This window comes from Methanoculleus marisnigri JR1, assembly GCF_000015825.1.
Lineage (GTDB): Archaea > Halobacteriota > Methanomicrobia > Methanomicrobiales > Methanoculleaceae > Methanoculleus > Methanoculleus marisnigri.
Genome location: NC_009051.1, coordinates 333,151 through 390,821 on the forward strand (window position 1 = coordinate 333,151; position 57,671 = coordinate 390,821).

General features: G+C 64.1%; 49 protein-coding genes and 1 tRNA gene (1 of these 50 running past the window's edge). 23 read left to right on the forward strand and 27 right to left on the reverse strand.

The features are described from left to right. Positions 1-23 precede the first annotated feature (23 nt). A complete protein-coding gene (locus MEMAR_RS01695; protein WP_245526631.1) occupies positions 24-953 on the reverse strand; it encodes a calcium/sodium antiporter in 930 nt (309 codons plus the stop codon). A 173-nt stretch (positions 954-1,126) separates the two neighbouring features. On the opposite strand from MEMAR_RS01695, the gene MEMAR_RS01700 reads away from it, so the two are divergent. The 4 genes from MEMAR_RS01700 to MEMAR_RS01715 all read left to right on the forward strand — a co-directional run bounded on the left by MEMAR_RS01700 (position 1,127) and on the right by MEMAR_RS01715 (position 5,961). Then, positions 1,127-1,840 carry a SagB/ThcOx family dehydrogenase gene (locus tag MEMAR_RS01700; RefSeq protein ID WP_245526632.1) on the forward strand — a complete coding sequence of 238 codons (714 nt, stop codon included), beginning with the start codon at positions 1,127-1,129 and terminating at the stop codon, positions 1,838-1,840. An 89-nt stretch (positions 1,841-1,929) separates the two neighbouring features. Further along, on the forward strand, positions 1,930-2,643 hold the full coding sequence (locus MEMAR_RS01705; RefSeq protein WP_011843199.1) for a YkgJ family cysteine cluster protein: 714 nt from the start codon (positions 1,930-1,932) through the stop codon (positions 2,641-2,643). Positions 2,644-2,706: 63 nt separating this feature from the next. Beyond that, complete coding sequence (locus MEMAR_RS01710) at positions 2,707-4,494, forward strand: SLC13 family permease (protein ID WP_011843200.1); 1,788 nt, start codon at positions 2,707-2,709, stop codon at positions 4,492-4,494. A 66-nt stretch (positions 4,495-4,560) separates the two neighbouring features. Continuing rightward, positions 4,561-5,961, forward strand: a complete 1,401-nt coding sequence (locus MEMAR_RS01715) for a dihydrolipoyl dehydrogenase family protein (RefSeq protein WP_245526633.1) — start codon at positions 4,561-4,563, stop codon at positions 5,959-5,961. 551 nt (positions 5,962-6,512) lie between these two features. Here MEMAR_RS01715 and MEMAR_RS01720 read toward each other — a convergent pair. From MEMAR_RS01720 to MEMAR_RS01760, 9 genes are all read right to left on the reverse strand, one after another. Further along, positions 6,513-6,926 (reverse strand): 4Fe-4S binding protein, encoded by a 414-nt coding sequence (locus MEMAR_RS01720; protein WP_011843202.1) that lies wholly within the window; start codon positions 6,924-6,926, stop codon positions 6,513-6,515. A 7-nt stretch (positions 6,927-6,933) separates the two neighbouring features. After that, complete coding sequence (locus MEMAR_RS01725) at positions 6,934-8,013, reverse strand: hydrogenase large subunit (RefSeq protein ID WP_011843203.1); 1,080 nt, start codon at positions 8,011-8,013, stop codon at positions 6,934-6,936. Continuing rightward, positions 7,998-8,378, reverse strand: coding sequence for an NADH-quinone oxidoreductase subunit C (locus MEMAR_RS01730; RefSeq protein ID WP_011843204.1), 381 nt, complete (start codon positions 8,376-8,378; stop codon positions 7,998-8,000). The genes MEMAR_RS01725 and MEMAR_RS01730 overlap by 16 nt, the downstream gene beginning before the upstream one ends. Beyond that, entirely contained in the window at positions 8,375-8,857 is a 483-nt protein-coding gene (locus MEMAR_RS01735; RefSeq protein ID WP_011843205.1) for an NADH-quinone oxidoreductase subunit B family protein, read from the reverse strand. The genes MEMAR_RS01730 and MEMAR_RS01735 overlap by 4 nt, the downstream gene beginning before the upstream one ends. A gap of 5 nt (positions 8,858-8,862) precedes the next feature. Beyond that, entirely contained in the window at positions 8,863-9,741 is an 879-nt protein-coding gene (locus MEMAR_RS01740) for a respiratory chain complex I subunit 1 family protein (RefSeq protein WP_011843206.1), read from the reverse strand. After that, complete coding sequence (locus tag MEMAR_RS01745) at positions 9,738-11,648, reverse strand: NADH-quinone oxidoreductase subunit 5 family protein (protein ID WP_011843207.1); 1,911 nt, start codon at positions 11,646-11,648, stop codon at positions 9,738-9,740. The genes MEMAR_RS01740 and MEMAR_RS01745 overlap by 4 nt, the downstream gene beginning before the upstream one ends. Positions 11,649-11,803: 155 nt before the next feature. Then, entirely contained in the window at positions 11,804-12,169 is a 366-nt protein-coding gene (locus tag MEMAR_RS01750; RefSeq protein WP_011843208.1) for an HIT family protein, read from the reverse strand. Positions 12,170-12,219: 50 nt separating this feature from the next. Then, positions 12,220-13,398 carry a DUF362 domain-containing protein gene (locus tag MEMAR_RS01755; protein ID WP_011843209.1) on the reverse strand — a complete coding sequence of 393 codons (1,179 nt, stop codon included), beginning with the start codon at positions 13,396-13,398 and terminating at the stop codon, positions 12,220-12,222. 4 nt (positions 13,399-13,402) lie between these two features. Continuing rightward, a complete protein-coding gene (locus MEMAR_RS01760; RefSeq protein ID WP_011843210.1) occupies positions 13,403-14,179 on the reverse strand; it encodes a ribonuclease III family protein in 777 nt (258 codons plus the stop codon). A 68-nt stretch (positions 14,180-14,247) separates the two neighbouring features. Between MEMAR_RS01760 and MEMAR_RS01765 the strand changes: the two genes are divergently transcribed. Then, entirely contained in the window at positions 14,248-15,117 is an 870-nt protein-coding gene (locus MEMAR_RS01765; protein ID WP_187147932.1) for a hypothetical protein, read from the forward strand. A gap of 14 nt (positions 15,118-15,131) precedes the next feature. Here the strand turns inward: MEMAR_RS01765 and MEMAR_RS01770 are convergent, their stop codons facing one another. From MEMAR_RS01770 to MEMAR_RS01790, 5 genes are read right to left on the reverse strand one after another with little or no spacing between them, the layout of a single operon-like run. Continuing rightward, entirely contained in the window at positions 15,132-16,388 is a 1,257-nt protein-coding gene (locus tag MEMAR_RS01770; protein ID WP_011843212.1) for a molybdenum cofactor synthesis domain-containing protein, read from the reverse strand. A gap of 60 nt (positions 16,389-16,448) precedes the next feature. Continuing rightward, entirely contained in the window at positions 16,449-17,249 is an 801-nt protein-coding gene (locus MEMAR_RS01775) for a formylmethanofuran dehydrogenase subunit C (RefSeq protein ID WP_011843213.1), read from the reverse strand. 13 nt (positions 17,250-17,262) lie between these two features. Continuing rightward, positions 17,263-18,975 (reverse strand): formylmethanofuran dehydrogenase subunit A, encoded by a 1,713-nt coding sequence (locus tag MEMAR_RS01780; RefSeq protein WP_011843214.1) that lies wholly within the window; start codon positions 18,973-18,975, stop codon positions 17,263-17,265. Positions 18,976-18,978: 3 nt separating this feature from the next. After that, positions 18,979-20,349 (reverse strand): formylmethanofuran dehydrogenase subunit B, encoded by a 1,371-nt coding sequence (locus MEMAR_RS01785; RefSeq protein WP_011843215.1) that lies wholly within the window; start codon positions 20,347-20,349, stop codon positions 18,979-18,981. Then, positions 20,349-20,762: a molybdopterin dinucleotide binding domain-containing protein gene (locus MEMAR_RS01790; protein WP_048063713.1), complete on the reverse strand. Its 414-nt coding sequence runs from the start codon at positions 20,760-20,762 to the stop codon at positions 20,349-20,351. The genes MEMAR_RS01785 and MEMAR_RS01790 overlap by 1 nt, the downstream gene beginning before the upstream one ends. A gap of 1,000 nt (positions 20,763-21,762) precedes the next feature. Here MEMAR_RS01790 and mcrB point away from each other — a divergent pair. From mcrB to MEMAR_RS01840, 10 genes are all read left to right on the forward strand, one after another. Next, complete coding sequence (gene mcrB, locus MEMAR_RS01795) at positions 21,763-23,067, forward strand: coenzyme-B sulfoethylthiotransferase subunit beta (RefSeq protein ID WP_011843218.1); 1,305 nt, start codon at positions 21,763-21,765, stop codon at positions 23,065-23,067. Positions 23,068-23,083: 16 nt separating this feature from the next. Further along, positions 23,084-23,563 carry a methyl-coenzyme M reductase operon protein D gene (gene mcrD / locus MEMAR_RS01800; protein ID WP_011843219.1) on the forward strand — a complete coding sequence of 160 codons (480 nt, stop codon included), beginning with the start codon at positions 23,084-23,086 and terminating at the stop codon, positions 23,561-23,563. A 76-nt stretch (positions 23,564-23,639) separates the two neighbouring features. After that, positions 23,640-24,404, forward strand: a complete 765-nt coding sequence (gene mcrG / locus MEMAR_RS01805; RefSeq protein WP_011843220.1) for a coenzyme-B sulfoethylthiotransferase subunit gamma — start codon at positions 23,640-23,642, stop codon at positions 24,402-24,404. 5 nt (positions 24,405-24,409) lie between these two features. Beyond that, complete coding sequence (mcrA, locus tag MEMAR_RS01810; RefSeq protein WP_011843221.1) at positions 24,410-26,116, forward strand: coenzyme-B sulfoethylthiotransferase subunit alpha; 1,707 nt, start codon at positions 24,410-24,412, stop codon at positions 26,114-26,116. A gap of 862 nt (positions 26,117-26,978) precedes the next feature. Next, positions 26,979-28,061 (forward strand): DNA polymerase IV, encoded by a 1,083-nt coding sequence (dinB, locus tag MEMAR_RS01815; protein WP_011843223.1) that lies wholly within the window; start codon positions 26,979-26,981, stop codon positions 28,059-28,061. Between the two features lie 52 nt (positions 28,062-28,113). After that, positions 28,114-28,944, forward strand: a complete 831-nt coding sequence (locus tag MEMAR_RS01820) for an SDH family Clp fold serine proteinase (protein ID WP_011843224.1) — start codon at positions 28,114-28,116, stop codon at positions 28,942-28,944. 240 nt (positions 28,945-29,184) lie between these two features. Continuing rightward, positions 29,185-29,508, forward strand: a complete 324-nt coding sequence (locus tag MEMAR_RS01825) for a KOW domain-containing RNA-binding protein (RefSeq protein ID WP_048063714.1) — start codon at positions 29,185-29,187, stop codon at positions 29,506-29,508. Positions 29,509-29,679: 171 nt separating this feature from the next. Next, positions 29,680-29,994: an HNH endonuclease gene (locus MEMAR_RS01830; RefSeq protein WP_245526634.1), complete on the forward strand. Its 315-nt coding sequence runs from the start codon at positions 29,680-29,682 to the stop codon at positions 29,992-29,994. 109 nt (positions 29,995-30,103) lie between these two features. Next, positions 30,104-30,943, forward strand: a complete 840-nt coding sequence (locus MEMAR_RS01835) for a tetratricopeptide repeat protein (protein ID WP_011843227.1) — start codon at positions 30,104-30,106, stop codon at positions 30,941-30,943. A gap of 152 nt (positions 30,944-31,095) precedes the next feature. Further along, positions 31,096-31,956, forward strand: a complete 861-nt coding sequence (locus MEMAR_RS01840) for a MerR family transcriptional regulator (RefSeq protein ID WP_011843228.1) — start codon at positions 31,096-31,098, stop codon at positions 31,954-31,956. A 10-nt stretch (positions 31,957-31,966) separates the two neighbouring features. Here MEMAR_RS01840 and MEMAR_RS01845 read toward each other — a convergent pair whose 3' ends face one another. Continuing rightward, on the reverse strand, positions 31,967-33,448 hold the full coding sequence (locus MEMAR_RS01845) for an alpha-amylase family glycosyl hydrolase (RefSeq protein ID WP_011843229.1): 1,482 nt from the start codon (positions 33,446-33,448) through the stop codon (positions 31,967-31,969). A 39-nt stretch (positions 33,449-33,487) separates the two neighbouring features. After that, positions 33,488-34,699, reverse strand: a complete 1,212-nt coding sequence (locus tag MEMAR_RS01850; RefSeq protein ID WP_011843230.1) for an NAD(P)/FAD-dependent oxidoreductase — start codon at positions 34,697-34,699, stop codon at positions 33,488-33,490. A 129-nt stretch (positions 34,700-34,828) separates the two neighbouring features. Here MEMAR_RS01850 and MEMAR_RS01855 point away from each other — a divergent pair, with 129 nt between their 5' ends. Further along, positions 34,829-36,031 (forward strand): radical SAM protein, encoded by a 1,203-nt coding sequence (locus MEMAR_RS01855; protein WP_011843231.1) that lies wholly within the window; start codon positions 34,829-34,831, stop codon positions 36,029-36,031. A gap of 29 nt (positions 36,032-36,060) precedes the next feature. Here the strand turns inward: MEMAR_RS01855 and MEMAR_RS13235 are convergent, their stop codons facing one another. From MEMAR_RS13235 to MEMAR_RS01885, 6 genes are all read right to left on the reverse strand, one after another. Then, on the reverse strand, positions 36,061-37,260 hold the full coding sequence (locus MEMAR_RS13235) for a DUF2795 domain-containing protein (RefSeq protein WP_011843232.1): 1,200 nt from the start codon (positions 37,258-37,260) through the stop codon (positions 36,061-36,063). Positions 37,261-37,462: 202 nt separating this feature from the next. Further along, entirely contained in the window at positions 37,463-39,043 is a 1,581-nt protein-coding gene (locus MEMAR_RS13280; protein ID WP_011843233.1) for a DUF2795 domain-containing protein, read from the reverse strand. A 151-nt stretch (positions 39,044-39,194) separates the two neighbouring features. Continuing rightward, positions 39,195-40,502: a methyl-coenzyme M reductase glutamine C-methyltransferase gene (locus tag MEMAR_RS01870; RefSeq protein WP_011843234.1), complete on the reverse strand. Its 1,308-nt coding sequence runs from the start codon at positions 40,500-40,502 to the stop codon at positions 39,195-39,197. A 46-nt stretch (positions 40,503-40,548) separates the two neighbouring features. Then, the gene (locus MEMAR_RS01875; RefSeq protein ID WP_011843235.1) at positions 40,549-41,226 is read right to left on the reverse strand and encodes a hypothetical protein; all 678 of its coding nucleotides are present in this window, start codon (positions 41,224-41,226) and stop codon (positions 40,549-40,551) included. Positions 41,227-41,315: 89 nt separating this feature from the next. Continuing rightward, on the reverse strand, positions 41,316-42,398 hold the full coding sequence (locus tag MEMAR_RS01880; protein ID WP_011843236.1) for an ABC transporter permease: 1,083 nt from the start codon (positions 42,396-42,398) through the stop codon (positions 41,316-41,318). Then, the gene (locus MEMAR_RS01885; RefSeq protein ID WP_011843237.1) at positions 42,395-44,200 is read right to left on the reverse strand and encodes an ABC transporter; all 1,806 of its coding nucleotides are present in this window, start codon (positions 44,198-44,200) and stop codon (positions 42,395-42,397) included. Before MEMAR_RS01885 ends, MEMAR_RS01880 begins: the two co-directional genes overlap by 4 nt. Before the next feature lie 80 nt (positions 44,201-44,280). On the opposite strand from MEMAR_RS01885, the gene MEMAR_RS01890 reads away from it, so the two are divergent. Beyond that, complete coding sequence (locus tag MEMAR_RS01890; RefSeq protein ID WP_011843238.1) at positions 44,281-45,168, forward strand: ABC transporter ATP-binding protein; 888 nt, start codon at positions 44,281-44,283, stop codon at positions 45,166-45,168. A gap of 375 nt (positions 45,169-45,543) precedes the next feature. On the opposite strand, the gene MEMAR_RS01895 is transcribed toward MEMAR_RS01890, so the two are convergent. After that, positions 45,544-45,616, reverse strand: a tRNA-Lys gene (locus MEMAR_RS01895). Between the two features lie 113 nt (positions 45,617-45,729). Here MEMAR_RS01895 and MEMAR_RS01900 point away from each other — a divergent pair. The 3 genes from MEMAR_RS01900 to MEMAR_RS01910 all read left to right on the forward strand — a co-directional run bounded on the left by MEMAR_RS01900 (position 45,730) and on the right by MEMAR_RS01910 (position 49,695). Continuing rightward, positions 45,730-47,190: a DHH family phosphoesterase gene (locus MEMAR_RS01900; RefSeq protein ID WP_048063715.1), complete on the forward strand. Its 1,461-nt coding sequence runs from the start codon at positions 45,730-45,732 to the stop codon at positions 47,188-47,190. Then, positions 47,187-47,810, forward strand: a complete 624-nt coding sequence (locus tag MEMAR_RS01905; protein ID WP_011843241.1) for a 6-hydroxymethylpterin diphosphokinase MptE-like protein — start codon at positions 47,187-47,189, stop codon at positions 47,808-47,810. The genes MEMAR_RS01900 and MEMAR_RS01905 overlap by 4 nt, the downstream gene beginning before the upstream one ends. 232 nt (positions 47,811-48,042) lie before the next feature. After that, positions 48,043-49,695, forward strand: a complete 1,653-nt coding sequence (locus MEMAR_RS01910; RefSeq protein WP_011843242.1) for a radical SAM protein — start codon at positions 48,043-48,045, stop codon at positions 49,693-49,695. Positions 49,696-50,247: 552 nt separating this feature from the next. Here MEMAR_RS01910 and MEMAR_RS01915 read toward each other — a convergent pair. Continuing rightward, positions 50,248-51,384: a CBS domain-containing protein gene (locus MEMAR_RS01915; protein WP_011843243.1), complete on the reverse strand. Its 1,137-nt coding sequence runs from the start codon at positions 51,382-51,384 to the stop codon at positions 50,248-50,250. Positions 51,385-51,436: 52 nt separating this feature from the next. Here MEMAR_RS01915 and MEMAR_RS01920 point away from each other — a divergent pair, with 52 nt between their 5' ends. Continuing rightward, positions 51,437-51,700: a PRC-barrel domain-containing protein gene (locus MEMAR_RS01920; protein ID WP_011843244.1), complete on the forward strand. Its 264-nt coding sequence runs from the start codon at positions 51,437-51,439 to the stop codon at positions 51,698-51,700. Positions 51,701-51,741: 41 nt separating this feature from the next. After that, positions 51,742-52,476 carry a tRNA(His) guanylyltransferase Thg1 family protein gene (locus MEMAR_RS01925; protein WP_011843245.1) on the forward strand — a complete coding sequence of 245 codons (735 nt, stop codon included), beginning with the start codon at positions 51,742-51,744 and terminating at the stop codon, positions 52,474-52,476. Here MEMAR_RS01925 and ileS read toward each other — a convergent pair. Continuing rightward, positions 52,459-55,638: an isoleucine--tRNA ligase gene (gene ileS / locus MEMAR_RS01930; RefSeq protein ID WP_011843246.1), complete on the reverse strand. Its 3,180-nt coding sequence runs from the start codon at positions 55,636-55,638 to the stop codon at positions 52,459-52,461. The genes MEMAR_RS01925 and ileS overlap by 18 nt on opposite strands. A 158-nt stretch (positions 55,639-55,796) precedes the next feature. Here ileS and MEMAR_RS01935 point away from each other — a divergent pair, with 158 nt between their 5' ends. Then, complete coding sequence (locus tag MEMAR_RS01935) at positions 55,797-56,279, forward strand: TIGR00725 family protein (protein ID WP_011843247.1); 483 nt, start codon at positions 55,797-55,799, stop codon at positions 56,277-56,279. On the opposite strand, the gene MEMAR_RS01940 is transcribed toward MEMAR_RS01935, so the two are convergent. Beyond that, on the reverse strand, positions 56,206-57,671 hold the 3' portion of the coding sequence (locus MEMAR_RS01940; protein WP_011843248.1) for a molybdopterin biosynthesis protein. 445 nt of this gene lie beyond the right edge of the window; only the last 1,466 of its 1,911 coding nucleotides appear in the window; its start codon lies off the right edge, out of view; its stop codon occupies positions 56,206-56,208. The genes MEMAR_RS01935 and MEMAR_RS01940 overlap by 74 nt on opposite strands.

Sequence of the window (57,671 nt, forward strand, 5' to 3'; positions counted from 1 at the left end):
GAACGACAGTTCTGAACATCCTCTCACCCGATCGGCACCGCCCCGAAGCTCCAGGCGATGTAGGCGGCGTAGCCGAGGAGCAGGAGGGCCGACCAGCCCCGGACGACGGAAGGGCGGGCGAAGAGCAGGGGGAGGATCGCGACCGAGAAGAGGACGACGACCGCGATGTCGACAAGCGACCCGACGGTGACCGGGGCGAGGAGGAGGCTTATCCCGAGGACCAGGAGGAGGTTGAAGATGTTGCTCCCGAGGATGTTGCCGATGGAGATGGATCCCTCGTCTCTTGCGGCGGCCACGATCGAGGTCGCGAGCTCCGGGAGCGACGTGCCGACGGCGACGACCGAGACGCCTATGACGAAAGCCGGAATTCCGAACGCTTCTGCGAGCGTGACAGCCCCGTCGACGACCAGCTGCGCCCCGACGATGACGGCGACGAGCCCGAGGCCGATGTAGAGGGCGTCGGCCCGCCCGTGGGACCTGATCTCGACCTCCCCCCCTTCACGCTCTTCCCGCAGGAGAACGGCGAGGATTGCTACGAAGAGGAGGAGGAAGACCGTTCCGGCGACGATATCGAGCGTGCCTCTTAAGGCAAAGAGAGCGAAGGCTGCCGTCGCAGCGAGCATCAGTGCGGTGTGCCGGACGAGCGCGGGGCGCGACGCCCCGGATGCGGCGACCATGCCGGGCCGTATGAAGGTGCAGAGGGCGAGAACAAGAGCTACGTTTGCGATGTTGCTCCCGATGACGTTGCCAAGTGCAATCCCGGAGTTTCCCGTGACCGCGGCGTTCGTGCTGACGACGAGTTCCGGAAGCGAGGTGCCGAACGCTATGATCGTCGACCCGATCAGGGCCGGGGAGATGCGGTACCGCAGTGCCAGGCCGCTTCCCCCGCCTACAAAAAGGTCGGCCCCTTTGACGAGGAGGGCTATGCCGACGGCGAGTATAACAAAGGTCACGATCACAACGATGCCTCGGGGGTGGTGATATACGTTGGATGCGGTCTGCTAATACGTTTCCGAATCCGGGTTCCGGGCGGCGTGCCGGGCAAAGGGTTATCTCTCCCGTCAACCACCGGGCCGCTATGTTCACTCCGGGAGCCAGGTCCCTGCACGGGGCAGGAAGGGAGTTCATGCAGAGGACAGAGTTAGGAGCCCAGCCGCCGTCGGATCAGATGCTCGGCCGTCCCCCTCCCCCTCTCGAGGTTCCGTACACGAGAGCGAAGACGGTCGTTCCGCTGCCCGCGCCCGGCGATATCGCCATCCCTGCCGTCGATCTCCGGGACGCGATCGAGCAGCGGGAGAGCGTCAGGAACTACGCACCGGAACCGCTCACGCTTGAGGAAGTTGCCTTTCTCCTCTGGTGCACCCAGGGGGTCAGGCGCGTCGTCGACGGGGTGTTCACCCTCCGTACCGTCCCGTCCGCGGGCGCACGGCACGCGTTCGAGACCTACCTCCTGGTCAACCGGGTCGAGGGTGTCCCGCCGGGGCTCTACCGCTACCTCGCGCTGGAGCACCGCCTTGCCGAAGAGTCGCGCGACCCCGAAATCAAGCGACGAGTGGCGGCGGGATGCCTGGATCAGCCGCACGTCCTCGAGAGCGCCGTCACCTTCCTCTGGACCGCCGTCCCCGACCGGATGACGTGGCGTTACGGCGAGCGCGGCTACCGCTACCTGCATCTCGATGCCGGCCACGCCTGCCAGAACCTCTACCTCGCGGCATCGGGCGTGAGGTGCGGAGTCTGCGCGATCGCCGCCTTCGACGACGCGGCGATGAACCTGCTTCTCGGCATCGACGGCGAACGCCAGTTCCTGATCTACGTTGCGACCGTCGGGAAAAAGCCGTAAGAAGGCGGGTGCCGAAGTGCATATCCCCCTCCCCGTCCAACACCTGAGGGAAGAAGTCCCGGCATTCGTGCCGGGCAGGATGACGGAGGTTGCCGGTTACGTTCACGTTCGACGAACAGATTACTGCCCTTGAAGCAGAACGGGAGAGACTTCTCCGGTTCCCGGAAGACGAGTTCATCGCGATCATCCGGGAGGTGGGATTCTCCTGCGACTGCTGCGGCCGGTGCTGCACCCGGGAGTTCAACGGCCACGTCTTTTTGCTGGAGGAGGATACCGGCAGTGTCCGCTCGTTTGCGCCCGACGCCGTCGTCCCGGCACCCGATTTTGATGCCTGCGACCAGCAGGGGAGGTTCTACGTCTCGGGATACGCCCTCCGGACAAAACCGGACGGCTCCTGCATCTTCCTCGAGGACGGCAGGTGCAGCATCTACGACCGGCGGTTCGCCATCTGCCGGGTCTACCCCTACATGCTCCACCGGGAGGCCGACGAGACGGGCGTTGTCGACTGGCGGCAGATCGGCGGTTTGAACGAACACGGATGCTACAACAACCCGATTGACGATGCCGAGTGCGCCCGGATTGCCCGGGAGACCCGGGCTTACGAGGCGGCGTTTCTCGACCAGGCAATCCGGTTCCGTCGGGCCCTCCGCGACCTCTTCGACCGGGAAGGACTGCGTTACGTCCGGCGGACCTACGACCTTCTGATGCGGGACTTCAAGAAGGGCGCCGAGGTCGAGGTCAGGGTCTTCCACCACGGGCGGTTTGAGCCGCACCGGGTCACCCGCGACGTGTACGGGGAGTGACGCTCCCGGCCGGTTTCGAGACCGCCCGCACCTTTTTCTGCTCCGCTCACCTCCGGGTGCCCGATGGAGACCGAGATCCTCCTCACCCTGCTGGTGGTGGCCGGCACCGCCGTCCTCTTTATCTCCGGCGCCGTCAGGGTCGATGTCGCCGCCGTGCTCGTGGCCCTCGCGCTCGCGTGGCTCGGGCTCGTTACTCCGGCGCAGGCTCTCTCGGGGTTATCGAGCAGCGCGGTCGTCGCGATGCTCTCGGTGATGGTGCTCGGCCACGGGCTCGACCGGACCGGGGTGACGATCCGCATCGCCCGCGCGATCGTCGGGCTCGCCGGGACCGGCGAGCGTCGGCTCATCGCCGCCGTCTCCATCGTCGCCGGCTCTCTCTCGGCGTTCATGCAGAGTGTCGGAGCGACCGCTGTCTTCCTCCCATCGCTCCTGCGGGTATCGTCGCTTTCCGGGGTTCCGGCATCGCGACTTCTCCTGCCCGTCGGCTATGCCGCGATCCTCGGGGGCACCGTCAGCATGGTGGGGGCGGGCACCCTCATCATCCTCAACGATCTCCTCTCCCAGCAGGGGTATGCCCCCTTCGGACTCTTTGCCGTCACGCCCATCGGCGTGCCGCTCCTGCTTGCCGGGATTGCCTTTTTCTACTTCTTCGGGGACCGGGTCCTTCCCCGCCGCGAGAAGGCGCGGTTGAGCCCGCAGGAGGAACTGATCCGGACATGGTGTCCGCCATGCCGGATATTCTACCTGCGGGTCCCGTCCGGGAGCCCTATCGTCGGGAAGACACGCGAGGAGGTGCACATGATCTCGCACTACAACCTGCATCTCATCTCTCTTGCCGAGCGGGGCGAGATCACCTACACGCCGTGGCGCCATACCCGGTTCGTCGCCGGGCAGGAACTCGGCATTCTCGGGCAGGATGAAGATGTCAGGCGATTCGTGGACGATTTCGGGCTCGAGTGGGTTCGGGCGGGGGAGAGCACCGCGAACGTCATGGCCGACCCGAACGTGGGGTTTGCGGAGGTGATCGTCCGCCCGTATGGAGAGTTCGTCGGTAAAACGCTTCGCGACCTCGAGTTCCGGGTTACCTACGGCGTCGAGGTGCTGATCCTCCTCTCCGGAACCGAGGAGCAGCGGAGGAACCTTGCCGACCGCCCGCTGCAGGCGGGGGACGCGATGGTCGTTTTAGGGCGCTGGGAACGGCTGCGGGCGCTCGCCACGAACCGGAACTTCGTTATGGTGACTCCCGTCGAGGGACGGGCGGGGATTCGCGAGCGCGGCGCGGCCGCTGCCGTCCTCTGCTTTCTTGCCGCCGTCGCCCTCACCTACACCGGGCTCTCGATCGCGACGAGCCTTCTTTCGGGAGTGCTCGCGATGATCCTCCTCCGGGTCATCCCGATCGGCGAGGTTTACCGGGCGATAGACTGGCGGACGCTCACGCTGATTGCCGGAATTCTTCCCCTCGGCATCGCCATGGATACGAGCGGGACCGCCCGATTCATCGCGGAACAGACGGCCGGCCTGGTCGCCGGATACCCGACGCCCCTCATCCTCATCGCGGTTGCGGTCCTTGCGACCGCCTTCTCGCTTGTCATGTCGAATATCGCCGCCACCGTCCTCCTGGTTCCGCTCGCGCTGGTTATGGCGGGTTCGTTCGGGCTCGATCCCCGCGGCCTCGCGCTCCTCGTCGGGATCTGCACGTCGAACTCCTTCCTCCTCCCGACACACCCGGTGAACGCCCTCCTGATGGGCCCGGGGAACTACCGGACCCGGGACTACATTGTCCCCGGGAGCATCATGACGGTCGTCTTCATCCTCATCGCCGTCGGCATCGTCTCTTTTCTCTACTTCTGACTTCCCGTGCCGTCCCCGGACCGGGCAGCCGGCGGTGCCGCATTCTTCCTGGCCGGGTAAACCTTTATGCCGGTCCATGGCGACCGGGCTCTCACCATGGAGCGGGAGTACGACGTCGTCGTTATCGGAACGGGGAACGCCGGTTCCGACATCGCCTGGCACTGCAGGAAGGCCGGGATGCAGGTAGCGATCGTTGATTCCCGGGACTACGGGGGGACGTGCGCCCTGTGGGGCTGTGTCCCCAAAAAGGTGCTCGCCGGTGCCGCAGAGGTGGTTTCCCGTGCCCATGACCAGCTGGGGAACGGTATTCGGGGAGCGATCGCGATCGACTGGCCGGAACTGATCGCCTTTGAGCAGACCTTCACCGATCCCGTTCCCCGGCAAAAGGAGGAGCGCTTCCGGGGGGCGGGGATCCATACCTACCACGGGCTTGCCCGCTTTGCCGGCCCGGATCGGGTGGCGGTCGGCGATGATACGCTCACGGGCCGGTACATCGTGATCGCCGCCGGTGCGCACCCCCGCCCCTTAAACGTCCCGGGCGAGGACCTGATGACCTCAAGCGACGACTTCTTCTACCTCGAAGCGCTCCCGGAACGGATCGTATTCGTCGGCGGGGGCTACATCTCGTTTGAATTCGCCCACATCGCCGCCGCTGCCGGGTCGGCGGTGACCATCCTCCAGCGGAGCGGGCGGGCGCTCAAAGAGTTCGATCCCGATATCGTCGACCGGCTGCTGCTGGCGTCGGGGGAGGCGGGGATCGACGTGCAGATGAACATGCCGCTCGTCTCGGTCGAGAAGAACGCCGCCGATCTGCGTGTACGGGCCGGAAGGGACGGAGAGGAGAAGACCTTCGGTGCCGATATGGCCGTCCACGGCGCAGGCAGGGTCTCTGCGGTCGGGGAACTCGATCCTGCCGCGGGGAACGTCGAGACCGACCGCCGCGGGATCGTGGTCGACGAACACCTCCGGAGCGTCTCGAATCCCGCGGTCTACGTTGCCGGGGACGCGAACCCGGGGAGCCCGCAGCTGACCCCGGTGGCGGTGATGGACGCCCACATCGTCGTCGACAACATCCTGGGCGGCAACGCCCGCGTTGCGGACTACTCCGTCGTCCCGAGCGCCGTCTTCACGAACCCACCCATCGCCTCCGTCGGGCTCACGGAAGAAGCGGCGAAGGAGAAGGGAATCCCCTACGTCGCCAACGCCGGCGACCTCTCCGGGCGCTTCACGAACCGGAGCATCGGCCAGAAGCACGCAGGCTACAAACTCCTGATCGACGAGGATTCCCGCCGGATCCTCGGCGCCCACCTCATCGGGCCCCACGTCGAGGAGGTGATCAACATCTTCGCCCTCGCGATCAAACACGGTCTGACGGTGGACGACCTCACGCTGGACGCGATCCCGTGGGCCTACCCGAGCAGCACCTACGACATCATCCACATGGTGTATCCGCTGGTGAGGAAGTGAGTGATGGGGGCAAAGGGGGGGTATGGCTCTTGCATACCGAGGGTCGCACCCCATTCTTTGCGGCCGATGGTGATCGAATTCATATCGATCACGTATGCCCATCCACGGCTTTCCACCGGCTACGCACCTGGCGGTGCTTGTGCTCCGTTCCTATCGGAACGTCGCATATCGCCACGCACTGCCCCCCGCCCCTAAGGGGCGGGGGAGGAGGCCGGAGGCCGGGCGGGGTGGGGTCACAGGTAGAACCTTACGGGGTAGAGACAGGGGAGGGGGCCAGCCCCCTCCCCGTCAGCCCCTCCCCCAGACGCGATATCCACTGGAAAGCCGTGGCCGGGCATATGTGCTGGTGGAGTTCACGAATCCTCAGGTACAAGAAACAGAATGCGACCGTGCATCATCATCCCTTTCGGAGAGCCATAACTCCGAACCGTCCCGTGTATCGATCCTAAACTACTACCTACACCTCAGGCGCTCGAACGGCCACTGAGCGCGAACCAAAAAAGTTCTCAAAAAGGGGCTCCACCGGGGTGCCCCTGCACCCCGCCCCCTTCTCACGCGCTCTCGCCGACGCCTTCTTCCTTTGTGCTCTCTTCGGCCGGTTTCTTCGCGGGCCTCTCGGGTTTCACGTAGGTGATGGTGTAGCGCTCCACCACGTGCTCCGTCACCGGAGGGTGGTAACTCTGCTCCATCGTGAGGCTCCCGAACGGGCAGCCCTCGACGCAGTCGCCGCAGGCGATGCACCGCATGCGGTCGATCTCCCAGACCTTCGCCTCCTTGTCGAGACGGATCGCCTCGCACGGGCACCGTTTCACGCAGAGGCTGCAGGAGCGGCAGGTGGCCGGGTCGAAGACGATGTGTCCCCGGGTGAGGGAGCAGCTCCGTGCCGGCACCGCCGGGTACTGCCGGGTGGCCGGACCGCCTGCAAGGTTCCGGAGAACCGTCTTTGTCATCTGAAAAATTCCCATTCTCACTTCACCTCTCCATGCAGCCGATGCAGGGGTCGATCGAGAGGACGACGACCGGGACATCCGCGAGCTGGATGCCCGGGAGCATCTTCACGAGCGGCGGGATGTTCGCGAGCGTCGGCGTCCTGATACGGGCCCGGGCAAGGTGCTTGCTCCCGTCGCCCTTGAGGTAGTGGATGACCTCACCCCGGGGCTGCTCCGCGCGGGAGAAGTACTCGCCATCGGGCGTCCCCTTGACCTTCACGTCGATGGGTCCTTCGGGCATCTCCTCGATCGCCCGCCGGATCAGGTCGATGGACGCGTAAACCTCCTTGACCCGAACAGCGCACCGGGCGTAGCAGTCGCCGGTGGTCTCGACGACCGGCTTGAAGCCGAGATCCCCGTAGGCCGCATAGCCGGTCTCGCGGTGGTCCATCGCGACCCCGCTCCCTCTGGCGGTCGGCCCCGCCGCCCCGAGGTCGTAGGCCTCGTCCTTTGAGATGACCCCGAGTCCCTTGAGACGGTATTTCACCGTATCGTCGTTTAGGAAGACGTCGCCGAGATCCCGGCACTGCTGCTCGAAGGGATCGAGTGTCCGGTGCATCTCGTCGAGTTTCTCCTGCCCTATGTCGCGCCTGACCCCGCCGACCTTGCAGGTACCCTGGATGACCCTTCCACCGGTGGTGTCCTCGAGCACGTCGAGCACGCTCTCCCGGAGCTGCCAGGACCGCATGAAGAGGTTCTCAAAGCCCATCCCGTCGGCAAAGAGCCCGAGCCAAAGGAGGTGCGAGTGGATACGCGAGCACTCCGACCAGATTGTCCGGAGGTAGCGTGCCCGGTCCGGAACCTCGATCTTCATGATATGCTCGACGCCCTGGCTGTAGCAGAGCGCGTGGATGAAACTGCAGATCCCGCAGATCCGTTCCGCCACGTAGACGTACTCGGTATACTCGCGTTTCTGCACGAGACGTTCGAGTCCCCGGTGGATGTAGCCGATCGAGGGGATCGCTTCCACCACCTTCTCGTCCTCGAGAACGAGGTCGAGGTGGATCGGCTCCGGCAGCACCGGATGCTGGGGTCCGAACGGCACGATTATGCGTTCTGGCATCGGTCGCCTCCCCTTCTCGTGACGCTGAACGGATATTTTTCATCCGTCCTGATGAACGTTCCTTTAAAGTCGATATTAATTCCTTTGACCGGAATCCCGAAGGAGTCGTGCATCTCGTTCTCGTAGACGAACGCCCCCCAGTAGATGCCGGAGATGCTTGGAACCTCCGTCTCCGGCCCGACAGTCAGGCGGAGGTTCCTGAACTGGTAGCCTTTATCGAACGAGTAGTTGAGCTCGTAAGACCCGTCGAGATCCGTACACCCGATCTGGACGAGACGGTATCCTCTGGCGTGAAGCGCCTCGACCTCTCGCAGGAGATCCTCCAGCGTGATACCGGTGGTAGTCTGCTCTTCGTTAACCGTCATGTGCTCTCACCTGCCTGTTCCGCGTGCTGCTCTTCTTCTTTTGTCTGCGCCGTCCCCGCCATCGCCGCTCGTTTCTTCTCGAGGATCGAAAGCGCTGTTACGACACCGTCGATGATCTGTTCCGGCCTTGCCGCGCATCCCGGAACGTAGACATCCACGGGGATAACCTTGTCGATGCCCCCCACGATGTTGTAACACTCCCGGAATATGCCGCCGGTTGCGGCACAAACACCAACTGCAATGACGACTTTCGGCTCCGGCATCTGCTCGTAGATGTTTTCGACCACCTCCCGGTTCTGCGTGTTGATTCCGCCGGTGATCAGCAGAATATCTGCGTGCTTCGGGTTCCCGGTGTTGATCATACCGAACCGCTCCACATCGTAGAGCGGGGTGAGGCATGCAAGAACCTCTATGTCGCACCCGTTGCAGCTGGACGCATCGTAGTGAAGGATCCAGGGCGATCGCTTCAGGAATGCCATGGTACTCATGCACCTCCAGTCATCATATAGGCGAGGATATAGGCGAGGATCGCCAGGTTCACGATGCCGAGTACCGCCGCGAGCCACCCGCTCTTCAGCGCCGCCTGCCACCGAACCCGCGCAGTGACGTTGTCGACGAAGATCTCGGCGAGATACGTGATCACGACCGCGATGATCCCGACCACGGGGTTCCAGGCAAAGAAGAGGTAGACGAACCCGAGGAGGAAGACGTTCTCGTACCAGTGGGCGATCTCGACCTGGGCGAGCGTCGATCCCGAGAACTCCGTCGTGATACCCTTGACGATCTCCTGGTGCGCGTGGTGCGACGTCGAGATGTCGAAGGGGGATTTCCGAAGCTTGATCGTGAGAATGGTCACGAAGCCCAGGAAGACGCCGGGGAGGTAGAGGATGGCCGGTATGGCCGAGACGGCGATCTCGGCGACGTAGAAACTGTTCGTGACCATGTAAAACCCGACGGCCGCGAGGATGATCATCGGTTCATACGCCATCAACTGGATCAGTTCGCGCTCGGCCCCGATGTGGCTGTAGGGGGAGTGGGCCGCATAGGCCCCGAGCACCAGGAAGACGTGGGCGAGCGTGAAGGCGAAGATGATCAGCAACAGGTCCCCTCCCGCGAAGAAGAGCGCGCCGGAGAGGGCGATGAAGATCAGGTAGGCGAGGACATAGAAGTTCTGCGCCGTCGTGACGACGACGCTCTCCTTCTCGAAGAGTTTGCCGACGTCGTAGAAGGGCTGCAGGAGCGGCGGCCCGACCCTCCCCTGCATCCGCGCGGTGATCCTTCTATCGATTCCCGCGATGAGGCCGCCGGCGATGGGCGCGAGGACGAGGAAGAGAACCGCCCCGATGAGCCAGGTCCAGGTCATAGCGCCACCCCCGCGAGAGCCCACGATACAAGGATCAGGACGGTACAGATCACTGCCCCCGGAAGGAAGAGTTTTGCCTCGCCGAAGTACTCGGTGAGGTAGTAGTTCCGCGTCTGTGCCTCCCGGGTCAGGCCGAGCGACCCGGCGAAGTGCAGATCCGGCGTGGCGGTTCTCCCGCCCATGTAGGCCGGGAGGCGCTTTGCGCTCCTCCTGAAGAGGAGGAACGAGACCGGGAGGATCAGCAGGAGAGCCATCATCAGGAGCATGATGGCGACGTTCGCCTCTGCAAGGCGTGCCGTAACCCCGTAGATGGCAAGGACGTAGGGCTCGATCAGCGTCGAGGAGATGACCGGGAAGAGGAGGACGGCCGCTACCACGAGGCCGGTGATGATGTAGAGGGGAGCCCAGGGCTCCTCAAAGAACCCTTTCTCGACCTTCTCCTGGTTCCTGGTGATCGCGATGAGTTTGCCCATCCATTTCGCCCAGAAAAAGACTGTGATGGCGCTCCCGTAGGCGAGGAGCGCGATGAAGACCAGGCCGAAGGGAGCCTGGACCTGGACGAACGCCTCGATCGCTGCCCACTTGGAGATCAGCATGCCGAAGGGTGCAAGGAACATGCCGGCGATCCCGATGAACATCATCACCGCCATCCTGGGCATCCGGACGATCAGGCCTTCCATGTCCTCGATGTCCCGGCTCCCGATCCGGTGCTCGATCGCACCGGTCCCGAGGAAGAGGAGCGACTTCGCGACGGCGTGGAAGATTATCAGGAGGATTGCCGCCCAGACGAGCATGTAAGTTCCGACACCCGCGCAGGCGGCTATCAGGCCGAGGTTTGCGATCGTCGAATAGGCGAGGACCAGTTTAGCGTTGCTCTGTGATATCGCGATCGCGGACGCGACGACGAAGGTCACAGCGCCGACGAGGCCGATGGAGAATCCGGCGAACGTCCCGGCGAAGACCGGTGAGAACCGGACCAGGATATAAACACCGGCCTTGACCATGGTGCTCGAGTGGAGCAGGGCCGAGACCGGCGTCGGGGCCACCATCGCCCCGAGAAGCCAGGAGGAGAACGGCATCAGCGCGGCTTTCGTTATACCGGCAAACCCGATCAGGACGGCCGGAATCAGGATGACGGCCGCGTCCCCTGAGGCGAGCACCCGGGCGAGATCGATGCCCCCGCTCGTCGCCTCGGTTGCGGCGAGGAAGATGAGCGCAGCGACGAACGCGACCCCGCCGAGAAGGTTCATCACCAGCGCAAGGAAAGCATTCTTTGTTGCTTCCTCGGTCTCCGAGTAACCTATCAGCAGGAACGATGTGATTGTGGTGATCTCCCAGAAGAAGAAGACCCACATGAGGTTGTTGGAGAATACCAGGCCGAACATCGCGGCAAGGAAGATGAAGATGACGAAGAAGAACATCTTCTGCCGGTCGCGCACCTCCGGGTGGTGGTGGTGGTATGTCTCCATGTACCTGACCGCGTACACGGCTATGAGGCTCCCGATGATCCCGATGATCAGGCCCATGATGATGGAGAACTGGTCGATGAAGAGGTTGTTGACCGCATGAAGGTTCTCCGAAAACGTAGCCTCGAGGTATACAACCAGCGCCGCCTGAATGACGGCAAGCACGATTGCCAGGTAGTTCCTGAACTTTGCGCCCATGTAGATGATAAAGAGCGCCAGGCCCATCTCGATAGCCACCATGGCGAGGCTGGCCGCCTCCGAAGGCGCGGCGAAATAGACCGCGCCTTCGAACGCATACCGCATAAGCAGGTATATCGATGCTCCGCCGATGACGAGAGCGGAGAGGGCAACCACCGCGTAACGCAATGTCGTCCGTTTCACGAACAGTAAAAGACACGCGACGAGGATGGGGAATAATATTAGGAAGAGCAGCGTCTGCACTATTGTCCCTCGTAGGGTAACTATGCCTTACTTGCATAATTAATCATTCTAAATGGGCATCCGGGCACCGGCCGGTACACGCCCGGTGCCGTTGCCCCGGGCACGGCGGCACGACGGCATACCCGGAAATTATGCCCAGAGGTCGCTCTTTGCCGCTACTCCGGCTTGCACGGCATCACGCCCCGCACGCCCCCTCCGTGCTCTCCGGCATCTCCCCGGTAGCGCGGGATGAAGTGGATGTGGACATGCATGACGTTCTGCCCCGCGGCCTCCCCGACGTTGACGCCGATGTTGTAGCCGTCGGGGCGACGGTCGCGGTCGGTGAGCCCCCTGCAGTCGTCGATGAGCCGGGCGATGGCCATCCTCTCTTCATCGGTCGTATCGAAGTAACTCCCGACGTGCCGGAACGGGATCACGAGCAGGTGGCCGGGGCTGACCGGATGGATGTCGTAGCGAGCGTAGCAGAGGTTGTTTTTCGCAACGATGTCCCCCGGGGCCGGGTTGCAGAACGGGCATGGCATGGCCCCTGCTCTTTCTCCGATCGCTCATGAGTCTTTTGGCGGGGGCGTCTTCACCCGAGCAGGCGGGCGAGGACCTTCCCGGTGAGGCTCCGGGAGAGGGCGATGGCGTGCTCGGTGCACATCTCGTGGCAGCAGTAGCACCGAATGCACCGCGAAAGATCGATCGTCGCTTTGCCTTCGGCAACGGTGATCGCGTGCACGGGGCAGATCCGCTCGCACTTCCCACAGCCGATGCACGAAGAAGCGATCACGCCGGGCCGGGGAGCGTAGGTTCTCCCGAACCGCTGGACGACGGCGAGGACGACCCGCCGCCAGACGCCCGTCCGACCCCCCGTGTAGGTCGAGGGTTTTTGGAAGTCCGGGACCATGAACTCAGCCGGGTCGTCGCCGACCGTCCTGACCCCCTCAGGGTCGAACAGCCCGCGCTCGGCCGCGCTTCTCGTGCTTCCGATCTCGAGCGGATCCATGCCGATGAGCCGCGCGAGGACGGTGTCCACGACCGCGTAATCGCTCCCGGCTAGGATGACCCCGATCGTTCGCGGGCTGCCTGCCTGGGGGCCGTCCCCTTCCATCCCCACGACCGCGTCCACGATCTGGAGCCGGGGTTTCATGCACTCGTTGAGGTCGGCGAGCATTCGGCCGAAGGCGTACTCATCCTGGAACCGGAAGTGGAAGACCGGTTTTTCGAGCCCCGGGATGAGCCCGAAGAGGTTCTTTGCGGCGCCGGTCATCCGCGTCCACATGTGGGTCTTGGCTTTCGAGACGACCACGATCGCGTCGGCCTCTACGGCCGGGGTGATGATGGAGAACTGCTTCATCACCTCGCCTTCCGGGAACGCCACGATCTGCGACCCGGTGTCGTAGTTCAGGGCGGTGCCGGTCTCTTCGGCCACTGCGGCAAACCCCGACCGCGCGTATGCCCGCCGCAGGTTCGCCTCGCTGTAGACAATCCCGGCGCCGGGGCTGTCGCCGATGACGACCCGGCACCCGTGCTCCACAAGAAGCCGTGCGACGGCGGCGACGACCTCCGGGTGGGTGGTGACGCACCGTTCCGGCGCCTGCCCCTGCAGGAGGTTCGGTTTGAGGAGGACGCTCTCTCCCGGCGAGACAAACCTCCCGATGCCGCCGACGAGGTCGACCGCACGGCGGACGGCCGCATCGACCTCGTCCGGCGCGTAATCGTCGCACCGGGCGACCGCGACGGTCGTATCCCTGTCGCCCGGCAGCACCGCCTCACTCTCCCCTGAGGCGGGCGAGCGCCTCTTTTGCCGCGATCATCGCCGCGCCCTGTTTGGTTCTTGCCTCGCCCTCTCCGAACGGAATTCCCCCGACCGTCACCCGGGCGGCCCAGACCGGGCAGTTCCCGGGGCCGGTCTGCAGGAAGGCGTACTCGAGTTCGCCGAGGTTCTCCCGCGCGACGTACTCCTGAAGCCTTCCGCGGTAGTTCCTGTGGGTGTCGCACTCCGCGATCTCTTCCTCGAAGATCGCGAGCACCACGTCCCGTGCGACGCCGAGGCCGCGGTCGAGGTAGATTGCACCGATCAGGGCCTCGAAGGCGTCGGCGACGATCGAGTCGGTCGGCGGCTGCCCGCGCCGCCTGACGGCGCCGTCGATGCCGAGGCCCTGCCGCCGCACGATCTCGGCGAGTTTCGTGTTCCTGGTCACCTGGAGCCTCCGGTTCATCTCACCCGGCGGGAGATCGTACTCGCCGTAGAGGTGGTCGGCTATGACGAAGTCGAGGACGTAGTTCCCCAGGAACTCGAGCCGTTCGTTGTCCTCGAACGTCTCTGCCGGGTACTCTCCGTGGTTCGCGTACGACCGGTGGGTCAGCGCCCGGTCGTAGAGGGGAATGGCGGTCTTTGCGACGTCGGTGATCCCGAACGGGGGATGGGCGAGGAGCGCACGCACCTCTGCCTCCCGGTCGAGGCCGGCGGGCTCCGGGCGCCGGGGGAGCCTCCTCCTGCAAAGGTCGCCGATACGAAATCTGGTCCAGATGGTGGAGAGTTTCATGTCCGTCGGGTGCAGGGCGTCCTGCTGCTCTTCTCTATAGAATGGCTTATGTCCTGCCGGATAAACCTTTGCCGGAGACGGAACCTCCGGGAAACCTTTTCGTTGCCGCCGAAGAGATCTTATCCGTGGTGCAGCCGGCAGCGTACGAGGCAGGCAGGCGTGTCTACCTGGACATCGAGTTCGGGTACGTCTACGGCACCTGTCGGGCGGTCATGATGCCGATCGAGATCGGCGCGGTTCTTTATCGGCCAGAGGACGACAGCGTCCGCTACGTCGGCGAGCAGTTCTGCTACGACATCGACGTCGAGATATGGAAGAAAGTGACCGACGAGTGCGGCAAGACCGTCGGTGTCGCGACGACCGTGGCGAACATGGGCCGCGGCGAGTACGGGATGCCCTACGATCACTCCTACCGCAGCCCGGGCGACGGGGTTTCCGCGGCAAAGGCGACGGCAAAAAAAGCGTTTGCCGATCTCCGGCTCTTTATGGAGTCGGTCGTCTCGGCCGGTGATGCTCCGGCAATCGTCGTTTTTGCTGCGGATATGGAAAGGCGGGCCTTCCGGACCGCAGGCTTCTCGCTCGACGGGTGCATGCTGGTCGACCTCCAGCGGGAGATCCGGCGGCACTTCAAGATGAAACAGGTTCTCTCCCTCGACCGCCTCGCCCGGCTCATCGATTTTTCCGCCGATGATTCCATCGTCGCCTCGACACACTTCAGGTATCCCGTCCCGCGGGAGTATCGCCACCTCCTCGCCGCCCACCGGGGGATGGGCGACGCTGTCCGGACGTTCCTGCTCGCACGCGAGTTCCAGGAGAATCTCCTGCATCTCGAAGAGCGGATCCGCAGCCTCATGGAGACCTGCGAGGGTGAGAGCGAGGAGGGAGGCTGCCGGAACGGTTCGGCCGGAGACGCGACCGACGGTACGGCGGGCACCTGAGCACGGAAGTCCCGTCAGGTATCGTCCTTCACCGGAAGTGACTCTTTTCGCACCTGCACCGGCCGTTTCGGCGCGGGTTCGGAGATTTCGTCCGCTTCCCGGCCCGGCCCGGTCAGCAGGACTTCGATCTCCGTGCCTTCGCAGATGCCGCTGGTGCCTCTCGGGACGTGCAGGTAGGCGTTTGCACGCACCATCGCCATCTGCGTGCCCCCTCCTCTCGGCAGGGGGGTCGCGGCGTAGCGATCGCCTGCTCGCGAGACGGCGAGGAGGACGAACTCGTCGTAGCCGGGATCCGACGTGACCATCCTGTCGAGCCGGGCGCGGAGACGCTCCGCCGGTGGGGGATGAAATCCCCATGCCACGAGCAGGGGGAGGGCGAGTTCCCGTACGGCTGTTTGGGCGGCGATCGGGTAACCCGGGAGCCCGATGGCTGGTTTGCCGTCGATCCGCCCGATGATCGCCGGTTCACCCGGTTTCATCGCGATGCCGTGGACGAGTACCTCGCCGAGGTCGCCGATGACGCCGGCGGTGAAGTCCCGGGTGCCTGCCGATGAGCCGGCGGAGATCAGGAGCAGGTCGTTGTCGCGGATACCCTTCTCGACGGCTTCCCGGAGTAATGCGGGGTCGTCGCGGACGATACCATAGCGGGTGCAGGTGGAGCCTGCCTCGCCGAGCAGTGCCGCGGCCGCGGCGGTGTTGCTCTCGACGGCACCTCCCGGCCCCGGGAGTTCGCCCGCCAAAACCAGTTCGCTCCCCGTCGGGATGAGTCCTACCCGGACCTCCCGCACGTCGATCGCGGCGATCCCGTAGGAGAGGAGCGCCCCGATATCGCAGGGGCGTATCCGGTGCCCTGCCGGGAGGATCTGGTCGCCCTGCCGGATCTCGGTCCCTCTCGGGTGGAGGTGCTCGCCGGGGATCACGGCCTTCCGGGTGCTCCAGGCGCCGTCTCTTCCGGCGACGTCCTCGATCATGACGACCGCATCGTAACCCGCGGGGATCGCGTTTCCCGTGTTCACCCTCTGAGGGTTTTCGAGCCCGACCGGGTTTGCTGCGCTCGCCCCGGCGGTCTCGCGGCTCTCGACGGCGAAACCATCTCTGGCGGCGATATCCGCTTCCGGAACGGTCAGCAACGAATAGACGGGTTTCGCCGTCATCCGTCCGGCCGTATCGGCAACCGGGAGGGTGACGGTCCGGCCGGGGGTCGGGAAGGCCGAGCGCATCACCTCCCGGACTTCTGCAAGCGGTTTTGACGCGAGGCGTTGCCTCACCATGGCGTTATGCCCATATCATCGCCTGTTCCCGGCGAACCCGGTCGCTCTCGCAGAAAAAAGTTAGGTTCGGGTGTAGAGGTTCGCATACACCGTCTTGCCTTTGGAGACCGGGTGGCGTTCGCCGAGGTCGCCGATGTAGTGGACGAAGGTGGCCGTCTCGCCGTCGACCTCCTGCTCCACCTCGCCGACCATCGAAAATCCCGGGAGCGGGTTCTCGATCGTCCCGTAGACATAGATGTCGCCTTTCACCATCTGCCCGCCGACACGGCCTTTGGCGTTGCCCTTGATGATGACGGTGCCGCCTTCGCCGTGGGTGGAGACATGGATGTCCGCATCGCCGCCGATGACGATCGTCCCGCCGTTGATGAATGTGGCGGTATCGTTCGCGACACTCCCGGCGACCCGGATCAGCCCGCCCTGCATGCCGCGCCACTCGCCGCGGGGGGATGAGCCCAGGTGGCTCTTGGCGTTTCCGTCGACGATCAGTTCGCCGCCTTCCATCCCGATGCCGCAGAACGAGTCGACGTCCCCTTTGACGTGGATCTTCCCGCCCTTCATCCAGCCGCCGATGTACATATCGGCGTTGCCTTCGATGACGATCTCGCCGGCGGTCATCTGCTGCCCGATCCTTTTGACGCGGGTGCAGTCTCCCCGGAGAACGATCTTCGTCTCTTCAGCCGTCGCTGCACCGTCGCCTTCAACGGTGAAGTACTTCCCGAGCGGGCTCTTCTGTTTGCCTTCCCAGACATCGAGGGCAGTTATCTCGGCGGCCTTCCTGCCTGCGAAGTTGTCCGGCGTGATGTTCTGTCCCTCGATATAGAGTTCGGGGGAGTTGGTCAGGGTGAGGGTAACTGTCTTCATGCTTCTCATCACCTCATTGTGTCGTATCGACCTCGATCACCCGCGGGTTATGGAGGTGTTCCTCGAAGAGCGAGTAGTTGTCGAGTTTCACGCTGTAGTGCCGGAGGAAGTGCTCGTAGATGTCTCTCTGCACCTGCGCGTTCTCCGGGACCTTCACGTCGACCCAGACCGTCCGCTTTGCGGGCTCCGAGACGACCTCGCCGTCCCGGACGGTCACGATGCCGTCCTTGACGAGCCAGGCGCACCGGGAGAATGCCTTCTCGATCATTGCGGGGTCGGAGGGCATATCTTCGGGGTTGAGGGAGTATACGGCGATATCGGCATCCATGCCGGGGGCAAGCCCGCCGTAGGTGTTGCCGATGCCGAGCGCCTTTGCCGGCCCCGCCCGGGTCATCTGCGCGATCTCATACAGCGTGAGTTCGCGGTCGATGCTGTCGATTGAGGTGGCGTCGATCGTCCGCTCGAGCCACTTGAACGTCTTCATCGTCTCGTCACGTGCGCCCCTGCTCATCAGCCAGGCGATGACCTGCGGGTAGCGGGTGAACGGCCCGGCATTCGGGTGGTCGGTGGTGACGAACGTCCGCATCAGGTCTCTGGAGAGGAGGGCGATCTCCAGGCCGACGGCCCACTGGATGGTGCAGACCTTGACCTTCGGGCTGTAGATGTAGGGCACGACGCCCGCGGAGGTCTCGAGTTCCACGTCCACGTTTGCCCACTTCAGGTTGTTGAGGCCGCGCAGATGGTGCTCGAACGGCCCGTCGGCGGTCATGGTGGTGGTCTCGTCGAGGGTCACCTGACCTATGTCGACGGTGATGTTGTCGTGGCTGTTCACGTAGTCCATCACGTCTTTTGCCCGGGACTCGAAGTTCCCCCAGGAGTCGCCGCCGTAGGCGTGGAACTGAAGGTGCGTGATGTGCAGCACCTGTTCGCGGCCGAAGTCGTTCTTCGGGGCGTAGCCTTCGGCGAGTTTGAGCGACTCGAGCGTGTCGGTGTAGTTGCCCGGGTTTCCGAGGTTGTTGCAGTGCAGGTGCACCGAGTGGGGGAGACCGAGATACTCGTTCGTCTCGATGAGACCCTTCACGATCTCCGCCGGGGCGATATCGAAGTACGGGACCGGGTCGTGGATGTGCTCGCAGTTCAGGCCCCAGCCCCAGGCTTCGGAGCCGCCGGGGTTGACGACCTTGAGGCCGAACCCGCGTGTTGCCCGGAGAAGCCAGGCGGTATACGCGGCGTTGTTCTCGATTTCGTTATTTTTGAGGTATTCAAGGGTGAACCAGTTGTTTCCGAAGACCGGCATCGCGGCGATGTCGATGATCGGGGTATCCCGGATCTCTTCGTGGACGTGCGGGGAGTGGAGCGGGGGCATCGCCGCCTCGTTGACGAAGACGTAGCCCATCCGAGCGTAGTCGTAGCCGGTCTTGAACGTGGAGGGGACGGAGCAGCCCATCTCCATGCGGCTGCACGTGGGGGATTTGTGGGGGCTCTTGAAGAGTTTGTCCTCCGGTCGGAAGAGCCGGCCGACGTTCACCTTCGGCCCGACCACGTGAGAGTGGATGTCGACGCCGCCCGCCATCACGGTCATGCCGGCCGCGTCGATCGTCTTCGGGCTGTTGAGGGCGCTGGTCTCGACGATCTTGCCGTCCTTGACTCCGATGTCCATGCGGTCGCCCTTGATCCCCTGCAGGGGATCGAAGACGAACCCGTTCCTGATCAGTAGTTCGCTCATGCTTCACTCCTCCGCGCGGACGCCTTCGGGCGCTGCCTTCGCCGGTCCTTTTGCAGTCTCTTCGGCTTCCAGTTCGCCGAGCCTCTTGTGGATCCGCTCGAAGAGTTCCTCGTCGCTGATGACGCCCTCGGGCGGGTCGATGACCTTGCGGTACTGGATCGGGACGTTGTCCATCCGATAGACGATGCCCGGGACCTCGACCCCGACGATTCCTACCGGGATGTGGAGGTCGGAGATCTCGCTCGCCATGCAGATGTTCGGGTCGATGGTGATCCAGGGGTGCTTTCTCAGGTGCTTGACCGCCTCGATCGGGAAGTGGGCGCCGGCATCGGTTCCGATGTTGATGAAAGCGTCCACCTCGTCGCGCATGGCAAGGTCGACGGAGCTCGTCTCGCCGGGGTTCATGTGGGCGATGTCCTTCTTCGTCAGGTCGAGACAGTAGGGGAACCCGTACTGCCATGACCAGACCGCGCCCGGTCCGGTGATGTTGTAGTGGCCCCGCATCGCCATGATCGTCCACTTGGTGTAGTCGTTGAGGTCACGGGTCAGGCTGATGGCGATGTCCACGTTGTGGTTCCTGCCGTCGGAGTGGCAGAGCCCCATGCCGTAGAAGATGGTGCCGAACCGGGCCTTCTTCATGATATTGGCAACCTCGAGGATCTGCTCGCGCTTGATCCCGGCAACCTCCTCGGGGATCTCGTGGCCCCGGACGACGGCGCGGAACGCGTCGAAGAGCTCGTAGTCGTGCCCCTGCTTCACCTGCAGGTAGATGTCCGCCACCTGGGCAGTGTCGGTGTGCCTCGGGTCGATGACGATGATCTTGCGGCTCTTGTGGCCCTTGCCGGTGAAGAAGCCGCGGGGGAAGATCGAGTAGCGGGACATGTGCCGCGGGTGGGCGTGGGCGGGGTTTGCGCCCCAGTAGACGATGACGTCCGCCCGGTTCTTCGTCTCGCCGAGGGTGCAGCTCGGGTAGCCGTTGTCGAATATGGCGAGGAACGAGGAGCCGTGGCAGATGGACGCGCAGTTGTCGAGCACGGCCCCCGCTCTCTCGGCGACCTTGGCCGCGGCGGCCATGCCCTCGCAGTTGGTCGATCCGAACCCATAGATCAGGGGTTTCTTTGCATCATAGAGCACTTTTGCCGCATAGTCGACCGCCTCGTCGTAGGAGATATCCTTGTAGGTGCCGTCCGGCTGGCGGAGGCGGGGCAGCTTGACTCTCTCGCTGCCGGTCGCGTGGTGGAAGATCTGGTTGCCGATGGCACAGGCATTCTCCACCTCGAGGATCTGTTTTCCGTCGTCCGATACGGTCACGACAAGGTCGTCGCAGCAGACGCCGCAGTAGGGGCATCCGACATTCTCAATCTTCTTTGGCATTACTGATCACCTCTCCACATCCCGACGGCTCCCTGGACGAGTTCGAGCGCGCTCTTGCGCCTCTCCCCGTTCACCGACTCGACCGTCACGGGGAAACCGCTGTACTGCGGCTCCCCGGTCGCCTGGGTCCGGGGAGGTACCACCTGGTTTGCCCAGACACCCTGCGGGATGAATGCAAGGCCAGGGTAGAGCGACTGACGCCCTTTGACGGCCTTGACGACCACGCTTCCGCATTCACTCGTCACCCGTACCAGCTGGTTCGGAACCAGGCCGAGCGCCTTAACGTCGTCGTCGTGCATCTCGATGATCGAGCAGGCCTCGAAGTATTCCGGGGTCGTTTTGCCCTTTTCCATCGCAACGCCTTCTTCGATGGAGCGCTGGGTGATCATGTTCAATGTAATCCTGTTCGCCATGGTTTTGCCTCGATGTAGTTGGAAAGGCCGGCCTCCCGGGTTTTCGGGAGACCTGCCGCAGGTACGGTAACCCCGGCAACGCCCGTTATCGGGTACTCCGTTGCGTCGGAGGATCTACCGGGATTTCTATACCCGGCAAGCAGAACCTTCCGACATGGTGGGGCCCTGCTCACCCGAGGAAACGAAACATCCGGGCGGAGCACCGGGCGGATCGTTTTGTCATAACTTGTAATGTTTTGTATTTAACCATTCCGAATTTGTAAGCAACTAAAGATTACAAACTTTACAATGAGGTGTTTGAAATGAGTTATTTTTACCCGGCGGGATGATCCGCGGTGTATTGCAGAATAGTCATAGCATGAGACGGCGTCGGCTGCCGGTGCCGGGGGTTGAAGGATGGAGGCCGTGGGGAGGCGGAAAACAGGCATGCTCTTCTCGTTGTCCGGGGTAGGCCGGATTGTGAAGGTGGTATATAATTGTATTTTTTTTCCTTCCGGCCGTTGACATGGGTATTTAAGAAAAGACTGTCTGGGTACCTGGTTCTCAGGAAATCCTCTCCAGAGGGAGGTAGAATTATATATTTTTACGTCCCACTTTAATGACTGGGTACAGCTGAATACTTTTCAAGAGTAATAACTTTAATTATTGCTATTAGTGTTGTTCCACGTAATATTTAATATGTCTCTTTTGCAGACCCTTCTTCGGGACGATAACGCCTGACGGGCCGCGGAGAGAAATCCTTTTTAATGATCGAGTTCAATTATTTGAACTATTGAATCCCGATTTTAAAATATCCAATTAGGAATATAATTGATATTAATATTACTTTTTGCAAAAAAATCCGTCTTATTTCGCAAATTTTATTAATAACTCTCCTTCTACTCTTATAGTCCCTTTTGGGACGTGCAGTAGCGGCCTTCAGGGATCCGGAGCGGGTGTTTGCCCCGTGATCTCTTGCATGAACGGAACGTATTGAACAAGGGTAAAAGGATGAAATACTATGGCTAAATACACGGAAACAATCGATCTCTATTCTGATGACGGGAAGCTGCTCAAGAGCGGCGTCGCCCTCGACAGAATCAGCCCGCTGGTTAACCCGGCCACAGGTAAGATCATCGACCTGACCAAGAGAACGATCAGCGTAAACCTTGGCGGCATCCAGGATGCACTCAAGGTTGGCAAGCTTGGAAAGGGCAAGATCAAGGGAAGAGAACTCGATCTCCCCATCATGGAGAACAAGGACGCGATCGTCGCCAAGATCAAGGAGATGATCCAGGTCGAGGAGGGTGACGACACCGAGATCATGGAATTCAACGGTGGAAAGCTCCTGCTTGTCCAGGTTCCGACGAAGCGCCTGGTCAACGCGTCCACCTACGATGCCGCGATCACCTCGGTTGCAGCCGCGACCACCTTCTCGATCGTCGACCAGTTCAACATCGACGCCTTCAACGCATCCACCGTCAAGGCGGCTTGCTGGGGCAGTTACCCCCACACGCAGGACATGGAGGGTGCACTCGTTACGTCGATCCTGACGATCCCCCAGAACAACGAGGGTATCGGCTACGCGCTCCGGAACATCCCCGTCAACCACACCGTCATGATGACCGGCAGGAACGCCCTGCAGGGTGCAGCACTCTCGTCCACCCTCGAGACCGCCGGTATCTTCGAGATGGGATCCGCCGTCGGGCCGTTCGAGCGTGCCCAGCTGCTCGCCTACGCCTACCAGGGCCTGAACGCGAACAACATGGTCTACGACCTCGTCAAGGCAAACGGCCAGAACGGCACCGTCGGTACCGTCGTCCAGAGCCTTGTCGAGCGCGCCATCGAGGACAAGGTCATCGCTCCGGGCAAGAAGGGCGGGTACTTCCAGTTCTACGACACGAAGGACCCCATGCTCTGGAACGCCTACGCCGCCGCAGGAACCATGGCAGCCACCATCGTCAACTGTGGTGCCGGACGGTTCGCCCAGGCGGTCTCCGCGACGCTCCTCTACTTCAACGACCTGCTCGAGCACGAGACCGGTCTCCCGAGCACCGACTACGGCCGTGTCATGGGTACCGCCGTCGGGTTCTCGTTCTTCAGCCACTCGATCTACGGTGGTGGCGGCCCCGGTATCTTCAACGGTAACCACGTTGTGACCCGGCACGCAAACGGTGTGGCTATCCCGTGCGTGGTCGCCGCAGCGGCGCTCGACGCCGGAACGCAGATGTTCTCGCCCGAGAGCACCTCCAAGCTCTTCGCCGACACCTACGGTAAGATCGACGTCTTCAACAAGCCGATCGACCAGATCGCAAACGGAGCCTGAGCGAGCAGAGATTCGAATGACGAACGCCGCATTTCCGCAACTCAGGATTGTGCCCGTACGGATGCTCAAGCCTGAGACAGCAGAACGCCTGCTCAATATGCTTGCCTGCGTCGCCGGCATCCGCCGAATGATGATTCACGGGCCCGGCCTGCCGAAGGTTGTCCCTTACGGGCCGGCACGGGGGAGCCCGAACCCTCACTCCGACCGCAGAGCGATCCGCGTCGCCGACGCCGAGATTGCGCTGCGCGTCCAGGTGGGCATGGTCATCCTGGAGGTCGAGGACGCTTCCGTCATCGAGGAGGTTCGGTCGCTCTGCGACGGCTTCTTTGTGGAGTTCCCCTACCTGCTCCAGGAAGGCAGGTTCATGAAGACCGCCCCGACGCTCGTGGACTACGCGAAATATGGGCCGGACGCCGATACATCGCTCGTCGGTCTCACGGATCCCCGGAATGGGGAGAAACCGGTGGTTATCCGGACGGAACAGTGTGGCGCATAAATCACGGAAATATGGCTGAAACTCATTCAAGACAGGAAATGGATAAGATATCAATCACTTTGAGGTGAATGGAAACATGGCATACAAGCCCCAGTACGGTCCCGGGACATCGATTGTCGCCGCGAACCGGCGCAAACAGATGGACCCCAAACAGAAGCTTGAGAAGGTTCGTTCAGTAACGGATGAGGACATTGTGCTGATCCTCGGCCACCGCGCTCCCGGATCGGCATACCCGACGGCTCACCCCCCGCTCGCCGAGCAGCAGGAAGTCAACTGCCCGATGCGCAAGCTCGTCAAGCCCACCGAAGGTGCGAAGGCCGGCGACCGCGTCCGCTACATTCAGTTCGCGGACTCGATGTTCAACGCCCCCTCGCAGCCCTACCAGCGGACCTACACCGAGATGTACCGCTTCCGCGGTATCGACCCCGGTACGCTCTCCGGTCGTCAGATCGTCGAGTGCCGCGAGCGTGACCTCGAGAAATACGCGAAGGATCTCATCGAGACCGAGATGTTCGACCCCGCTCTCGTCGGCATCCGCGGTGCGACCGTGCACGGTCACTCGCTCCGTCTCGCTGAAGACGGCATGATGTTCGACATGCTCCAGAGGAACGTCCTCGGCGAGGATGGTATCGTCAAGTACGTCAAGAACCAGATCGGCGAGCCCCTCGACCGTGCGGTTGCCGTTGGCAAGCCCATGGACGAGAAGTGGCTCAAGGCCCACACGACGATCTACCACTCGCTCGTAGGAACCTCGTACCGTGACGACACCGAGTACATCGAATACGTCCAGCGGATCCACTCGCTGAGAACGAAATACGGCTTCATGCCGAAAGAGGAGTGATTACAATGGCAAAGATTGAAAGATCCCAGAAGCTCTTCCTGAAGGCTCTCAAGGAGAAGTTCCAGGGTCAGGACGTCGAGTCCGAGACCGCTGAGTTCTACAACTTCAACGGCGTCCGCCAGTCCCCCCGTAAGATGGAGTTCATGAAGGCAAGCCGCGCCGTCGAGATGGACCGGGGTATCTCCATGTATGACCCCGAGCGCTGCCACCTGGGCGGTATCCCGATGGGCCAGCGCCAGCTGATGACCTACGAGGTCTCCGGCACCGGCGTCTTCGTGGAGGGCGACGACCTGCACTTCGTCAACAACTCTGCAATGCAGCAGATGTGGGATGACATCAGGAGAACCGTCATCGTCGGGATGGACCTCGCCCACCAGACACTGCAGAAGCGTCTCGGTAAGGAAGTTACCCCCGAGACGATCAACGAGTACCTCCACATCCTGAACCACGCGATGCCCGGCGGCGCCGTCGTCCAGGAGCACATGGTCGAGACCCACCCCGGCCTCGTCGATGACTGTTACGTCAAGGTCTTCACCGGCGACCAGGAGCTCGCAGATGACATCGAGCCCCAGTTCCTGCTGAACATCGAGAAGCTCTTCCCCGCGAAGCAGGCCGAGGAACTCAAGGCCGAAGTCGGCAAGAGCATGTACCAGGCGATCCACATCCCGACCGCGGTCTCCAGGACCTGCGACGGTGGAACGACCTCCCGGTGGTCTGCGATGCAGATCGGTATGTCCTTCATCGCTGCGTACCGGATGTGCGCCGGTGAAGCGGCCGTCGCCGACCTCTCCTACGCTGCAAAGCACGCAGGCGTCGTCCAGATGGGATCGATCCTGCCCGCCCGGCGTGCCCGTGGCCCGAACGAGCCCGGCGGTATCAAGTTCGGTCTCTTCAGCGACATCATCCAGGCGAACCGCAAGTACCCCAACGACCCCGCAAAGGCCTCCCTTGAGGTCGTCGGCGCCGGAACCATGCTCTACGACCAGATCTGGCTCGGCTCCTACATGTCCGGCGGCGTCGGCTTCACCCAGTACGCAACCGCGGCCTACACCGACAACATCCTCGACGAGTTCACCTACTACGGTATGGACTACGCCAAGGACAAGTACAAGGTCGACTGGAAGAACCCGAGCCCGAGCGACAAGGTCAAGCCGACCCAGGAGATCGTCAACGATCTCGCAACCGAGGTCACCCTCAACGCCATGGAGCAGTACGAGCAGTTCCCGACCATGATGGAGGACCACTTCGGCGGGTCCCAGCGTGCCGGTGTCATCGCCGCCGCGTCCGGTCTCACGACCTCCATCACGACCGGCAACTCGAACGCCGGCTTAAACGGCTGGTACCTCTCCATGCTCCTGCACAAGGACGGATGGTCGCGTCTCGGCTTCTTCGGCTACGACCTGCAGGACCAGTGCGGTTCCGCGAACTCCCTCTCCATGGTCTCCGACCGTGGTCTGATGGGCGAACTGCGTGGTCCGAACTACCCGAACTACGCGATGAACGTCGGACACCAGGGCGAGTACGCCGCCATCGTCGGTGGTTCCCACTACGGCCGCGGCGATGCGTTCTGCTACAGCCCGCTCGTCAAGGTCTGCTTCGCCGACCCGAGCCTGAGGTTCGACTTCGCCGAGCCCCGCCGCGAGTTCGCGAAGGGTGCAATCCGCGAGTTCATGCCCGCCGGCGAGCGTTCGCTCATCATCCCGGCGCGGTAAACAACTCCATAACCCTTTTTATTTGCACGTCCTCATAATCCGCGATCGCAAGCATTCCTGCCGATCAGCTGGAGAAGGTGGAGCGAGTGGTCCTCACTCGCCCACGTATTATGAGGTTGAGTGTTCGTATCATGATGTATGCTGTTTTTATAGCGGAACGTCGCATTTGCCGGGTTCCCCGTCCGTAAAGAACCCGTCTCGGTCGCCGGGAGGCGCGCGGGGGTTGGGATGGGGTGCGTGGTGGTGGGCGAAACCCCTGTTGCAAAGATGCTCCACACCCTGGGTGCCTGGAGGTTCAGGCAAGTGTAAGGCTCGAGGGAAGCCCGAAAACGGATTTTTGCGACAGGTGTGGAAATGGATTCATGGGAAACGCCCCATACACTGGACCGTGAGGATATCGCCATGACTGCCCCCGCCCCTTGGGGCGGGGAACAACTGCTGGAACAGCAGGAGTTTGAGCACCGAAGGTGCGGAGGAGGAGCGCGAAGCGCGGGTGGGGTGGGGGTTACACACTACTCTAAGAGATGGAGACAGGGGAGGGGGTATGCTCCCCCCTCCCCACCTGACGGTGGTCGAACTCCGGGCGTTCCGCCCATCGCACTCCCCGTCAGCCCCACCTCGCACCTTCGGTGCTCGAACTCCGCTCCTGCGGAGCGTCGTTCCCCAAAAGGCGATATCCCCTCGAAATCTGTTTTCGGGCTTTCACAGATCATCGCCGGTATGATCAGGGGAAGCCGCTCCCGTCCCATATCCGGCACCCGCGCAAACCTCTCTCACCCCTGCACTTTCGCCCCGCGCCACCAAACCCCCTATATCGCCGGACTCCCAACACTCCCGTAAGAAACCGGGAGGACTTCATAGAGTGACAACCGGCAGCCGCATCGTCCTGCACGTGGACATGGATAGTTTCTTCGCCTCCATCGAGGTCCGCCGCGACCCGTCCCTTGCCGGGAGGCCGGTGATCGTGGGCGCCGACCCGAAGGGAGGAGCGGGCCGCGGGGTCGTGAGCACCTGCTCGTATGAGGCCCGTCGCTACGGGGTGCATTCCGGCATGCCGATCTCCCGGGCATTCGACCTCTGCCCGCACGGCGTTTACCTCCCGGTGGATCGCCCGTTCTACGCCAGCGTCTCGGTAGAGATCATGGCGCTCCTCTCCCGGCACGCCGGGCGCATCGAGCAGGTGAGCATCGACGAAGCCTACCTCGACGTCAGCGATGCCGGGAGTTTCCCCGCGGCGGGAGCGCTTGCCGCCGCGATCAAGCGGGAGGTCCGGGAAGAGACCGGGCTCACCTGCTCGGTTGGGGTCGCTCCGGGCAAGGCGGTGGCGAAGATCGCCTCCGACTTCCAGAAGCCGGATGGACTGACGATCGTCCGCCCGGACGAGGTCGCCGGGTTCCTTGCCTCCCTGCCGGTAGGGAGGATCCCCGGGATCGGAAAGAAGACCGGTGAAGACCTCCGGCAGGCGGGCATCCTGACCGTCGGTGACCTTGCACGCCGCGATGTCCAGGAGGTCATCGCCCGTCTGGGGAGATCCGGCGTCCGGGTGCACCACCTCGCCCGGGGCATCGACGACGGCGAGGTTCAGGGCAGGGAGGGGTGCAAATCCATCTCCCGGGAGACGACGTTTGAAGCGGACACCGCCGACCCACCCGTCCTCGCGGGAACCCTCGCAGAACTTGCGGATGATGTCGCGGAGACGCTTCGCGCCGATAACCTCCGGTGCCGGACCGTCACCGTTAAGGTCCGGTACCGCGGCTTTCAGACGCATACCCGGTCGCGGACGCTCCCGCGGTTCACCAGTGACCCGGAGACGATCCGGCGGGCCGCATCCGGCCTGCTCCTGCCGTTCCTCAACGGGGAACCCGTCCGCCTTATCGGGGTCAGGCTCTCGATGCTCGAGGGCGGGTGCACCCGGCAGGCGTCGATCGATGAGTTCTTCTCCTGAACCGCCCCGCGGAGCGAACCTTCTTTATTGGGGATGCGCATTACGCTCCGGCATGCCCGACCTCTGGACGGTGCTCCTCGCCGCCGTCATTCTCCTCCTCTTCGCGGTGCCGGTCGTCCAGCAGCAGGTGACCCGGGCCCGCCGCCTGCGGGCGATCCAGGATCTCGAAGCCGGGCGCCGGACCCGGGTCGTCGCCCTCATCCACCGGCAGGAGCGGATCGGCTTTCTGGGCATCCCGCTCTTTCGCTACATCGACATCAACGACTCCGAAGAGGTCCTCCGGGCGATCCGGCTCACCGCCCCGGAGATGCCGATCGACCTCATCCTTCACACCCCCGGCGGCCTGATCCTCTCGTCGGAGCAGATCGCGATGGCGCTCCGGCGGCATAAGGGGAAGGTGACGGTCTTCGTCCCGCACTACGCCATGTCGGGCGGGACGCTCATCTGCCTTGCGGCGGACGAGGTGGTGATGGACGAGAACGCCGTGCTCGGCCCGGTCGACCCCCGGATCGGGGAGTACCCGGCGGCTTCGCTCCTGCGTGTCCCGCGCCTGAAGCCCCCGGAGGAGATCGATGACGAGACGTTCGTCCTGGTCGACATCGCGGCGAAGGCCCAGACCCAGATGCGGGAGTTCGTGGCCGATCTCCTCCGGGAACGGATGGACGCCGGGCGTGCGGACAGCCTCGCGCGCCTGCTCTCCGGAGGAACGTGGACGCACGACTACCCGATCACCTTCGAGCAGGCCCGGGAACTCGGGCTCCCCGTCACTTCAGGCATGCCCGCCGGGATCTACCGGCTGATGGACCTCTTTCCCCAGGCGATGCCCCGCCGCCCGTCGGTAGCCTACGTCCCGATCCCCTACCGGGAGGAGAAGAAAAGATGACGTTTTGCCGTCATTCCCTCCCGGATCGCTGGAAATGTCGGCAGAAGCTATTTTGATGTCTGGAAGTCAACACCACTCTGTTTGCGGCACGCACCCGCGGGGTTTCCGTGGGTGCGGGGCCGGCAGGAAACGGTAACAATGACTTCGACCATAACGCGTACACTGCTCGTCTGTCTGTTTTTTGCGGCGGTACTGCTCTGTGCAGGATGCACAGAACAACAGTCTTCCCCGGGAGAGGCGATGGATGCGGAGTTCCGGGGCGAGACCGCCGGTTACGACGACCGTGTGGAGTTCCGGTTCGTCCCGGACACCGATGAACCGGGAGCCTACAGCGCTACCTATACGATCGAGCGGGACGTCTCGTGGGGAACGACGATCGAGACCCGCGAGAACGTGCAGTACGAGGATATCTCCCGCGCCGACCCCATCGAGGTTGTCGTCCCACGCGAGGCCCCCTCGGACGGGGTAGCGCTTGAGATCGAGATCCGGAACTCTGCAGGTGACGTCCTGCACCGGAGCCGGACGTCCGTAGCCCCCGCGACACCCGTCCCGACACCGTCGTGATCCGCGGGGACAACCCACCCCTTATCCCGTCCTAAAACCCACCTTCTTCTGATCGTGAGCACCGACCTTCAACTGAGTCTGGACGCGTTTGACCGCTCAAAACCTCCCCTCTGCGGGGATAATCCCGGCCGGAACGGTTTCCGCCGGCTCTGCCGCCAATGCCCTTTTGCCGTGAGGGACGGAACCGTCGTCTACTGTGAACGGTTCGAGATCCCCATCCGGGCGCGGGACAAGTATACCCTGCGGCGATGGAAGGAGACGCGTAGCGGTGTGCTTGAGCGCGACGGGAACAGGTGCACCGTCTGCGGCGGAGAGCAGGATCTCCATATCCACCATATCGACCGCGATCCCACGAACGATGTTCCGTCAAACCTCGTCACGCTCTGCGATATCTGCCATGCCCGGGTACATACCGAGCTCCGCCGCGAGGGCGGGATCGGACGGGTGGCGCGGGTGCTTCCGGCGGCGCGGCGTCGTTTGGAGTGACGCACCCGGCAGGACTCTCCCGAAACCCGGCAGGTCTACCTGCCGGGTCCGGCTACAGGGGTAACGGTTATATTATATGCGCGCTACCAGTTGCGTGACCATGGGGGGAATGTCCGGCGTGAGCATTACAGAGAGACTCTTCGGCAGGAGCGAACCCGAAGGCCGGGAAGGCGCCTGCACCGATTCCACAGTGAGCAGAAAAGCCGTCTCCCTTGCGCAGCAAGGGCGGTTTCCCGAGGCAATCGATTGTTTCGACCGGGTACTCGAATCCGACCCGGCAAACGTGAAGATGTGGAACAACAAAGGGGTCTTTCTCGATCTCCTCGGTAGGGACCAGGATGCACTGGACTGCTGGGAGAAGGCGCTCTCGATCGATCCCGAGTTTGCTCCCGCCTGGGTCTCCCGGGGGATGCTGCACCGGCGCCGCAACCGGCTCGAGGAGGCGCTCGCCTGCTACGACCGGGCGGTGGAACTCAACCCGGACTCTGCGGTCGCCTGGTACAACCGGAGCGGCGTTTTCGTCGCGATGCACCGGATGGATGATGCGGTCGCCTGCTACGAGCGCGTTCTCGCGATCGATCCCCACTTCGTGGCGGCCTGGACGGATCTCGGCTACGCTCACTTCCTCGGGCACCGGCACGAGGAGGCAATCGCCTGTTACGACCGTGCCGTCGCCGACGATCCCGGAAGCGTTCGGGTCTGGAGCCTAAAGGGCGGCGCCCTGTACGCGCTCGGGGAGTACCGGAAAGCGCTCGAGTGCTTCGATAAGGTGCTCTCGATCGACCCGAAGTACGCCGCCGGGTGGAGCATGAAGTGCAGCGTCCTCTACCACCTCGGGATGTACCGGCACGCGCTTGCGTGCGCCGATAAAGCGCTCGAGATAAATCCCACCTGCGAGCTGACCGGACAGGTCAGAAAGATGCTTCTCTCTCTTATCCAGAAGTGGTGACGGACCCATCCGTCCCTCCCGGATTTTTTCGGAAGGTTGACGCCTCCGACCGTCCAACCACGAATAACTGCGCCGGACGTCGGGAACTCTCCCCCGGGGGAGACTCCGACCGTCTATTACTACCCGGCGAAGCCAACAGGTGGATGTAATCCATGCCCGTCGATCAGATCCCTATCGGCACGTTCTCGCGAATCACGCACCTGTCGCAGAAAGCGCTCCGCCTCTACGACGAGCGGGGGCTCCTCGTCCCCGCGGCAAGAGACATCTGCACGGGGTACCGCTACTATACTTACGACCAGATTGAGCGGGGCATCCGTATCCGAAACCTGCTCTGGCTCGGGTTCGGCCTCTCCGAGGTGGAGGCCATCCTCGAGGCACGGGAACGTGGCGATGCCGCGATGATCCAGGAACACTTTGCACGGCGTCTCGCTGAGAACGAACGGGAGGCCGGCCGGCTGCATGCGATTGCAGGGGCCCTGCGCAAACAGCAGCAGGACCCGTTCAACGGAGGATTCAGTATGTCGATTACCGAACCTGTTATCAAGGATATCCCCACCGTGCGGGCGCTCAGCCTCAGGGAGCGGGGTATCTACCAGGAAACGATCCCGAGAATGATCCGGGAACTCTTCACGTACGTCTGTCCTGAAGACGGACGGCAGCCGGCTGCAAGGATCGCCGGGCCGATCATGTTCATCTGCCATGACGAGGAGTACCGGGAGACAGACGCGGACATCGAGGTGGCGGTCCCGATCACAGGGTCCGTCAGCCTCGACGGAACCGCCGTCGAGGTCGTGAACCTTCCGGGCGGCCGGTTCCTCTCGGTACTCCACACGGGCCCCTACCCCGGGGTCGGGAAGGCATACGAGCGGCTCTTTTCCTACATGAACGAGCACCGCCTCGTGCCGTCCGGCCCCTCGCGTGAACTCTATCTCAACGACCCCGCCGAGGTGCCGGAGGAGGAACTCCTGACCGAGGTCCAGTCCCCGGTAAAAGACCTTCCCCCGTCCCCCTGAAGGGGAGCGGTCACTCTCCCGCGACCTCGAAGACGTGGCGGCCCCACCCGGGGAGGTCCAGGTAGAGTCCGGGAGAGAGGAGCCCCTCGCCGTCCCGGTCATACCGTGCCTCCCCGATGAGATCGCGGAGCCGGACCGCCTTCCCCGTGAGGTCCGCCCAGGGGAGCGGGACGTAACACTGGCCCCGGTCGGGGGCGTAGTTGACGGCGACGAGGAAGCGCTGCTCCTCCCTCTCCCAGGCGAAGGCGACATATCCGTCGTGGGAGGGGTTCCCCTCCCATGCGGGGGTGCAGTCGAGGAGCCGCCACTCTCCGTCCCGGAACGCCGGCAGGCGCAGGCAGGCAAAAAGCCGCCGGTAGAACTCTTCTATGGCCGGGTCGGCCGGCTCCTCCGGGCCCCGGCAGAGGTGGACGGAGACCTTCTTGTGCCGCCCGGAAACCTGCCCCCGGTGAATGAACCGAAGACCCGGGCAGAGGAAGGCGAGGACGGCGGCTGCCCGGTGGCGGTCGGGCGGGAAGACCGCCGCCGCCCGGTTCTCGTCGTGGTTCTCGAGGAACCTGACGGATCTTTTCTGGTATTCAGGATCCGCCCAAAAATGCTCCCGCACCGGCCGGGCTGCCCCGTTTCGGAGCCGGTCGTAGAGGCGCTTGTCGTAGGTGTAGTCGAATCCCTGCTGCTGGAGCGTCCACTCGAGGTCCCAGTAAACCTCCGCCACAAAGGTAAACCCCGGGTGCTCTTTGTGGACGCCTTCGATTGCGCGGGGCCAGAAGGGTTCCGTCTCCCGCCCCCAGGTCCGCCGGAAGATCTCCGGGAGGACGAGCATCGCCATGTCGCACCGGAGGCCGTCGCACTGCCCCGCGACCCTCCGCAGTTCGGCGGTCATTGCCTCCTGCATGGCCGGATTGCCGTAATCGAGCTGCAGGGTGTCGGGCCAGCCGCCGGAGTAGGGGTCCCGGCCGTGGGCGAGGACGGCCGGGCCGCCGGGAAGGTTCACCCGGACGAACTCCTGCGGTCGGCGGGCGAGTTCCTCCTCCGTGCCGTGAACGTAGTAGTCCGGGCGATCCTGCACCCAGGGGTGGTCGGGTGCGGTGTGGTTCGGGACGAAGTCGAGCATCAGGCGGATCCCGTACCGGTGCAGGCGCTCGCGGAACCGGGGGAGTGCCTCCGGCTCCCCGAGGTCGGGGTGGAGGAAATAGCCGGCAACGGCAAAGGGGGAGCCGCAGATATCCTCCTCGCTAAGATCGGGGAGCAGACACCGGTACCCGGCGAGCCATTGCTCGTTCGAGCGGGAGACCCGGCGCCCGGCCTCCCCGGTCTCCCAGGCTCCCATGAGGTAGACCCAGGAGAAGCCGCACCCGGCCAGTTCCGCGAGCCGGGAATCGGGGATGTCGTCGAGCGTGAGGCGGCGCCCGGCCTCTCTGCCGAGGTGGCGGAGCAGGACGCGGGCGTTGACCTCGTAGAGGGCGGGGTGGCGTGGGGTATGGGTGTTCATGGCATCTCTCCCGGATCTCGGGGTGGATAGAGGTATCCCTTACCAGATAGCGGAATGGAGGTCGTCGTCACGCAAAAAACCCCGAAACGACCGGGTGCCCTGCACCGCGTCGATGACCAGGGTGTTCGTCGCCCGCATGAACGCCGCGAGCGGTGCATGCATCCGGGCGTCGAGGCAGCGGTAGACGAAGTTCCGGAGCGCTGTCTCCGCCCGCAGTTCGGGGATGAGGCGCCGGCGGAGGAGGGCGGTATAGGTCGCGGCGAGCGGTGCTCCGGCGGTAAGGTGGCGGTCGGCGGCGTGGGCGGCAAGTTCCGCCGTCCGGTGGGCGTAGAAGATCCCCTCCCCGAGGAGCGGGCCCGTAAACCCGCCTGCGTCGCCGACGAGAACCGTCCCCTCGTGGGCCGGGGAGGGGATGTAGTTCCCGAGCGGCAGGAGGTATCCAGCCGGTTTCCGGGCAGCGAACGCGGAGAGCCCGACGGACTTGAGGAACGCTTCGAACGTATCGCGGAGATTGCCACCGTTTGCCGATAACAGCCCCCCGATCCCCACGATGATCGCCTCCCTGTTCGGGAAGACCCACCCGTAGCCCCACCGGCAGGCGGCAAGGATCAGGTGAGGCGTGGCGAGGCCGTCATCCAGGCGGATCGGCCCGTCCTCGTTTACGAGCGTCTCCGCCTCCCTGCGGGGGATCGCAAGTTCCAGCGTCCACCCGAGGTTGTTTTGCCACCGCTTCCTGTCGACGACGCTCTGTGGGAGGGTGCGTCTGACCCGGCTGTGAACCCCGTCCGCCCCGATGATGACCCGGGCGGAATACCGGTCGCCGTCCGACGTCGTGACGGTCCGGCGGGCGTGGTCGATCCCTGCCGCTTCCGCGCCCGTGTGGACTTCCGCCCCTGCCCGTGCCGCCATCTTTGCAAGAAAAGCGTCGTAGCGTTCCCTGCCGGTGAAGTAGACCGGTTCATCAAGGTCTTCGGTGAGGATGCGGCGGCTCCCGATGTAGAGCGCGTACCCCGTCCCGGTGAAGTCGAGCAGCCCTGCCTGCCGGAGCGCGGGAACCGGGAGGGAAAAGACCCGGTCGAGAAACCGGACGGTCTTCTGGCTGAGGCACCCTCCGCAGACCTTGTTCCGCGGATATGTCCGCCGCTCGAGGAGCGCCACGCTGTGTCCGGCCTCCGCGAGCAGGCAGGCGGCGGTGCTCCCGGCGGGTCCGCCGCCGACGACGACCGCATCGTATTCGGGCCGACCCTTCATCTCCTCTCTCCTCGCGATGGTAGAGTCCGGTGGAGGTCATATCTCTTTCCCCCGGAAGAGGAGACCGGTCCCGGACACTTTCACCCTCCGCGGAACAGGCTCTTTTACTCACGGGCCGATGCTTCCGGTATGTCCGTCGCGGAGCAGAAACTCACCTATCTCACCGCTGCCGGGCGGTTCGACATCTGCAGCCCGGGCGAGTGCCTTCAACTCCTCCCGGTCGCGGTCGAGACCAGAGAGGTCTCTCCAGCGCCGGAAATTCTGCCCGTTCCGCTCGATACCCTTCGTGCATCCCAAGAAACCCCTGACGGTCTCGAAGACCCGAATGTGCGAACCGTGATCGCTCCCTATATCTCCTACAACCGCCGGACGGGCGGGTGCGGGCGGATGCTCAAGATGCTTCTCAACGGCACCTGCTCCTACGACTGCGCCTACTGCCCCGTCCGTCTTCAGCGGGAGCCGGCGAGTTTCTCCCCCCGGGAGTTCGCTGATACCTTCCTCCGCCTCTGGCGGGACGGACTCGTCGAAGGACTCTTCTTGAGCTCCGGCATCCCCCGGGATGTCGACTGCGTGATGCACGATCTCGTGGAGACGGGAGAGGTTCTGCGCCGCCGGGGCTACGGCGGCTACCTTCACCTGAAGATCCTTCCCGGCGCAACCCGGGCGGATATCCACGACGCCGCCCGCGTGGCCGACCGGATCAGCATCAACCTGGAGACGACGTCCCCCGACCGCCTCGGTGGCATCGCCGGGGTGAAGGATTACCGGCAGGATATCCTGAAACGCCAGTCCTGGGTGGCGGAGGAGAAGCCCGGCGGCCACACCACGCAGCTCGTCGTCGGGGCTGCGGACGAGACCGATGCGGAGATCCTTTCCTGCCTCGCCGACCAGTACCGCCGGGTCCGGCCTTCCCGGGTCTACTTCTCGGCGTTCCACTCCCTCCCCCGGACTCCCCTCGCATCGCACCCCGACACCCCGGCATGGCGGGCGCAACGGTGGTACCAGGCCGACTACCTGCTCCGGGACTACGGCATCACGGCCGACGAACTCCGGGCTGCCCTCGACGAGGAGGGTTTCTTCCCGAACCGCGACCCGAAGGCTGTTCTCGCGGCCGGGAGGATGCCGGTGAACGTCAACCTCGCCCCGCGCCGCGACCTCCTCCGCGTCCCCGGGATCGGGCCGAAGGCCGCGGACCGGATCCTCAGCCTGCGGAGAGTGCGGCCGTTCGCCTCCCCGGCCGACCTTGCGCGTGTCGGCATCCGGGGGAGGGCCGCCGCGCGTCATCTCACGTTCGGCGACCGGGATACCATCCAGACGAAACTTTTCCCGTAACTGCGGTTCCTTCCGAAAAAAAGGTAGGGTTATCTGACCTTCCCGAACTCCGTGCTCACGTCGGCGGCCGAATGGTATTTCCGGTCGGAGAAGCCCTCGATCGCCGCGATCACGGTCTCCGGCGCATCGTTCTTCCGGGCGTGGGCGATCAGGTCCTGCCTTCCCGCCGGGTAGTCTATGCCCTTGAGGTAGGCCTGCAGGTCGGCAGCCGAGATGTGCGTAAGCGACGGTGTCACCGTCCCGGTCTCCCGAACTTCCCCGGCCGGCGTCTCTATCCCGGTCGGCTGCCGGGTGCGTGCCTCACCGCCGAACTCCGCGCTCACGTCTGCGGCCGACCGGTACGTCCGGTCGGGAAATCCTCCGAGCGTCGTGAGCACGTTTTCCGGAGCACTCTTCTTCCGGGCGTGGGTTATGAGATCCTGCCTCCCTGCGGGGTAGTTCATCCCCGCAAGGTAGGTCTGCAGGCCGGCGGCCGAGAGGTGTCCGGGAGCCGGCCCCGTCGTCGTGGGCCGGGTCTCCATCGCGGCCGGCGGCTCTCTCCTGACCTCCTCGACGACGGTCTCGCGGGGCGCGGTCTCGACCCTGCCCTTTTCCACGTCCTCGGCCTTCATCATGGACTCAAGCGTCGGGGCATGAGCCTCCGTCACCGGCCGGGTTTCCACCTCCTCGACGACGGTCTCGCGGGGAGGAGCCCCCGTTACGGGCACCGCCGTCCGGGCCCTGCCTTCTTCCACCTCCTCGGCTCGTATCGCCATCCCTTCCCGGGGTGCCCGCTCCCGCACCTCCACCCGCTCCGTCGTGACGACCTCGCGGGGCGGCGCCTCCGTCCGGGTCACCGCCCGGGCCTCTTCCTGGCTCGGGGGACCCATGGGGCGTCTCGACTCGATCAGGCTCCAGTTCGCTTCTCTCGGCCAATCGCCCTCCGAGAACCCGGGTTCGTTCTCGAGCCGGTACTTGCTGATGTTCACCAAGAAGACATCGTCCCCCGGCCGGTAGACCATGGCCTCGATGGGAATCGCGAAGTGCTTCGCTCCGAGGCCGAACATGCCGCCTGTCCTGAGCACCGCGTACGCCACTCTTCCCGTGGGCAGGCCGACCCGCAGGCTCGAGATCTCGCCGAGATCGTAACCTTCCGGGTTCTTCACCCGCTTTCCTACGACATCTTCGGATGAGAAGAACTCCGGCCCCTCCGTCCTCCGCACCTGCTGCTCCAGAATCGTTTCAGCCATTGCAACCACCATATCCCTGGCGTGTATTCGAAGGCGATCATCACCTTCGCGCAGAGCGGGCGATGCGTGTTGTGACTATTTAACAGTTCCCCGGTTCCGGTACCGGGGTACCGGCGAAGCGTTCTCCGTCGTAGAATGGGCGTGCGGGGGAGGCCGGGAGGAGTGTTTCCCGGCTCCCGCCTCGAGCGGGGTTCAGCCCCCGTCACCTGAACTTTCCGAACTCCGAGCTCACATCGGCGGCGGACCGGTATGTCCGATCGGAGAAGCCCTCGATTGCCGTGATCACGTCCTCTGGAGCGTTGTTCTTCCGTGCCTGGGCGACGATGTCCTGTTTGCCTGCCGGGTAGTCCATGCCCTTGAGGTAGACCTGCAGATCGGCGGCGGAGAGGTGGGTGAGGGAAGGCGCTCTCGTCCGGGTCTCGGGCCGCTCCTCTCTCCTGACCTCCTTCGCAGTGACCCCGGGCTCCCGCCGTGTCTCCATCACGGCCGACTGCTCCCCGCGGACTTCGCTCCCGAACTCCGTGCTCACATCGGCGGCGGACCGGTATGTCCGATCGGAGAAGCCCTCGATTGCCGTGATCACGTCATGCGGGGCGTTGTTCTTCCGGGCGTGGGTCATGAGATCCTGCCTTCCCGCCGGGTAATCCATGCCCTTGAGATAGACCTGCAGGTCGGCGGCGGAGAGATGGGTGCGGGGCGGCACCATCCTCCGTGCCGCCGGTGCCTCTTCGTGGACCTCCTCCATCCTGGTCTCGTGAACCTCCCGTGCAGGCGCCTCGATTCCGGTCGGCTGCCGGGTTCGGGCCTCGCTCCCGAACTCCGCGCTCACGTCTGCGGCCGACCGGTACGTCCGGTCGTTGAAGTTCTCAAGTGCCGTGATCACGCTCTGCGGCGCATCGCGCTGCCGGGCATGGCTGATCAGGTCCTTTTTGCCTGACGGGTAGTTCATCCCCGCAAGATAGGTCTGCAGGCCGGCGGCCGAGAGATGCCCGGCGGAAGGCCCCGGAGTCATAAGCGATCGTTCGGCCTCCGTTACCGGCCGGGTCTCCATCGCGGCCGGCGGCTCTCTCCTGACCTCCTCGACGACGGTCTCGCGGGGCGCGGTCTCGACTATCCGCTCCCTGTGGACCGGCCTGACGCCTGGTTCCCGGGGTGGCGGGGCCTCCGTTGTCACCGGCCGCTCCTCGACGGGCTGCTCCGCCGGCTGCTCTCCCCAGCCGCGTGCGACCGTCTGGACGGGCGGAGGCGTCGGAACGACCCTCTCCCTGCCTGCGGGTGTGGTCTCCGCCGGTGCCGTCGCGCCTTTCACTGCTGCGCCGGTGGCCGCTGCTGCAGCCGTGCCCACCCCCCGTGACGGCGGAACCTCCCTCTCCGTTACCGGGGCCGTGGGTTCCGCTGCCGCACGTGCCGGGGGTGGTGTCCTGACCAGGCTCCAGTTCGCTTCGCGCGGCATCCTGTCCCGGGAAAACCCGGGAGAACTGTCCAGCGTCCGCTTGTTTGCATCCACGATAACACTCCTCTCCCCCGGGCGGGTGCGAACCGCCTCCCAGGGGATGGCGAAATGCTTCTCGCCGAACCCGAGGATGCCGCCATAGGAGAGCACGGCATACGCGATGCAGCCGCTGTCGCGATCTATCGCGACATCGCTGATATCGCCGAGGTTCTCTCCTTCCGGGTTTCGCACCTTGACGTCCCGGATGTCGTGCGCACGCATCAGGTTCACCGTCTCTTCCCGTGCGGGCCGCCGGGTCTCCAGCACCGATCCCATCTGTTGTTCAGCCATCGTATCTCCCTCCAACTCGTTTTTCTCGAAGAGGTTACCCCCTCAAGGCGGGGGAGTAGATGTTCGAGGATACTTAAGGGTTTCCGGCCCGGGCAAACCGGGCGGTGTCCGGCGGTAAAAAGAAGAAAGGGATAGGATGCCGGCCCGAACCTTACGCCCGGGCGTATCGGAGGATGAGTTCGGTCGCCGCCCTGATGTCCCGCCCCTGCTTCCTTGCCTCGGCGAGGTAGGTGTTGTAGACCTCGTCGGTCACGAGCCGCAGTTGCGGGCGGAAGAGATCGGCGTGCATCATCAGGTCGAAACACCGTGCCTCGCTCTCGGTGAGGCTGAGCGCCCGGTATTCCCCGGTATGCGGCACGAATGCCGGGTTTTTGTCGCGGGGCGTCCTGACCGCGAGGTCGGCGAGCGGTGTCGCGGGGATGGGTTCGGCGCTGCTCACGAAGACGTCGTCGAGAGAGAGTGCGGCGATGAGATCCTTCGTCGCCTCGTAGTCCCGCTCCGTCTCCCCGGGGTACCCGACGATGAAACTCCCCGCAACCCGAAGGCCGTGCTCCCGGCACCGTTCCACCGCCTCCTCGACCTGCCGGACGGTCGCGCCCTTGCCCATCAGCCGGAGCACCCGGTCGCTCCCCGACTCGATCCCGAAGAAGACCCACCCGATGGTGTACTGCCGGACAGCGCCCAGGATCTCGTCGCTGATGCAGTCGACGCGGATGTCGGGGGAGGAGACGTTTTTCGGCCCCATCACCTCCGCCATCGAACGGAGGAGGCCGATGAAGGCTTCCGGGTTCATCTCCCCACCGGTGGAGCCGTAGAGCGATCCGGTCCCCCCGGAGACCGAGAGCCTCGTCGCACCGTGCGCGGAAAAAGCCTTCACCTCCTCGACGATGCGATCAAGCGGCCGGCTCCGGATCGCTCTCCCGAAGAACCGGGGCACCTGGCAGAAGGTGCACCCCCCGATGCATCCCCGGTGGGTCTCGATGTAGGCGCTCGCCCCCCTGACGCTCTGGTTCCCGATGTCGTCCGGGATCAGGGGGAGCGGACGATCCATCGACGCCGGCGGAGCGGGCGGCGTCACGACCGGCCGCCCGGCGTCGAGGAACGCGATCCCCGGGAGGGCGTCCGACACCCCCTCCTCGACGAGGCGGATCACCGTCTCCTCGCCCTCGCCGACGACCACCGCGTCGGGAGCGAGTTCCCCGAGCACCATCTCCGGCGCGGCCGAGACCGGCCCCCCGACATAAACCAGCCCTCCGCGCTCGCGGTGAGTCCGGACCAGGTCCCGGATCGCGGGATCGAGGAGGTGCTGGGTCGAGAAGAGACTCATGAGCAGGACCGAATCGGCCGGCACGGCGGGCGTCCGGGTGAGGGTGACCCGATGACCCGCGTCGCGGAGGACGCCGCCGATCAGCATGGCGCCGTAGGTGTAGATGCCGGGGGAGAGGATCGTGATCTCCATGATACAGTATCGCCGGAACAGTATACAAAAGGTGGGGATCTGCCGGTCAGAGCGGCACGGGCTGCCTGAACCGCCGGGCCTCGGCGACGGTATGGGCGCCCCGGTCCGAGGCGGCGATCAACCGCGCCTGGAGCCGCATGATGTCGGCGATGATGGGCAGCGGGTTCTTCTCCAGCGTCTCCGCGACAACGGTGCGGGCCTCTCTGAACCTTCCCGCCCGGCGGAGCAGATCGGCGAGGACGGCTTCGTCCGTTCCCTCCAGGCCGGCCAGCCGCTCCCCCTTCTCCCACGCCCGCCGCAGGAGATCGGCGGCACGTTTCCGGCAGATCCGGGCGGGCACATCCTCCCCCTCGTCGTCGCAGACCCATGCGGCGTGGAGGGATGCCCACGCAGCCTGGGCCAAAAGACCGAGATCTTCCTGGATTATCGACCAGCAGAGGAAGGTGTTTGCGATATTCGGGAACTTCCGGGCGTCGAGTTGCCACCGATAGCGCGGGAGTTTCACCACGTCGGCCGCCCCCTCCGGGGCCTTGCCCGGGTCGGGTGCGCAGTAGCCACAGGACGGGCACCGTTTCACCCATGCATAGATGGTGGACCGCAGGGGTTCGGCGGGACGGGTATCGAGGTCGCGCGACCCGACGCAGCCTGCGGCCTCGGGAACGGTGAACCGGCAGGCCTCGCCGCAGACTGCGCAGGTGGTATTGAGGTGACGGAGGTGGGTCATCGATGGGGCCGGATAGCATATCTAATGATATATATTTTGCCCATAATGGAATGCGGTGAAATGGCGGCTCCACCCGAACCTCCTCCCCCTCACCGGGCTTGCGGGGCGGCCTCCCCGACCCGGCGGGCGTAGGCCGTTACGGTCCATCCGAGGAGCACCGTCGCGCCCGCGACCAGCGCGAGGATCAGCCAGTGGACGGGACCGGCGGTGTCCACCGCGAGCCTGACCATGAGGTTCAAGGGGTTGTATGGAACGGCCATGACGAGGAGGAAGACCACGACGAGCGCGGTCGAGAAGATGAACTGGGCGCTCGTCCGTTCGCGGTAGTGGAGCGCCACGAGAGCCCCGAGCAGGATGAGGAAGAGCCCGCCCACCGAGGCGTGGAGGAGGATCGCGGCGGCGTTATCGACCGCGATGCCGTTGAACCCGAGAAGGAGGAGCCAGGCTCCGGCCTGAACCGGAACCAGGACCTCACAGGCGGCAACCTTCCCCCAGACCATCTCCGCGAACGTGACCGGCGTCGACATGAGCGTCTCGAGCGTCTGGCGCTGGTACTCCTCGGTGATGAGATCGATGATCAGGGCGGCCGAAACGATCGCCGGGAGAAGGACGAGCAGCGGGATGAGAAGGCCGTAGACGAACTCGAAAAAGTTCTCGCCGCCGCCGGACTCGGGGAAGTTCAGCGAGACCGGGAAGGCGTTCATCCGGTCGGCCCGGATCTCTCTGAGTTCCTTCTCGTAGCCCTGGAGAACCTCTTTTACCTTGACGTTGATGACGCTCGACTGCAGGTCGTTCTGGATGAGGTAGAGCGTGACCGTGACCGGCCCCTCGGCGTCGGGCGGGGTGTCCGGGACGTAGACCACCGCCGAGACCTGCCGTTCGCGGAGCGCCGCAAGCGCCTGGCCGAGATCCATCCGGTGGAGGATGAGGTCGTCTCTCTTCTCGAATTCGTCGATGAGCGGTGATTCCGCGCCGGCGTAGCCGACGCCGTAGGTGATCGTCGAGTAACCCTCGATCGCCTCCGGGTCGTACATGGCGGTGAGCCCCACCATCAGAAACGACGAGAACATCGCGACGAAGACCTGCAGGAGGATTGCAAAGACGATCGTCTTCTCCGACGAGAGCCCGAAGAGTTCTTTCTTCGCGATAAGGCCGATATTTCGTGTATTCACAGGAGCGCCCCCATCAGGAAGTAGAGGTTGTAGAGGCTGTGCACCATACACGCCGCGATGAGCCCCGGCCCGTAACCCTGCCGTCCCCAGAGCAGGAGGAAGCCGCCGGTGACGAGCACTCCCGCGATGTGGAGGAGGAGCGGCATCCAGAGCACCTGGAGGGAGAGGAAGAGGACACTCCCGAAGATCGATTCGGTGATCTGGGCGAGCGTGGCAAGGAGGAGGAGTTTTTCTCCCGCGAGGAACCCGAACCCGATCGCGACCGCACCGAGGAGCAGGTTCCTCGGCGTCAGGAACCCGGGCCGCTCCCGTGCCACCGCATACAGCCCGATCGACTTCGCGAACTCCTCGATGAACGCCGCCGAGACGGTCAGGAGAACCAGGGAGAGCGGCATCGGGATGTTGAAGAAGAGGACGAGCGTCAGCATCTGGGCCATGAAGACGAACGGTATCGTGAAGGCGGCGAGCAGGAAGAGTGAGAGGTGCGGGTGATCCCGGCTTATCCCGCCCGAGACGAAGTCCGCGAGCCTTGAAGCAAGCGGTTTCTCCGAGAAGAGCCGCTCCTCCCGGAAGTTCGTGATGCCGACGTAGAAGAGGATGACGCTCGTTGCAAAGAAGAGTACCGTCGAGTAGACATACTCCATGGCGGTGAACCCGTCGCCCTGGATCTCGAGGACGACCAGGGTGAGGGGCGAGATGATGCTTATGACGTGGGTGTTCGCAAAGACCGTCGGGAAGAAGAGGTACGACGTGGCGAGGGCCGAGAAGAAGATCGAGACGAACGAGAGTTCTTTGAAACTCCGGGCGGCCATCCCGATGATCAGGGCGTTTGCGAGGAAAAAGAGAATGACCGGGATGAGCGGGAGGAGGATTGTCATCGGCGCCCCGGAAAAGAGGGTGATCGCGGCAGCGATGAGGATCATGATCGTGAAGTAGGGGAGCGCTTTACCGACGACGATTGCGGTCGGCCTCGCGGGGGTGGAGAGGAGCGCCTCGCCGGCCCTTCCCACCCGCTCGTTCATCACGCTCATCATGAAGAACTGCGAGGTGAAGTAGAGCGGGAAGATGAAGACGAATACCAGAATGATTGCATCGAAGGGAAGCGGTGGGGAGAGCTCCGAGGGCGTCCTGAACTGCTCCATGGCGGAGCCGCCCGAGATGACGCCGGTGTAGCGCTCGAGGGGGTGTCCGCTCCCGGTGTCGGCGAGGTGCTCCCGGAGGGTCTCCTCGGAGACGGGCATTGCCGACGCCGGCGGTGTCACCGCTTCGACCGGGCCCGAGGGGACGGGAGGTCTCCGGGCGTCCGCCGGGGCGCCGACCTGCTGCCCGCTCTGGGTCGCCAGAAAGTCGATCTCGCTCTTCACGTACTGGAGATCGATCCAGAGCGGGTAGGCGGCGAAGAGGTCGGGTTCTCCGGCGGCCACATGGGAGACGTAACCCTCGTAGTCGCGTTCGATCGTTTTCAGGGCCGCCCGCCCTTTATCCGTATCGGCGGCGTAGACTTCGCCGTTCAGGATGACGATGTCGTATGCGAACCGGTTCTCCCAGAGGGCCGCCCCATTGTCGAGGTAGGCGGTAAAACGGCTGTCGGGAGCGACGATCCGGGCGATCTCGGGGTCGTCGATACCGACGCGGTACATGCCGTCCTGCATATGGACGCCGCTCTGAGCGGCAAATGCCGTCACCAGCACCAGGAGGACGAGAAGCCCTGCCGCAAGCGGGAGGACGCTTCTCCCCATCGTGGTCATCGACCGGTTCATCTCCCAGGCGGCAATCGTCCGGATGGAGGAGGCGAGACTCATGGTAATCCCTGAAGGCTTCGGAGAACCATATCTCTGTGCAGCAACCTATTAGTAGGCATCGGAGACATAAGGGATACCAGATGATCACGGCCCGCTCTCTCGTCAAGCATTACGGCGACTTCCCGGCCCTCGACGACGTCACGTTCGACCTCGACGATGCACGGATACTCGGGGTGATCGGGCATAACGGCGCCGGCAAGACGACGCTCTTGAAGATCATGGCTGGTCTTATCGCGCCGACGGCAGGCAGTCTCGTCGTCGACGGGATCGACGTCACGAGAAGGCCGCTCGACCTGAAACGGAACCTGGGGTACCTCCCCGAAGAGTCGCGTCTCTACGAGACGATGACCACGGATGCGTATCTCGCGTTCTTCGGCGAGATCTACGGCCTGTCGAAGCCGGTCATCCGCGAGCGGCGCGACGTGCTCCTCGATTCGCTCGCGCTCGAGGCGGACGGGAAAAAGATCGGGGAACTCTCGAAGGGGATGAAGCGGAAGGTCGCGATCGCGCGGTCGCTGATGCACGATCCCGATCTCCTCATCTACGACGAGCCCACCTCCGGCCTCGACCCCATGACCTCGCGGTCGGTGCTCGATTACGTCAAAAGTCTGCGCGAACGGGGCAAGACGGTGATCTTCTCCGCCCACAACCTCTTCCAGGTGGAGGAAGCCTGCGACCTCGTCCTGATCCTGCGCCGGGGGAAGGTGGTGGCGAACGGCACCATGCCCGAACTCCGGGAGACCTTCGGTTCGCTCACCTACCAGGTCTTCTTCCGGATTCCCGATCCTGCGGCGTTCGCGACGTCGGTCGGCTACTCGGCCTCCGATGGCCGGTACCTTGCCGAGGCGCGTTCCGTCGAGGAACTGAACCGGACAACCGCGGCTCTTGCGGCCGACGGCGCGACGATCGAGCGGATCGAGTCGCATTACCCGACGCTCGAGGAGATGCTCCTGAAGATCGGGCGGTAAGCCCGGTCTCTTTTCTACAGGCACAGAGTATCGGGAATCCGCTTTTTTTTGACCCTGCCGCCGTACCTGCGGGAGGGGGTGTGGAACGGGGAGTCTCCGGTTCTCCTCTCCCCGCGCAACGCTCTTGCGGGTTTTCTGCCGGGGCAGAATTTATATAGCAGCGGCATGTATGTGCCTTCACGATCCCATTCCCATCGCAATAACCGGCCTCCCGTGAGAAACCCCGGCGCGGGCGGAGGCCGATGGGGGTTGGCCGGACGGCGGGGCGTCCCGTCCGCGATGGAGAAATCGCTCTGCGGATGAAGGATCGCGCGAACCGAACGTAACCGAAGAATCGCTGTCGGGTGCAAAGGATGAAGAAAATCGGGTGTTCGACGGGCCTGAAGGGATTTGAACCCTTGGCCTACGGATTAAGAGTCCGTCGCTCTGCCAACTAAGCTACAGGCCCATGCGTCTGACCTAACAGTGTTGCATGGTAAACGGTATAAACTTTATGGAACCCCCCAAAAAATCGCCGAAATGGAATCCCTTAATACCATGAGAAGTTACACCATTGTACGCATGCCTGAGGCGGTCCAGAACGTTTCGAAAGAACGTATCAAATACATCATTCTTGGCTGCGGGAGCACCGGCTACAATGTCGCCGAGGAGCTCGAGCAGGAGAACGAAGATCTCATCATCGTCGATAAGGACGAGAAGCGGGTGGAAGATCTCCGCGATCAGAAGTACGAAGCGCTCGTTCGCGACCTCCGGGACCCGAACTTCATGGAAGGGCTGCCCGTGCCGGAGGTCGCGTTCATCCTCGCGAACGACCGGGAGGCCAATCTGACCGCGCTCCAGACCGTCAAGAACCGGTACCCGGCGACATACGTCATCGCACGCGCCACCGACCCGGTCAGCGTCGACCTTCTCCAGCAGGAAGGCGCCGATATCGTCCTCTACCCGCAGGAGGTGGTTGCGAGAACCGCCATCCACCACATCAGGAAGCTCCAATCATCGAGGCTCGCCCTGCGGCTCTACGATATGCTCGCCTCCTGGGAGGGGACGCTCTGCATCGTCACCCACCTGAATCCCGACCCCGACTCGATATCGAGCGCGATGGCGCTCTCGATGATTGCGCGGCACGCGAGCCGCAACAAGCTCAACTGCCGCATCGTCTACGAAGGGGATATCGGGCACCAGGAGAACCGGGCGTTCATCAATCTCCTCGATATCAAGCTGGAGCGGCTCACCCCCCAGATCCTCGAAGAGTGCGACTACATCGCTCTGGTCGACTCGTCGGGGCCCGGCGTGAACAACGAGCTTCCCAGGTCGACCCGGGTCAACATCATCATCGACCACCACAAGAACGGCGAGCACCCGTCTACCGTCGCCGACTTCATCGACATCAGGCCGGGGGTCGGCGCCACGGCAAGCATCATGACCCAGTACCTGATGGAACTCGATATCCCGGTGAACAAGTCGGTGGCCACCGCGCTCCTTTACGGTATCAGGGCAGACACCCGTGACTTCAAGCGGAACGTCACCCCCCAGGACCTCAACTACGCGGCGTTCCTCCTTCCCCTGACCGACTCGGATCTCCTCGATAAGATCACCTCCCCTTCCATGTCGCTCGAGACCGTGGAGATCATCGGGAACGCCATCCGGAACCGCCGGATCAAGAGCGGTTACCTCTTCTCGAACGTCGGCTACATCAGGAACCGCGACGCTCTCCCGCAGGCGGCCGACATGCTGATCCACCTCGAGGGCGTGAATACGGCACTGGTCTACGGCATCAGCGACCAGAACATCGTCATCTCGGCAAGAAACAAGGATATCAGGCTCCATCTCGGCAACGTGATGGCCGAAGCGTTCGGGCCTATCGGCGAGGCCGGCGGGCACGCCACGATGGCGGCCGCCCTGATTCCGCTCAACTACTTCTCCATGGCGAAGGAGAAGGAGGGTCTGCTCGAGCTGATCATCGATCCGATCCTGAAGAGGTTCTCGAGCATCGTCGGCCTGGACGACGAGGATAAACAATGAGGTTTTCAGACTGGGAGCCTCACTACACTGCAATTTTAGCGTATTTCGGATTCGAGCGCGAGGCGGACGAGGTGGCCGCCCGGCTGCTCGCGGATCTTGCTGATCGCGACGATCTCGGGTTGCTCGAAGCGCTCATCCGGGGGAGAGAGGTGACTGTCTGCGGGAATGCGCCCTCTCTCCCGGAGGAGCTCGACCGGATCGAGGGGACGGTGCTTGCTGCCGATGCGGCGGCGGAGGTGCTCGCGGATCACGGGATCCGGCCGGACGCGGTCTTCACCGACCTCGACGGGGCGACGGACGTCTTCATCGACCTCTCGGAGCAGGGGACGGTGATGGTCGTGCACGCCCACGGCGACAACGTCCCGCTCCTCCGCCACTGGGTTCCGCGTATCCCCGGTCCGCTGGTCGCGACCACCCAGGCGGCACCGCTCGCGCACGTCCACAACTTCGGCGGGTTCACCGACGGCGACCGGGCGGTCTTTGCCGCCGACGAACTCGGGGCGGCGCGCGTCCGGATCGTCGGGTTCGATCTTGCCGACAAAAACGTCGACCCGCTCAAGCGGGGAAAACTCTACTGGGCGGGGGAACTCCTCCATCTGATCGGGTATGATCTCCAGTAAACCATTGCATCTAACATTTGCATCGTTGCCTCACGCGAAGCCGCGAAGAGCGCGAAGGGGAGGTACAGGGGCTATCAATCACATGGTCTTCGCGGCTTCGCGCTCTCGAAGAACTTCGTTCTTCTCATGCTCCGTTCGCACCTTGCGGTGCTCATGCTCCGGCCCTTCGGCCCGTCGCATTCCCCTGGAACGTCGCACTTCGCGTGAGCCTATAAGGGGGATGAGGTAGTAAATGCCAGAGTCAACGAACGCCCTCATCATCGACGGCTACGTCGACGAGCCCGCTTGCCTCGGCGTCGCGCCCTATATCTCCCCCTACATCCGCGAGGTCGCCGGCGTCCTCGCCGGGCACGGCTACACTCCCCGTTACGTCACCATCGACCAGGTCCGGGCCGACCCCTCCCTCGTCGCCGGGTGCGGCCGCGGCGATCTCGTGGTGATGATCGCCGGCCTGACCGTGCCGGGGGCATACATCGGGGGGAAGCCCGCGACCCTGACGGAGATCCAGCAGCTCGGGATCCTGCTCCGGCAGCCGACCACCGCGATCGGCGGGCCGATTGCCTTCGGCTACGCTCCCGGAGGCGGCAGAAAGGCTATCCGGCAGGCGATCGCCGGGTTCGACGTCACGCTCTCGGGGTCGCCGGCGGTCGCGCTGGATTCCTGGCTCTCGGGCGGCGAACCCGCCGGGGCGGGCGACTACGCCCTGACCTATCCCTGGTCGGTGGCGGGCGCAGGGATCGTGGCGCAGCACCCGGCGTTCCCCTACGTGATGTGCGAGCTCGAGACCGCGACCGGGTGCTCGCGGGCGACGGTCGGGGGGTGCTCGTTCTGCACCGAGCCCTTCTACGGGCTCCCGCGCTACCGGAGCATCGAGGGGATCGCGGAGGAGGTGGCGGCGCTCCATGCGGCGGGCGCCCGCCACTTCAGGCTCGGCCGGCAGCCGGATCTCCTCGCCTACAAAAGCAGCGGCGGCGGGGAGTTCCCGGTCCCGCGCCCTGAGGTGCTAAAAGAACTCTTCTCGGCCGTCCGGGAGAGCGCCCCTGACCTCAAGACCCTGCACATCGACAACATCAACCCGGGCACCATCGCCCGGCACGAGGATGCGGCACGGGCGGCGCTCGAGGCGATCGTCGCCGGCCACACCCCCGGCGACACCGCGGCTTTCGGGATGGAGACCGCCGATCCGGCGGTTGTCACGGCAAACAATCTCAAAGCCATGCCGGACGACGTCTTCCGCGCGATCGAGGTCGTGAACGATGTCGGGGCGAAGCGGACGGGGGGCGTCCCCGAACTCCTCCCGGGCCTGAACTTCATCATCGGTCTTGCAGGGGAGACGCCGGCGACGTTCGACGCAAACGAGGCGTTCCTCCAGCGGGTGCTCGATGCCGGTCTTCTCGTGCGGCGGGTGAACATCCGGCAGGTGATGCCGTTCGAGGGAACAAAGGCCTACGAGGGGAACACCCTCGGGAAGCACGATGCCCGGTTCCGCTCCTTTAAGGAGTGGGCCCGGACGCACTTTGACGAACCGATGCTCCGCCGGGTCTTCCCCGTCGGCACCGTTCTTCCGGAGGTCGTCGTCGAGGTTCCCGGCAAACCGTCGTTCGGGCGGCAGATGGGCTCGTATCCCATCCTCGTCGGGATCCCCCTCGAACTCCCGGCAAGGACGGTGCTCGACGCCGTCGTGGTCGACTGGGGGATGCGGTCGGTGACGGCCTTCCCCTGCCCGGTGGAGATCAACACCCTGCCGGTCGCGGCCCTCCGGTGGATTCCGGGGGTGGGCAAGAAGAGGGCCGCGACCATCGCCGCCCGCCGGCCTTTTAGCAGCCTCGAAGAGTTCCGGGAGGTCGCCGGGGAGACGGGTATCGAGGGTGTGATGAGGTTTTAGGGGGGATGGCGAGGAACACTTTCCGTCACACTGGCACTCACACCTGTTTGGATTTCAGCTGCTAAATGTCCTGCTTGTCGCGTTTTGGTACATTGTCCTCTCGGTGTGTGAACGCTGTCCTTCCGAGCATTGCATGACTTTACACGGCTTTCCACCGGATATCGCCACACACTGCCCGCCCCCGAAGGGGGCGGAACGACTTCCCCGCAGGGGAAGGAGTTTGAGCACCGTCAGGTGCGAATGAGGAGCGCGAAGCGCGGGCGGTGGGGGGCTATTTGAGGAGAGGCATCTGGTGTGAGATGACAGGGGAGGGGGGATGCTCCCCCCTCCCCGTCAGCCCCTCGCACCTAACGGTGCTCGTGCTCCTGCCCTTCAGCCAGTCGCACTCCCCCAATGGCGATATCCCCTCGAAATCCGTGCATGGGGTTATGCGATGTTCCAACGGAACGACTTTCCGTAGGATGCAATGGCCCGCTGGGCAGGAATTCGAGGAGTTTGGGCGCATCTCAAACCCCTGCCGTTCTGTCCGTTGCACCTTCCAGAATCGCCTGACTACTCCTCCTCCCGCAGTTCCATCACCCGCAGAACGTCCGTCCGGGTCACGATCCCGACCAGGGTGTCGTCCTCGACGACGGGAATCCTCCCGATCTCCTGGCCGGTTATGATCCGGAGCGCGTCGATGAGCGGTGCCGACGGCGGGAGAACGGTCGGATCCCGGGTCATGACGTCCCGGACCTGCATCGCCTCCCGGTCGATCGGCGAGATCTTGTGGACGTCGGCGAGAGCGACGATCCCCGCGAGCGATCCCCTATCCACCACCGGAAAGCCGAGGTGCTTCGTCTCGTACATCATGTCCACCACACGGGGTAGCGGCAGCGTCGGCTCCACGGTGACGACGGGGCTGCTCATCGCGTCCGCCACCGTGACGTCCTGCAGCAGGATGTTGTAGCGGAGGAACGTGGCCTCCTGGTTCGCCCCGATGTAGATGAAGAAGGCAATGATGATCAGGATGGGGTTCAGGAGCAGGAGCCCGACGATCCCGAAGAGGACGGCGAACCCTTTCCCGACGTCGGCGGCGATCCGGGTCGCCCGGGAGAGCGGCATCCGCCGGGCGAGCCATGCCCGCAGCACGCGCCCCCCGTCCATGGGAAACGCCGGGAGGAGGTTGAATCCGAAGAGCAGGACGTTCAGGAGCCCGAGGTAGCCGAAGGTGAAGATCAGGACACCGGCGACACCCGGATCCATATCGATCGCCGCAACGACATAGACGAGGGCGGCGGAGATGATGCCGACCGCGAGGCTCGTCAGCGGCCCCGCGAGCGCCATGGGCAGTTCGATCTTCGGGTCCGGCATCGTCTCCTCCATCTGGGAGACCCCTCCGAGGATGAGGAGCGTGATGCTGTGGATCTCGATCCCCTTCGCTTTCGCGATGAGCGAGTGGGCCATCTCGTGGATGAAGACACCGAAGAAGAGGCCGAGCGCGACGACGATCCCGAGGATGTAGGGGTTGAACCCCTCCGTAATCAGCGTCGGGTCGATTGGAACGCCGAAGAGAGCCTCGATCAATCCGGTCGTGAGCTGGATCTGGCTTCCGATGATCCATGCAAAGAGGGGGATCACCAGGAGGAAACTCCAGTGCAGTTTGACCGGAATCCCGGCCAGGGTTCCGATCTGTAGCGACGCTTCCATGAAAAGGAGTATCTTTTTATCATTTATAGTAATATACCTTCAGAGGATACCGATGAGAACACAGATCACAGAGATGTTCGGATTACGCGTCTATACCGACAGAGCTGTCTTTATCGGGAACGTTGACGATGTCGTGCTTGATGTGGACCAGAAAAAGGTCGACGCCCTTGCGGTCGGCGAGCTCAACCCCGAGATCGGAGAAGTGAAAGGCTACAACGGGCTGCAGATCCCCTTCCGCATCGTAAAGAGCGTCGGAGATATCATCATCGTCCGCCACATCCCCGGGCTCTTTAAATCCCCGGCAAAAGAAGACTGAGTGCGATGCCCGCTCTGTCCGGGGCTCCCTGGCGATAGAATATGGATACGAAAGACCGTGAGATATTCTCGACCCTCACGATATTCCCCCCTGTTTTTGTCCGGCTCGACGGCCGTGCCTTTCACCGCCTGGCGCGTGCGCGTAATCTCAAAAAGCCGTTCGATCCAGCCTTCAACGAGAGCATGCGGGCGGTCTGCCGCTACCTCCTCACCGGGAGCGGTCTCTCTCCCGCGTTTGCCTACACCTTCTCCGACGAGATCAGCCTCTACTTCAACGCACTGCCGTTCTCCGGGCGGGTGGAGAAGCTCGACTCCGTGACCGCCGCGGTTGCGGCGAGCAAGCTCACGATCGAACTCGGGTGCACGGAGCCCCTTGCGTTCGACGCCCGGACTATCCCCGCGGCGGGAGAGTTTGCGGTCGAGTATCTCGTCTCGCGCCAGAACGAGGCGTGGCGGAACCACATCAACGCCTACTGCCAGAACGCGCTCGTCGAGGAGGGGATGACCGCCCGGGAGGCCGCCGCGATGCTCCGGGGGATGCAGTCTGAAGCCATGCACGAGATGATGTTCGAGCGGGGCGTCAACCTGGCGGCGACGCCGGCCTGGCAGCGGCGGGGAACGCTCCTCTACCGGGACGAGTGCATAAAAGAGGGGTATAACCCCCTGACGGGGGAGACCGTCGAGGCCGTGCGAACCTGCATCAGGGAGCCGGAAGAGACGCCTCTCTTCTCAACCCCGGAAGGTGAGGCGCTGATCCGGTCACTCACCGGCGCGTGAGATGCCGATCTGCATCTGCACGCCTTCAACGTCCCAGTCCTTCTCGAGGGCAAAGGTCTCCGTGGGCCGCTCTCCGTCGGTGCGGCGGACGGTGAGGGCTGCCGCCCGCACCTCCCCGGCAATCTCCTTCTGCCATTCCTCTTCTGCGATGAGCGAGGCCACCCGATCGTCGGCGACGTCCACGGCCGCGACGATGAAGTCGTCGACGTTCAGGTCGAGCTGGCGGCGCATCTCCTGGATCCGCCGGATCACCTCGCGTGCGTATCCCTCGGCCTCCAGCGCCGGCGTGAGGGTGACGTCGACGTAGACCGTCGCGTCCTTCATGGGCGCGGCAAAGACGCCCTCGGGGAGGGCTTCTGCGAAGGTGACGTGGCGTTCGGCGATCTCGTAGCCGCCGAGTTCGGCCTTCCCGTCCCGCTCGATGGCGGCCTTCAGGGCGGTGCCGTCCGCGCCCTCTATCAGCGCCTTGACCTTCGGGCCCTCCTTGCCGAACTCCGGGCCGATCGCCCGCATCACCGGCTCGGCCTGCCAGAGGATCCGGTCCCATCTTCCGGTAACGACCCTGACCGTCCGGGAGTTCGCCCGGTTCAGGGCGAGGTCGTTTAAGTCCTCGAGAGCCGTCTTCACCCCGTCGCTCCCGGTGACCACGACGGTTTCCGCAACCGGCCAGCGGAGTTTCCGCCTCCCGTTCTGCCGGGCGGTGGCGACCGCGTCGTCGAACGACCGGACAACCTCCATGGCGCTCTCGAGGTCCGGCGCAATCAGCAGGTCGTCCGCTTCCGGCCAGTCGAGCATGTGGACGCTCTCCGGGTCGCCCGCAAGGCGCAGGTTGCCGTAAATCTCCTCGGCGATATGGGGGGTGAACGGCGCAAGGAGCGCGACCAGGCGGCGCATGACGTAGTATACCGTCTCGTAGGCGTACCGCTTCTCCGGCGAATCCTCCTCGAGCCACATCCTCGGCCGGACGAGCTGCACGTACCAGCGGGAGAGGTCCTCGAGGATGAAGGCGGCGAGCGCCCGCGTCACCCTATGAAGATGGTATTCCTGCATGTCCCCGGCCGTAGTCCGGGCGAGTGAGTTTACCCGGGAGATGATCCACCGATCCTCCTCCGGCATATCGTTGATATTGCCCCGGACAAACGATCCGTCCCAGAGGCCGCCGTCGCCTGCGGCGGGCTCGAACGAGTCGAGAACCATGTACGGGAGCGGGAACCGGTAGACGTTCCAGAGGATGTTGAGCGTCCGGTGGATGGTCTTGACGCTGTCCCAGTTGAACTTCAGGTCGTCCCAGGGTGCGTTCGCCCAGAGGACGTAGAACCGCAGGACATCCACGCCGAACTGGTTCATCACCTCTTCAGGCGTCACCACGTTGCCGAAACTCTTGCTCATCTTGCGCCCGTCGGCGTCGAGAGCGAACCCATGCATCAGGACGCTCTTGTAGGGGGCGCGGCCGAACGCCACGGTGCTCGCCCCGAGCTGGGAGTAGAACCAGCCCCGGGTCTGATCCTGGCCTTCGGTGATGAAGTCCGCCGGCCAGAGGCGGTCGAAGGCCTCGCGCTCCCGCGGGAACCCGAGGGTTGCCCACGATGCGACCGCCGAGTCGAACCAGACGTCGAAGATGTCGGCGACCCGGTGCATCTCCCCGCCGCAGGAGCACGGGATGACGACCTCGTCCACGTAGGGGCGGTGCGGGTCGGGAACCCTCGCACCCGATCGCTCCTCGAGTTCGGCGATGGTGCCGATGACGGTTCGCTCGCCGCACTGCTCGCACTGCCAGATAGGGATGGGGATGCCCCAGTAGCGCTGCCGGGAGATGCACCAGTCGCGGGAGTCCCTGACGAAGTCGTGGAACCGGGCGCTCCCCGCCCACTCGGGGTACCACTTCACCTTCGCGATCTCCTGTAGCATCGGTTCGCGGATCTCGGTGGCCTTCAGGAACCACTGTGCGGTCGCGCGGTAGATGATGGAGGTCTTGCACCGCCAGCAGTGGCCGTAGCGGTGGGTGATTGTCCGCCGGGCGAGGAGGTAATCGCCGAGCGCGTCGATGACGAGATCGTTTGCGTCCCGGACGTACATGTCCGCAAACGCCCCGGCCTCCCGGGTGAAGCACCCGCCGGCGTCGACCGGGCAGAACGCCTCGAGCCCCTCCTGGATGCCGATCAGGTAGTCGTCCCACCCGTGCCCGGGAGCGATGTGGACGAGACCGGTGTTCTCGAGCGCCACGTAGTCGGCCGCGACGACCCGGTGCCGGATCTCCGCCTGGTGGGGGACCTGGCCGGCGAGCGGTGATTCGTACTCCGTTCCGACGAGGTCGCTGCCGTTGACTCTCTCGAGGACGGTGTAGTCCTGGTAGCGGCCCATCTTCAGGACGGACTCGACGAGTTCGTCGGCGATCCAGAGAATCTCCTCGCTGCCGTCCTTCTTCGCCGCCACCCGCGCGTAGGTGAATGCGGGGCTGACCGCCACCGCGACGTTCGCAGGAAGCGTCCAGGGCGTGGTCGTCCAGATCACCAGGTACTCGTTCTCGCGCCCGGTGACCGGGAATTTGACGAAGATGGAAGGATCGGTCTCGTCCCAGTACTCCACCTCCGAGTCGGCGATCGCCGTCTCGCACCGGGGGCACCAGTTCACGACACGGTGGCCGCGTTCGAGGAGCCCGCGCTCTTCGGCCCGCTGGACCGCCCACCACGCGGACTCGATGTACTCCGCCTTGATCGTCTGGTAGGGGTCGTCGAAGTCGAGCCAGATGCCGAGCTGCCGGAACTGCTCGCTCATAATCTCCATGTGCGTCACGGCGAACGTCCGGCACTGCTCGATGAATGCGGCGATTCCGTAATCCTCGATATCCTTCTTGGAGGTGAACCCGAGCTGGTGCTCCACCTTCACCTCGATAGGGAGGCCGTGCATATCGTAGCCGGCCCGCTCGATGATGTTCCTGCCCCCCATCCGGTGGTAGCGGAGGATGGTGTCTTTTATGATCTTGTTCCAGGCGGTGCCGAGATGGATGTGGCCGGTGGTGTACGGCGGCCCGTCTACGAAAAAGAACGCTTTCCCATCCTTTCGCACCTCCTGAACGCGTGCATAGGTGTTCTCCCGTTTCCAGGTATCCTGGACCCCCGCCTCAAGTTCGCGCGGGTTATAACTGCCGGTGACCTCTTTCACCTCATATCCCTCATATTCAGCACTCTGGTGTACCGTTTGTTGTTGGGAGACAAAGCGTTTTGTACTATAGGGAGTGGTGCAGACTCACGCGAAGTGCGACGTTCATTGCACCTTAACCCACCCCTTCTTTTATCTCCCAACCCCCCGACATCTCCCCCATGCAGATTGCAGTCATCGGGCGGGGGGACTGTTCCGTTGAGGAGTACGAAGCGGCGGAGACCATCGGCTACCTCATCGCCGGGAACCGCGAGACCGTCTGCTGCGGCGGACTCGGCGGGGTGATGGAGGCCGCCTGCAGGGGTGCAAAAGAGGCCGGCGGGACGACCATGGGCATCCTCCCGGACACCGGGGAAGGGAACGCCTTTCTCGATATCGTCATCCGTACCGGGCTGGGCCACGCGAGGAACGTCGTCCTGGTCAACTCGGCCGACGCGGTGATCGCCGTCGGGGGAGGCTACGGCACGCTCTCGGAGATTGCCGTTGCGCTCAAGACGGGAAAGCCGGTCTTCGGCCTTCTGACCTGGAAGATAGAGGGGGTGTTTGTCTGCGCCACGCCCGAGGAGGCGGTCATTCTCGCAGTTCGCGCAGGACGCCTGTCCCGGCCGTCTCGTAGCCCCCGAGGTCCCGGAGAATCTTCCTGAACGCCTCCGAGGAGACGGTCTCGATGAGAGCCGCGATCCGCGGGTCGTCGAGCATCTCGCGGTGCATCGCGAGCTCGTAGCGCTCCGTAGCCACCGGGACGAACGCGAGGTCGAGCGCTTTCGCGGCGCTGTAGACCCCCATCCCCGCGTCGACCTCCCCGGTCCGAACCGCAAGCGCCACTGCAAGGTGCGTCGTCACCTCGCGCTCGTAGCCGGGGATGAGGCCTGGGTCGATGCCGTGCTCCGCGAGGTGGTGGTCGAGGAGCATCCTGGTCCCCGACCCCCTCTGCCGGTTGACGAACGTCCGGCCGGGCAGTTCCTCAAATCCGAGGCCGTCGCGCGAGATGATGCCCTGCTGGCGCTCCGCGACACAGAGGAGGACGAGGTCGGCGCCCGGCATGTAGCGCTCCAGGTAATGGATGTTGTAGGTGCCGTCGGGGGCGAGGAGGTGCATCGGGGCTGCGTGGCACTCCTGCTTTTTTAACGCGATCACTCCCCCCATGCTCCCGACGTGGGTGGAGTGGATGTCTACCCCGCGCGGCCGCACCAGGTCGGCCAGGTAGTCGAGGGCAGGGTCGTGGCTGCCGGTGACGAGCACCGCCTCCTCCGCCTCTGCGTGGGGGACGGTGAGCCGGACGTCCACGGCCTCCCCCGCCTCGGCCCCCTCCTTCTGCGATGGTATCTGCATGTAGCCGTTCGCCCGCACTGCGCTCATCTGGACGCCTGCGCCCCGTGATTGCGGGACCGCCACCCAGCGGCCGCCAATCCTTCCTGTCGAGAGGAGGACGAACTCGTCGGTCCCGATATCGGAGTGGAGGCTCGTCGTCAGCCGGGCCTCGACGTGATCGGGGTCGCGGACGGGCATGCCGTAGCGGGCGACGAGCGGCATCACGATCTCGCGGAGCACCGTCGCCGCGGCAAGAGGGTAGCCCGGGAGCCCGATAACCGGCTTTCCCTCGATCCTGCCGATGATCACCGGCTTTCCGGGTTTGATGGCGACCCCGTGCGCCAGCACCTCGCCGAGATCTGCGATGACATCGGCGGTGTAGTCCCGGGTCCCGGCGGACGACCCCGCCGAGACGAACAGGATATCGTTCTCCGCGACGCCGCGCCGGATGGCGTCCCGGATCATCCCGTAGTCGTCCGGGACGATCCCGTAGCGGTGCGCCTCCACGCCCGCCTCCGCGAGGACCGCCGCGGCCATCAGGGTGTTGCTCTCCACCACCTTCCCGGGCGGGGGCATCTCGCCCGCCGGCACGAGTTCGCTCCCGGTAGGGATCAGGCCGGCGCGGAGGTTCATGACCGCAACCTCCGTGACGCCGTAGTTTGCAAGCGCCCCCAGATCGTGCGGCCGGATCCGGTGCCCCCTCGGGAGGATCATCTCCGACTCCC

What these genes read in the sequence shown, in the direction of transcription:
- MEMAR_RS13235 (WP_011843232.1), bottom strand. Translation starts at nt 37,260, where the DNA reads ATGGCTGAAACGATTCTGGAGCAGCAGGTGCGGAGGACGGAGGGGCCG.
- MEMAR_RS01875 (WP_011843235.1), bottom strand. Translation starts at nt 41,226, where the DNA reads ATGACCCACCTCCGTCACCTCAATACCACCTGCGCAGTCTGCGGCGAG.
- MEMAR_RS01920 (WP_011843244.1), top strand. Translation starts at nt 51,437, where the DNA reads ATGAGAACACAGATCACAGAGATGTTCGGATTACGCGTCTATACCGAC.
- MEMAR_RS01850 (WP_011843230.1), bottom strand. Translation starts at nt 34,699, where the DNA reads ATGAAGGGTCGGCCCGAATACGATGCGGTCGTCGTCGGCGGCGGACCC.
- MEMAR_RS01760 (WP_011843210.1), bottom strand. Translation starts at nt 14,179, where the DNA reads ATGAAACTCTCCACCATCTGGACCAGATTTCGTATCGGCGACCTTTGC.
- MEMAR_RS01770 (WP_011843212.1), bottom strand. Translation starts at nt 16,388, where the DNA reads ATGGTGAGGCAACGCCTCGCGTCAAAACCGCTTGCAGAAGTCCGGGAG.
- MEMAR_RS01825 (WP_048063714.1), top strand. Translation starts at nt 29,185, where the DNA reads ATGGATGCGGAGTTCCGGGGCGAGACCGCCGGTTACGACGACCGTGTG.
- MEMAR_RS01710 (WP_011843200.1), top strand. Translation starts at nt 2,707, where the DNA reads ATGGAGACCGAGATCCTCCTCACCCTGCTGGTGGTGGCCGGCACCGCC.
- mcrD (WP_011843219.1), top strand. Translation starts at nt 23,084, where the DNA reads ATGACGAACGCCGCATTTCCGCAACTCAGGATTGTGCCCGTACGGATG.
- MEMAR_RS01785 (WP_011843215.1), bottom strand. Translation starts at nt 20,349, where the DNA reads ATGCCAAAGAAGATTGAGAATGTCGGATGCCCCTACTGCGGCGTCTGC.
- MEMAR_RS01715 (WP_245526633.1), top strand. Translation starts at nt 4,561, where the DNA reads ATGCCGGTCCATGGCGACCGGGCTCTCACCATGGAGCGGGAGTACGAC.
- mcrB (WP_011843218.1), top strand. Translation starts at nt 21,763, where the DNA reads ATGGCTAAATACACGGAAACAATCGATCTCTATTCTGATGACGGGAAG.
- MEMAR_RS13280 (WP_011843233.1), bottom strand. Translation starts at nt 39,043, where the DNA reads ATGGCTGAACAACAGATGGGATCGGTGCTGGAGACCCGGCGGCCCGCA.
- MEMAR_RS01885 (WP_011843237.1), bottom strand. Translation starts at nt 44,200, where the DNA reads ATGAGTCTCGCCTCCTCCATCCGGACGATTGCCGCCTGGGAGATGAAC.
- MEMAR_RS01820 (WP_011843224.1), top strand. Translation starts at nt 28,114, where the DNA reads ATGCCCGACCTCTGGACGGTGCTCCTCGCCGCCGTCATTCTCCTCCTC.
- mcrA (WP_011843221.1), top strand. Translation starts at nt 24,410, where the DNA reads ATGGCAAAGATTGAAAGATCCCAGAAGCTCTTCCTGAAGGCTCTCAAG.
- MEMAR_RS01905 (WP_011843241.1), top strand. Translation starts at nt 47,187, where the DNA reads ATGAGGTTTTCAGACTGGGAGCCTCACTACACTGCAATTTTAGCGTAT.
- MEMAR_RS01845 (WP_011843229.1), bottom strand. Translation starts at nt 33,448, where the DNA reads ATGAACACCCATACCCCACGCCACCCCGCCCTCTACGAGGTCAACGCC.
- MEMAR_RS01790 (WP_048063713.1), bottom strand. Translation starts at nt 20,762, where the DNA reads ATGGCGAACAGGATTACATTGAACATGATCACCCAGCGCTCCATCGAA.
- MEMAR_RS01775 (WP_011843213.1), bottom strand. Translation starts at nt 17,249, where the DNA reads ATGAAGACAGTTACCCTCACCCTGACCAACTCCCCCGAACTCTATATC.
- MEMAR_RS01740 (WP_011843206.1), bottom strand. Translation starts at nt 9,741, where the DNA reads ATGACCTGGACCTGGCTCATCGGGGCGGTTCTCTTCCTCGTCCTCGCG.
- MEMAR_RS01900 (WP_048063715.1), top strand. Translation starts at nt 45,730, where the DNA reads ATGCCTGAGGCGGTCCAGAACGTTTCGAAAGAACGTATCAAATACATC.
- MEMAR_RS01910 (WP_011843242.1), top strand. Translation starts at nt 48,043, where the DNA reads ATGCCAGAGTCAACGAACGCCCTCATCATCGACGGCTACGTCGACGAG.
- MEMAR_RS01725 (WP_011843203.1), bottom strand. Translation starts at nt 8,013, where the DNA reads ATGCCAGAACGCATAATCGTGCCGTTCGGACCCCAGCATCCGGTGCTG.
- MEMAR_RS01780 (WP_011843214.1), bottom strand. Translation starts at nt 18,975, where the DNA reads ATGAGCGAACTACTGATCAGGAACGGGTTCGTCTTCGATCCCCTGCAG.
- MEMAR_RS01890 (WP_011843238.1), top strand. Translation starts at nt 44,281, where the DNA reads ATGATCACGGCCCGCTCTCTCGTCAAGCATTACGGCGACTTCCCGGCC.
- mcrG (WP_011843220.1), top strand. Translation starts at nt 23,640, where the DNA reads ATGGCATACAAGCCCCAGTACGGTCCCGGGACATCGATTGTCGCCGCG.
- MEMAR_RS01935 (WP_011843247.1), top strand. Translation starts at nt 55,797, where the DNA reads ATGCAGATTGCAGTCATCGGGCGGGGGGACTGTTCCGTTGAGGAGTAC.
- MEMAR_RS01700 (WP_245526632.1), top strand. Translation starts at nt 1,127, where the DNA reads ATGCAGAGGACAGAGTTAGGAGCCCAGCCGCCGTCGGATCAGATGCTC.
- MEMAR_RS01730 (WP_011843204.1), bottom strand. Translation starts at nt 8,378, where the DNA reads ATGACGGTTAACGAAGAGCAGACTACCACCGGTATCACGCTGGAGGAT.
- MEMAR_RS01840 (WP_011843228.1), top strand. Translation starts at nt 31,096, where the DNA reads ATGCCCGTCGATCAGATCCCTATCGGCACGTTCTCGCGAATCACGCAC.
- MEMAR_RS01855 (WP_011843231.1), top strand. Translation starts at nt 34,829, where the DNA reads ATGTCCGTCGCGGAGCAGAAACTCACCTATCTCACCGCTGCCGGGCGG.
- MEMAR_RS01915 (WP_011843243.1), bottom strand. Translation starts at nt 51,384, where the DNA reads ATGGAAGCGTCGCTACAGATCGGAACCCTGGCCGGGATTCCGGTCAAA.
- MEMAR_RS01720 (WP_011843202.1), bottom strand. Translation starts at nt 6,926, where the DNA reads ATGGGAATTTTTCAGATGACAAAGACGGTTCTCCGGAACCTTGCAGGC.
- MEMAR_RS01735 (WP_011843205.1), bottom strand. Translation starts at nt 8,857, where the DNA reads ATGGCATTCCTGAAGCGATCGCCCTGGATCCTTCACTACGATGCGTCC.
- MEMAR_RS01750 (WP_011843208.1), bottom strand. Translation starts at nt 12,169, where the DNA reads ATGCCATGCCCGTTCTGCAACCCGGCCCCGGGGGACATCGTTGCGAAA.
- MEMAR_RS01870 (WP_011843234.1), bottom strand. Translation starts at nt 40,502, where the DNA reads ATGGAGATCACGATCCTCTCCCCCGGCATCTACACCTACGGCGCCATG.
- MEMAR_RS01925 (WP_011843245.1), top strand. Translation starts at nt 51,742, where the DNA reads ATGGATACGAAAGACCGTGAGATATTCTCGACCCTCACGATATTCCCC.
- MEMAR_RS01835 (WP_011843227.1), top strand. Translation starts at nt 30,104, where the DNA reads ATGTCCGGCGTGAGCATTACAGAGAGACTCTTCGGCAGGAGCGAACCC.